Origin of the sequence: Pseudomonas sp. 2995-1, from assembly GCF_002742505.1 — a bacterium.
Classification (GTDB): Bacteria; Pseudomonadota; Gammaproteobacteria; order Pseudomonadales; family Pseudomonadaceae; genus Aquipseudomonas; species Aquipseudomonas sivasensis.
The window spans coordinates 172,340-230,010 of record NZ_LJSA01000377.1 but is presented as its reverse complement, the minus strand read 5'-3'; the positions used below and the strand labels follow the sequence as shown (position 1 = coordinate 230,010).

General features: G+C 60.9%; 49 protein-coding genes (2 of these 49 running past the window's edge). 32 read left to right on the top strand and 17 right to left on the bottom strand.

What is annotated here, in order from left to right; translation table 11 throughout:
- Window positions 1–269: the 5' end (the start) of an AraC family transcriptional regulator gene (locus AOA61_RS18295; RefSeq protein ID WP_095184611.1), read on the bottom strand. Its footprint begins 646 nt before the window's first position; 269 of the gene's 915 nt are visible here — the first part of the coding sequence; its start codon is at window positions 267–269; its stop codon lies off the left edge, out of view.
- A 165-nt stretch (window positions 270–434) separates the two neighbouring features.
- On the opposite strand from AOA61_RS18295, the gene AOA61_RS18290 reads away from it, so the two are divergent.
- The 3 genes from AOA61_RS18290 to AOA61_RS18280 all read left to right on the top strand — a co-directional run bounded on the left by AOA61_RS18290 (window position 435) and on the right by AOA61_RS18280 (window position 5,274).
- Complete coding sequence (locus AOA61_RS18290; protein ID WP_099602322.1) at window positions 435–1,457, top strand: alpha/beta hydrolase; 1,023 nt, start codon at window positions 435–437, stop codon at window positions 1,455–1,457.
- On the top strand, window positions 1,457–2,641 hold the full coding sequence (locus tag AOA61_RS18285; protein ID WP_099602321.1) for an MFS transporter: 1,185 nt from the start codon (window positions 1,457–1,459) through the stop codon (window positions 2,639–2,641). Before AOA61_RS18290 ends, AOA61_RS18285 begins: the two co-directional genes overlap by 1 nt.
- Before the next feature lie 74 nt (window positions 2,642–2,715).
- A complete protein-coding gene (locus tag AOA61_RS18280; protein WP_099602320.1) occupies window positions 2,716–5,274 on the top strand; it encodes an EAL domain-containing protein in 2,559 nt (852 codons plus the stop codon).
- Here the strand turns inward: AOA61_RS18280 and AOA61_RS18275 are convergent.
- Window positions 5,249–6,040, bottom strand: coding sequence for a helix-turn-helix domain-containing protein (locus AOA61_RS18275; protein WP_099602319.1), 792 nt, complete (start codon window positions 6,038–6,040; stop codon window positions 5,249–5,251). The two genes, AOA61_RS18280 and AOA61_RS18275, sit on opposite strands and share 26 nt — an antisense overlap.
- A 144-nt stretch (window positions 6,041–6,184) precedes the next feature.
- On the opposite strand from AOA61_RS18275, the gene AOA61_RS18270 reads away from it, so the two are divergent.
- Window positions 6,185–7,396 carry an MFS transporter gene (locus tag AOA61_RS18270; protein WP_095184607.1) on the top strand — a complete coding sequence of 404 codons (1,212 nt, stop codon included), beginning with the start codon at window positions 6,185–6,187 and terminating at the stop codon, window positions 7,394–7,396.
- 108 nt (window positions 7,397–7,504) lie between these two features.
- Entirely contained in the window at window positions 7,505–8,671 is a 1,167-nt protein-coding gene (locus AOA61_RS18265) for a GGDEF domain-containing protein (RefSeq protein ID WP_099602318.1), read from the top strand.
- An 875-nt stretch (window positions 8,672–9,546) separates the two neighbouring features.
- Here the strand turns inward: AOA61_RS18265 and AOA61_RS18260 are convergent.
- Together AOA61_RS18260 and AOA61_RS18255 are read right to left on the bottom strand one after the other, a co-directional pair.
- A complete protein-coding gene (locus tag AOA61_RS18260; RefSeq protein ID WP_099602317.1) occupies window positions 9,547–9,969 on the bottom strand; it encodes an MAPEG family protein in 423 nt (140 codons plus the stop codon).
- Complete coding sequence (locus AOA61_RS18255; protein WP_099602316.1) at window positions 9,962–10,267, bottom strand: DUF2834 domain-containing protein; 306 nt, start codon at window positions 10,265–10,267, stop codon at window positions 9,962–9,964. Before AOA61_RS18255 ends, AOA61_RS18260 begins: the two co-directional genes overlap by 8 nt.
- A gap of 83 nt (window positions 10,268–10,350) precedes the next feature.
- On the opposite strand from AOA61_RS18255, the gene AOA61_RS18250 reads away from it, so the two are divergent.
- Window positions 10,351–11,139, top strand: coding sequence for a helix-turn-helix domain-containing protein (locus AOA61_RS18250; protein ID WP_095184603.1), 789 nt, complete (start codon window positions 10,351–10,353; stop codon window positions 11,137–11,139).
- A gap of 57 nt (window positions 11,140–11,196) precedes the next feature.
- Entirely contained in the window at window positions 11,197–12,903 is a 1,707-nt protein-coding gene (locus tag AOA61_RS18245) for an amidase (protein WP_099602315.1), read from the top strand.
- A gap of 135 nt (window positions 12,904–13,038) precedes the next feature.
- Here the strand turns inward: AOA61_RS18245 and AOA61_RS32250 are convergent, their stop codons facing one another.
- Both AOA61_RS32250 and AOA61_RS18235 read right to left on the bottom strand, forming a co-directional pair.
- Window positions 13,039–13,161 (bottom strand): hypothetical protein, encoded by a 123-nt coding sequence (locus AOA61_RS32250; RefSeq protein WP_256583447.1) that lies wholly within the window; start codon window positions 13,159–13,161, stop codon window positions 13,039–13,041.
- Complete coding sequence (locus tag AOA61_RS18235) at window positions 13,158–13,376, bottom strand: DUF6434 domain-containing protein (protein WP_032887169.1); 219 nt, start codon at window positions 13,374–13,376, stop codon at window positions 13,158–13,160. Before AOA61_RS18235 ends, AOA61_RS32250 begins: the two co-directional genes overlap by 4 nt.
- Before the next feature lie 246 nt (window positions 13,377–13,622).
- Between AOA61_RS18235 and AOA61_RS18230 the strand changes: the two genes are divergently transcribed.
- Window positions 13,623–14,048, top strand: coding sequence for a nuclear transport factor 2 family protein (locus AOA61_RS18230; RefSeq protein WP_032887170.1), 426 nt, complete (start codon window positions 13,623–13,625; stop codon window positions 14,046–14,048).
- Between the two features lie 14 nt (window positions 14,049–14,062).
- On the opposite strand, the gene AOA61_RS18225 is transcribed toward AOA61_RS18230, so the two are convergent.
- Window positions 14,063–15,388 carry a PLP-dependent aminotransferase family protein gene (locus AOA61_RS18225; RefSeq protein ID WP_099602314.1) on the bottom strand — a complete coding sequence of 442 codons (1,326 nt, stop codon included), beginning with the start codon at window positions 15,386–15,388 and terminating at the stop codon, window positions 14,063–14,065.
- 90 nt (window positions 15,389–15,478) lie between these two features.
- On the opposite strand from AOA61_RS18225, the gene AOA61_RS18220 reads away from it, so the two are divergent.
- The gene (locus tag AOA61_RS18220; RefSeq protein WP_099602313.1) at window positions 15,479–16,369 is read left to right on the top strand and encodes a DMT family transporter; all 891 of its coding nucleotides are present in this window, start codon (window positions 15,479–15,481) and stop codon (window positions 16,367–16,369) included.
- Here AOA61_RS18220 and AOA61_RS18215 read toward each other — a convergent pair.
- A complete protein-coding gene (locus tag AOA61_RS18215) occupies window positions 16,366–16,923 on the bottom strand; it encodes a YceI family protein (RefSeq protein ID WP_099602312.1) in 558 nt (185 codons plus the stop codon). The two genes, AOA61_RS18220 and AOA61_RS18215, sit on opposite strands and share 4 nt — an antisense overlap.
- Before the next feature lie 86 nt (window positions 16,924–17,009).
- Here AOA61_RS18215 and AOA61_RS18210 point away from each other — a divergent pair, with 86 nt between their 5' ends.
- Both AOA61_RS18210 and yghX read left to right on the top strand, forming a co-directional pair.
- A complete protein-coding gene (locus AOA61_RS18210; RefSeq protein WP_099602311.1) occupies window positions 17,010–17,498 on the top strand; it encodes a PaaI family thioesterase in 489 nt (162 codons plus the stop codon).
- A gap of 44 nt (window positions 17,499–17,542) precedes the next feature.
- Window positions 17,543–18,430 carry a YghX family hydrolase gene (gene yghX / locus AOA61_RS18205; protein WP_032887176.1) on the top strand — a complete coding sequence of 296 codons (888 nt, stop codon included), beginning with the start codon at window positions 17,543–17,545 and terminating at the stop codon, window positions 18,428–18,430.
- Between the two features lie 458 nt (window positions 18,431–18,888).
- Here yghX and AOA61_RS18190 read toward each other — a convergent pair whose 3' ends face one another.
- Window positions 18,889–20,073, bottom strand: a complete 1,185-nt coding sequence (locus tag AOA61_RS18190) for a DUF2252 family protein (protein ID WP_032887177.1) — start codon at window positions 20,071–20,073, stop codon at window positions 18,889–18,891.
- Between the two features lie 203 nt (window positions 20,074–20,276).
- Here AOA61_RS18190 and ampC point away from each other — a divergent pair, with 203 nt between their 5' ends.
- Entirely contained in the window at window positions 20,277–21,431 is a 1,155-nt protein-coding gene (ampC, locus tag AOA61_RS18185) for a class C beta-lactamase (protein WP_178075198.1), read from the top strand.
- Window positions 21,432–21,520: 89 nt separating this feature from the next.
- Here ampC and AOA61_RS18180 read toward each other — a convergent pair whose 3' ends face one another.
- Together AOA61_RS18180 and AOA61_RS18175 are read right to left on the bottom strand one after the other, a co-directional pair.
- Window positions 21,521–22,798, bottom strand: coding sequence for an ATP-binding protein (locus AOA61_RS18180; protein ID WP_099602308.1), 1,278 nt, complete (start codon window positions 22,796–22,798; stop codon window positions 21,521–21,523).
- A complete protein-coding gene (locus AOA61_RS18175) occupies window positions 22,799–23,506 on the bottom strand; it encodes a winged helix-turn-helix domain-containing protein (protein ID WP_099602307.1) in 708 nt (235 codons plus the stop codon).
- 157 nt (window positions 23,507–23,663) lie between these two features.
- On the opposite strand from AOA61_RS18175, the gene AOA61_RS18170 reads away from it, so the two are divergent.
- Window positions 23,664–24,863: an MFS transporter gene (locus AOA61_RS18170; RefSeq protein WP_099602306.1), complete on the top strand. Its 1,200-nt coding sequence runs from the start codon at window positions 23,664–23,666 to the stop codon at window positions 24,861–24,863.
- Here the strand turns inward: AOA61_RS18170 and AOA61_RS18165 are convergent.
- Complete coding sequence (locus AOA61_RS18165; RefSeq protein ID WP_032887182.1) at window positions 24,819–25,421, bottom strand: tRNA-(ms[2]io[6]A)-hydroxylase; 603 nt, start codon at window positions 25,419–25,421, stop codon at window positions 24,819–24,821. The two genes, AOA61_RS18170 and AOA61_RS18165, sit on opposite strands and share 45 nt — an antisense overlap.
- Before the next feature lie 150 nt (window positions 25,422–25,571).
- Between AOA61_RS18165 and AOA61_RS18160 the strand changes: the two genes are divergently transcribed.
- The gene (locus AOA61_RS18160) at window positions 25,572–26,435 is read left to right on the top strand and encodes a universal stress protein (RefSeq protein ID WP_032887183.1); all 864 of its coding nucleotides are present in this window, start codon (window positions 25,572–25,574) and stop codon (window positions 26,433–26,435) included.
- 72 nt (window positions 26,436–26,507) lie between these two features.
- On the opposite strand, the gene AOA61_RS18155 is transcribed toward AOA61_RS18160, so the two are convergent.
- A complete protein-coding gene (locus AOA61_RS18155) occupies window positions 26,508–26,978 on the bottom strand; it encodes a DUF1289 domain-containing protein (protein WP_032887184.1) in 471 nt (156 codons plus the stop codon).
- A gap of 396 nt (window positions 26,979–27,374) precedes the next feature.
- Here AOA61_RS18155 and acnB point away from each other — a divergent pair, with 396 nt between their 5' ends.
- Window positions 27,375–29,984 carry a bifunctional aconitate hydratase 2/2-methylisocitrate dehydratase gene (gene acnB / locus AOA61_RS18150; RefSeq protein WP_032887185.1) on the top strand — a complete coding sequence of 870 codons (2,610 nt, stop codon included), beginning with the start codon at window positions 27,375–27,377 and terminating at the stop codon, window positions 29,982–29,984.
- Window positions 29,985–30,855: 871 nt separating this feature from the next.
- Here the strand turns inward: acnB and AOA61_RS18145 are convergent.
- Both AOA61_RS18145 and AOA61_RS18140 read right to left on the bottom strand, forming a co-directional pair.
- Complete coding sequence (locus AOA61_RS18145) at window positions 30,856–32,505, bottom strand: SulP family inorganic anion transporter (protein ID WP_099602305.1); 1,650 nt, start codon at window positions 32,503–32,505, stop codon at window positions 30,856–30,858.
- A gap of 144 nt (window positions 32,506–32,649) precedes the next feature.
- On the bottom strand, window positions 32,650–33,927 hold the full coding sequence (locus tag AOA61_RS18140; RefSeq protein WP_032887187.1) for a serine/threonine transporter: 1,278 nt from the start codon (window positions 33,925–33,927) through the stop codon (window positions 32,650–32,652).
- Between the two features lie 237 nt (window positions 33,928–34,164).
- Between AOA61_RS18140 and AOA61_RS18135 the strand changes: the two genes are divergently transcribed.
- The 6 genes from AOA61_RS18135 (at window position 34,165) to AOA61_RS18110 (ending at window position 39,430) form a co-directional block, all read left to right on the top strand.
- Entirely contained in the window at window positions 34,165–34,359 is a 195-nt protein-coding gene (locus tag AOA61_RS18135; protein WP_032887188.1) for a hypothetical protein, read from the top strand.
- 139 nt (window positions 34,360–34,498) lie between these two features.
- Window positions 34,499–35,452, top strand: a complete 954-nt coding sequence (locus AOA61_RS18130; protein WP_099602304.1) for a 2-hydroxyacid dehydrogenase — start codon at window positions 34,499–34,501, stop codon at window positions 35,450–35,452.
- Between the two features lie 129 nt (window positions 35,453–35,581).
- Complete coding sequence (locus AOA61_RS18125) at window positions 35,582–36,649, top strand: phosphotransferase family protein (protein WP_032887190.1); 1,068 nt, start codon at window positions 35,582–35,584, stop codon at window positions 36,647–36,649.
- Between the two features lie 23 nt (window positions 36,650–36,672).
- Entirely contained in the window at window positions 36,673–37,440 is a 768-nt protein-coding gene (locus tag AOA61_RS18120; RefSeq protein WP_032887191.1) for an SDR family oxidoreductase, read from the top strand.
- 70 nt (window positions 37,441–37,510) lie between these two features.
- Window positions 37,511–38,944, top strand: a complete 1,434-nt coding sequence (locus AOA61_RS18115; protein ID WP_095184591.1) for a PLP-dependent aminotransferase family protein — start codon at window positions 37,511–37,513, stop codon at window positions 38,942–38,944.
- An 84-nt stretch (window positions 38,945–39,028) separates the two neighbouring features.
- Window positions 39,029–39,430: a cupin domain-containing protein gene (locus tag AOA61_RS18110; protein ID WP_099602303.1), complete on the top strand. Its 402-nt coding sequence runs from the start codon at window positions 39,029–39,031 to the stop codon at window positions 39,428–39,430.
- Between the two features lie 151 nt (window positions 39,431–39,581).
- Here AOA61_RS18110 and AOA61_RS18105 read toward each other — a convergent pair whose 3' ends face one another.
- A complete protein-coding gene (locus AOA61_RS18105; RefSeq protein ID WP_099602302.1) occupies window positions 39,582–40,211 on the bottom strand; it encodes a DNA-3-methyladenine glycosylase I in 630 nt (209 codons plus the stop codon).
- A gap of 217 nt (window positions 40,212–40,428) precedes the next feature.
- Between AOA61_RS18105 and AOA61_RS18100 the strand changes: the two genes are divergently transcribed.
- The 3 genes from AOA61_RS18100 to AOA61_RS18090 all read left to right on the top strand — a co-directional run bounded on the left by AOA61_RS18100 (window position 40,429) and on the right by AOA61_RS18090 (window position 43,307).
- A complete protein-coding gene (locus AOA61_RS18100; RefSeq protein WP_177326439.1) occupies window positions 40,429–41,754 on the top strand; it encodes a C4-dicarboxylate transporter DctA in 1,326 nt (441 codons plus the stop codon).
- 148 nt (window positions 41,755–41,902) lie between these two features.
- The gene (locus AOA61_RS18095; protein WP_095184588.1) at window positions 41,903–42,604 is read left to right on the top strand and encodes a FadR/GntR family transcriptional regulator; all 702 of its coding nucleotides are present in this window, start codon (window positions 41,903–41,905) and stop codon (window positions 42,602–42,604) included.
- 16 nt (window positions 42,605–42,620) lie between these two features.
- Complete coding sequence (locus AOA61_RS18090; RefSeq protein ID WP_032887200.1) at window positions 42,621–43,307, top strand: GntR family transcriptional regulator; 687 nt, start codon at window positions 42,621–42,623, stop codon at window positions 43,305–43,307.
- Between the two features lie 196 nt (window positions 43,308–43,503).
- On the opposite strand, the gene AOA61_RS18085 is transcribed toward AOA61_RS18090, so the two are convergent.
- Window positions 43,504–48,372 (bottom strand): NAD-glutamate dehydrogenase, encoded by a 4,869-nt coding sequence (locus AOA61_RS18085; RefSeq protein ID WP_032887202.1) that lies wholly within the window; start codon window positions 48,370–48,372, stop codon window positions 43,504–43,506.
- 501 nt (window positions 48,373–48,873) lie between these two features.
- Here AOA61_RS18085 and AOA61_RS18080 point away from each other — a divergent pair.
- From AOA61_RS18080 to AOA61_RS18045, 8 genes are all read left to right on the top strand, one after another.
- On the top strand, window positions 48,874–49,227 hold the full coding sequence (locus tag AOA61_RS18080; protein WP_099602301.1) for a hypothetical protein: 354 nt from the start codon (window positions 48,874–48,876) through the stop codon (window positions 49,225–49,227).
- A 137-nt stretch (window positions 49,228–49,364) separates the two neighbouring features.
- Window positions 49,365–51,938 (top strand): S8 family serine peptidase, encoded by a 2,574-nt coding sequence (locus AOA61_RS18075; RefSeq protein ID WP_099602300.1) that lies wholly within the window; start codon window positions 49,365–49,367, stop codon window positions 51,936–51,938.
- Between the two features lie 186 nt (window positions 51,939–52,124).
- A complete protein-coding gene (locus AOA61_RS18070) occupies window positions 52,125–53,084 on the top strand; it encodes a MoxR family ATPase (protein ID WP_017739127.1) in 960 nt (319 codons plus the stop codon).
- A gap of 5 nt (window positions 53,085–53,089) precedes the next feature.
- Complete coding sequence (locus tag AOA61_RS18065) at window positions 53,090–54,022, top strand: DUF58 domain-containing protein (protein WP_032887206.1); 933 nt, start codon at window positions 53,090–53,092, stop codon at window positions 54,020–54,022.
- Window positions 54,019–54,513 (top strand): DUF4381 domain-containing protein, encoded by a 495-nt coding sequence (locus AOA61_RS18060; RefSeq protein WP_099602299.1) that lies wholly within the window; start codon window positions 54,019–54,021, stop codon window positions 54,511–54,513. Before AOA61_RS18065 ends, AOA61_RS18060 begins: the two co-directional genes overlap by 4 nt.
- Window positions 54,506–55,594 (top strand): VWA domain-containing protein, encoded by a 1,089-nt coding sequence (locus AOA61_RS18055; protein WP_032887209.1) that lies wholly within the window; start codon window positions 54,506–54,508, stop codon window positions 55,592–55,594. The genes AOA61_RS18060 and AOA61_RS18055 overlap by 8 nt, the downstream gene beginning before the upstream one ends.
- Window positions 55,591–57,330 carry a tetratricopeptide repeat protein gene (locus AOA61_RS18050; protein ID WP_099602298.1) on the top strand — a complete coding sequence of 580 codons (1,740 nt, stop codon included), beginning with the start codon at window positions 55,591–55,593 and terminating at the stop codon, window positions 57,328–57,330. Before AOA61_RS18055 ends, AOA61_RS18050 begins: the two co-directional genes overlap by 4 nt.
- Window positions 57,327–57,671: the 5' end (the start) of a BatD family protein gene (locus AOA61_RS18045; RefSeq protein WP_099602297.1), read on the top strand. It continues 1,296 nt past the right edge of the window; 345 of the gene's 1,641 nt are visible here — the first part of the coding sequence; it begins with the start codon at window positions 57,327–57,329; its stop codon lies beyond the right edge, outside the window. The genes AOA61_RS18050 and AOA61_RS18045 overlap by 4 nt, the downstream gene beginning before the upstream one ends.

Sequence of the window (57,671 nt, the reverse complement as noted above, 5' to 3'; positions counted from 1 at the left end):
CTCGCCTGCAGCACTTCGGAATTGGCAGGAATGTCCAGCGATGTCACCAGGAAGCGTGACGTGTCATACGGATACCCCTCGCCGCCCACCCACAGCTGCTTCTGCCCCTGGGCCACCAGCACAATGCTCGGTTCGACCATGCACACCACCGGCGTGCACGGCTGCTCACGCCGATAGAACCCCAGGCCCGGGATCGGCATGGGGCAGTCCCCAGGCGCAGCGATGCGCGATGCAATGGCGTGGACCAGCGCGTCCAGATTGTTCTTCATAACCTGCCCTTTTTGTTGATCCGCGAACTCTACCCCGCGCAGTCCATGGCGTCCCCCGTAAACCACCAGACTCAGAGCATCAGGCAAGTAATCCAGCGGAACGCACTACAGACGCCACCGCCACACCGGGAAAATGTGCGGACCAACCCTTTCAAGGATCCGCCCATGAAACGCCTCTTGCTTGCCCTTGGTTTGCTGGTGACGTCTTTAACTGCTCTGGGAGCCGATATGTCCAACAGTGCTGACAACTTCTACACAAGCGACAAGGTGACGGTCGAAAAGGTCACCTTCAACAACCAATACGGCCTGCAGGTTGCCGGCAACCTGTTCGTGCCGAAAAACCTGAGCTCGGGTGCTAAAAGCCCCGCGATTATCGTCGGTCACCCGATGGGTGCCGTCAAAGAACAGAGCGCGAACCTGTACGCCACCAAAATGGCCGAACAGGGCTTCGTCACACTCTCTCTGGACCTGTCGTTCTGGGGCGACAGCGCCGGTACACCGCGCAACGCGGTGCTGCCCGACCTCTACACCGAGGACTTCAGCGCCGCCGTGGACTTCCTCGGCACCCGGCAGATGGTCGACCGTGAACGCATTGGCGTGATCGGTATCTGTGGCAGCGGCAGCTTCGTCATCGCGGCGGCGAAGATCGCCCCCCGCCTCAAGGCCATCGCCACCGTCAGCATGTACGACATGGGCGCGGCCAACCGCAACGGCCTCAAGCACGGCGTCACCCTGGAACAACGCCGGCATATCCTGCTGCAAGCGGCCAACCAGCGCTATGTGGAATTCCAGGGCGGCGAGACCCTCTACACCAGCGGCACGCCGCTCAAGCTGACGGGCAATCCGGTGGGGGACGAGTTCTTTGACTTCTACCGCACGCCACGTGGCCAGGTCACGCCTGCCGGTGCGTCGCCGCAGACCACCACCATGCCGACGCTGACCAGCAACGTGAAGTTCATGAACTTCTACCCGTTCAACGACATCGAGACGATCTCTCCGCGTCCGCTGCTGCTGATCAGCGGGGCCAACGCGCACTCCCGCGAGTTCAGCGAAGACGCCTACCAGCGTGCGGCCGAACCGAAGGAATTGCTCATCATCCCGAACGCGGGGCATGTGGACCTGTACGACCGGGTCAATCTGATTCCGTTTGCCCACCTCACCACCTTCTTCAAGAACAACCTCAAGTGATGCCCAATAACCCGAATGCACCGCGCTGGGGCGCGGTGTTCGCTATGTCCCTGGCGGCCTTTACATTAGTCGCCTCGGAGTTCATGCCGGTCAGCCTGCTGACGCCACTGGCGGCCGACCTCAACATCACTCAAGGCCAGGCCGGCCAGGGCATTTCGGTGTCAGGGTTGTTTGCCTTGCTCACCAGCCTGGTGATTGCCGCCGTGGCGGCGCGGGTGGATCGCAAGCGCCTGCTGGTGGCGCTGACACTGCTGATGATCGTGTCCGGAACGGTCGTGGCCTTTGCGCCGAACTACATGGTCTTCATGTTGGGGCGAGCGTTGATCGGCGTTGCCATCGGCGGGTTCTGGTCACTGTCGGCCGCCACCGCCATGCGCCTGGTACCGGACGACCAAGTGCCGCGTGCCCTGGCCATGGTCAACGGTGGCAACGCCCTGGCCACGGTGATTGCTGCACCACTGGGCAGCTTTCTGGGCGGAATGATCGGCTGGCGTGGCGCGTTTTTCTGCGTGGTGCCGGTGGCGGTGATCGCCGTGGTGTGGCTGCTGATCAGCCTGCCGTCGATCAAGTCGCAGGGCGAGGCAAAGACCACCAACGTGCTGCGCCTGATGAAACAGCCGCCTGTGATCATGGGCATGCTGGCGGTCAGTGTGTTTTTCATGGGTCAGTTCATGCTGTTCACCTACCTGCGACCGTTCCTGGAAACCGTCACCCAGGTCAGCGTGTCCCTGTTGTCGCTGATGCTGCTGGTACTGGGCATGGCCGGTCTGGCGGGCACGTTCCTGATCGAGCGTTTTTTGAAGCGCAGCCTGTATCCCACGCTGATTGCCATTCCACTGCTGATGGCATTGATCGCCCTGGCCTTGGTCGCCTTCGGCAGCTCGACGGCGATGACAACCCTGTTGCTGGGGCTCTGGGGCCTGGTCGCTACCGCCGCCCCCGTGGGTTGGTGGACGTGGCTGGCCAACACCCTGCCCAAGGATGCCGAAGCAGGGGGCGGCCTGATGGTCGCGATCATCCAGTTGGCGATTGCTTCAGGCGCCACGGTGGGCGGTGTGGTGTTTGACTTCAGTGGCTATCGGGCGACGTTTGAGTTGAGTGCGGCGCTGCTGTGCGGGGCGGCGTTGCTTGCATGGGCAGCACGCTGCGTCAGTGTTCGCGCACAACACTTGAGCACAGCCTGACGCACTCAATCTTTTCCAAGGGCCGCCGATAACTTGTCATACCCCTGACTTGCAGCGAGGCCCTGCGCTAAATAATGCCCAACTCTCTCGCTCCAATCGTCCGCTCGCTGTCCACCCGCACCAGCCTGTCACTGGCACGCACGTCACTGTTGAATTTCATGGCCTTGCTGGCCGTTGTCTTTGCGGCAGCGGCTTACTCACTGCTTTACATCGCCCATGACTTGGACCGCACCGAGCAGGCCGAAAGCGCGTTCCATACCCGCAAAGCCATACAGTCCATGGAAAAAGCCATGCGGGTGACGGTCAAGGACTACGCGTTCTGGAGCGATGCCTACAAGCACCTGCATGTACAGGTGGACAAGGATTGGGCCTTCGAGCGCGGCAATATCGGGCCCACACTGTTCCAAGACTTCGGTTTTCAGGGCCTGTTTGTGGTCAACGATGCCAATCGCACGGTGTACACCGTGGTCGAAGGCGAACTGCAAACCTTTGAGCTCAGCGAATGGCTCGATCAGCCCCTCACTCAACTGCTCGAACAGGCCCGCGCCGGCGTAGATAACGAAACCCCGGTGAGCACGTTCATCAACGTACGCGGCAGCCCCGCACTGGTGGCTGCCGCAGCCATTACGCCGGGCACCGACCCCACGGTGGTTGCAGACGGTAGGCCAGCCTCGGTGCTGGTCTTTGTCGACATCCTCGACAGCGCCAAATTGGGCCGGATCGGCGATGACTTCGGCGTGGGCAACCTGCACATCGCCACCCCTGAAGACATCGCCAAGGGCGTGTTTTTACCCCTCGGCGACAACGGCAGCGCCGGTAGCCTGTACTGGCAGCCGGAACAGCCCGGCCGACGCCTCATTGGCGTCGGCCTGCCCTTGCTGGGCCTGGCCGCGCTGCTGGTGTGCCTGATGACGTGGATGATCTTGCGCCGCAGCACAGCCGCCGCCCTGGCGCTGGATGCCAGTCATAGCTCGCTGCAAACCAGCCAGAACGCCTTGGCCACCAGCGAAGCGCGCTTTCGCGATGTGGTAGAAGCCAGTTCCGACTGGGTCTGGGAGATCAACGGCGATTGGCGCTTTACCTACCTCTCGGAGCGTTTCGAAAGCGTAACCGGGCTGACCCGCGACGCCTGGATCGGCGCGGCCATGAATGACCTGCTGGGCACCGAAGACGGTTTGTTGTCACAGTGGCTGTGCACGCCCGGCCGACGCCCGGACCTCAGCGTGCAATGCCTGTATGTGGATGCCCAAGGGCAAGAGCGCACCACCCGGCTATCGGCGCGGAAAATGCCGTGCGGCGGGTTTCGCGGCACCGCCACCGACGTGACTGAAGAAGTCGAGGCGCGCAGACGCATTGAATTTTTGTCCCAGCATGACGCCCTGACCGGGTTGCCCAATCGCACGCGTCTGCAAGCCTTCCTGGACGCCAAGCTCAAGACGCTACCCCTCCTTGAGCAACCCTTGGTCATGCTCAGCCTGGACCTGGACCGATTCAAACCGGTCAATGACTTGCTCGGGCATGCCGCCGGCGACCGGGTGCTCAATGAAGTGTCGAGCCGCCTGACCGACTGCGTGCGTCACGGTGACCTGGTGGCGCGGGTTGGCGGCGATGAATTTGTGCTGATCCTCAGCGATGCCGGCTTCCAGGACGACGTCGAAAACTTTTGCAAACGCTTGATCGTCTCCCTTGAGCGCGCGATCCGGATCGATGAGCAGGAAGTGTTTATCAGCGCCAGCATCGGTATCGCGCTGGCGCCCAATGACGCCGGCAACGTCACCGAAATGCTGCGCTACGCGGACATTGCGCTGTATGAGGCCAAGTCCGCCGGGCGCAATACCTGGCGCTTCTACTCCGGCGAGATGAATGCACGAATCATCGAGCGTCGACGCCTGGAAAGCGACCTGCGCTATGGGATCAAACATGGGGAATTGCGCCTGCACTTTCAGCCGCGTTATCGCATAGCCGACGGGCAGATGGTCGGCGCCGAAGCGCTGGTGCGCTGGCAACATCCGGAGCGCGGCCTGATCGCGCCGGACACCTTTATCCCGATTGCCGAAGAGTCCGGCCTGATCCTGTCGCTGAGTGACTGGGTGTTGGAAACCGCCTGTGCCTGTGCCGCCCAGTGGCCGGATGCGTTGTTTGTGTCGGTCAACCTGTCGCCGACCGAGTTCAAGCGCGGCAACCTGATGGAGCGCGTGCGTCACGCGTTGCAGGCCTCGGGTATCGAACCGGCGCGGGTGGAACTGGAAATCACCGAAAGCGTCATGCTCGAAGACGCCGTCGGTGCGCTGGACGTGATGCGCGCCCTCAAACAACTGGGCATCCGCATCGCCATGGACGACTTTGGCACCGGGTATTCGTCACTGAGCTACCTGCGCGCGTTCCCGTTCGATGGCTTGAAAATAGACCGCAGCTTTCTGACCCGACTGGAAGACAGCGAGGACGACCAAGCCATCATCCATGCCATCGTCGGCCTGGGACGTGCCCTGGCACTCACGGTGACCGCCGAAGGCATCGAAACCGCCGAGCACCTGGCGATGCTCAAGGCCGTGGCCTGTGATGAAGGCCAGGGCTACTTCCTCAGCCGCCCGCTGGATATCGACGCGTTCAACCGGCTGCTGGGCCCGGTTTGAAAAAAAGGCTCGGCGTCTTGCCGAACTGTTTCTTGAACATGCTGGTGAAGGCGCTGGGGCTTTCGTAGCCCAGCTCCAACGCCACGTCGATGATCTTTTCCCCCATCGCCATGCGCTCCAGGGCCAGTAGCAACCGCGCCTGTTGGCGCCATTGACCGAAGGTCATGGCGGTTTCCTTGCGAAACAGGCGCTGGATGGTTTTCTGATCCAGGCCCAGGCGCTCGCTCCAGTGCGCCACTGTCGAGGCATCGCCCGGATTCTGTTGCAGCGCCAGGCAGATCCGCTGGATACGCGGGTCGACAGGCTGTGGCAGGGATAATGGCAACGCGGGCAGGATGGCCAGTTCGTCGAGGATCAGGTGCATGATCCGCGCATCCCGCGAGTCTTCGGCATAAGGCGGCTTGAGGCTGACCGAGGCCTTGATCAGCTCGCTCAGCAGCGGCGAGATGCTTACAGCCTTGGTTTCGGTGGGCAGATTGGGGAAGCTGTCGGGGCGCACAAACACGCTGCGCATTTTCAGCGGACCTACGCAGCGCAGGGAATGCACGTGCCCGCAGGGCATCCAGAAGCCGCGATTGGGCGGCACTGTCCATTGGTTCTGCGCCGAATGCACTACCATGACCCCTTCGGTCGCGTAGAGCAGTTGATGCTTCTCGTGGCTGTGGTCGGGGATCACCCAGTTTTCAGGATAGTCGGTGGCCGAACTGATCACGGCCCACTCGCCTTCGTCGATCTCCTGCAGGAATTTATCCAGTGACTTGATCATTTAGCCCTTTTTGCGACAGTTTCTGCCCGAATTTCGTGAGACAGACATTTTTACTGAATCTAGCATAAAGCCCGACACAATTTGAAATGGGCCGCCAGCCACGTATTGGCGGCCCCTGTTCGCTGCCTTGTATGGAATGCCTGCATGTCGACACTCACCGCGTCACCCGCCACTGCTACCAGTGCGCCCCAAGCAAGCCCATTAGTTATGCGTATCCTCGGTGCCTGCGCTTTGGCGCACCTGATCAATGACCTGATCCAGGCCGTGCTGCCGTCGATCTACCCCATGCTCAAGGCCAATTACGGACTGACGTTTGCCCAGGTGGGGCTGATCACCCTGACCTTCCAACTGACCGCCTCGCTGCTGCAACCGTGGATCGGCTACCACACTGATCGTCATCCCAAGCCCTGGCTGCTGCCGGCCGGCATGGTGTGCACATTGATCGGCATCCTGATGCTGGCGTTTGTCGGCAGCTTCCCGGCGATCCTGCTGGCGGCGGGTCTGGTGGGCGTAGGCTCGTCGACCTTCCACCCGGAAACCTCCCGCGTGGCGCGCCTGGCTTCCGGCGGACGCTACGGCCTTGCGCAATCGACCTTCCAGGTCGGTGGCAACACCGGCAGCGCCTTCGGCCCGTTGCTGGCAGCGGCGATCATCATTCCCTACGGCCAGGGCAATATCGCCTGGTTCGGTCTGTTCGCGGTGTTCGCGATCCTGGTGCTGTATGGCTTGAGCCGCTGGTACCGCAACCACCTCGCGCTGTTCAAGCTCAAGCAAGGCGGCAAAGCCACCCACGGCTTGTCCAAAGGCCGCGTGACGTTTGCCCTGGTGGTGCTGGCAGTGCTGGTGTTCTCCAAGTACTTCTACATGACCAGCCTGACCAGCTACTTCACGTTTTACCTGATTGAAAAATTCCACCTGTCGGTATCGAGTTCCCAGATGTACCTCTTCCTGTTCCTCGGTGCGGTGGCCGTGGGCACCTTCGCAGGCGGCCCGATCGGCGACAAAATCGGCCGCAAGAAAGTCATCTGGTTCTCCATCCTCGGCGCCGCGCCCTTCACCCTGGCCCTGCCCTACGTCGATCTGTTCTGGACCGCCGTGCTCAGTGTGGTGATTGGCTTTATCCTGGCTTCGGCGTTCTCGGCCATTGTGGTGTTTGCCCAAGAACTGGTGCCGGGCAATGTCGGGATGATCGCGGGTGTGTTCTTTGGCCTGATGTTCGGTTTCAGCGGGATTGGCGCGGCGTTGCTCGGTTTGCTCGCGGATAACCACGGCATCGAGTACGTCTACAAACTGTGCTCGTTCCTGCCGCTGGTGGGCATCCTGACGATTCTGCTGCCGTCGACCAAAGGCGTCTGACCCACCGATCATCGGCTGGCTGTGTGCCACTACACAGAATGCTCTGAAAAACCTGCGTGTGCGCTTACAATCCCGGTTTAAACGCACACCAGGCAGACCCAGCAAGAAATGACGCTCGACCCTCCCACGATTTTGGCACTCACCGTTGCCCTGGCAGCCGCTGCCGCCCTTTACCTGCTGGTCGAATGGCGCAGCGTGCGCGAACCCTCGCTGCTGTTGTGGAGCAGCGGTTTCGCCACCATCACCATTGGTTCTCTCCTGGCCCTGCTGCGCATTAATGGCTTTTTAGTCATCGGTATCTGGTTCGCCAACGGTTTGCTGGTGACCGCACACTTCCTGTTTCTGCTCGGCGTGGCGCGGTTTACCCAAGTACGCGTGTCACGCGCCTGGGCCCTGATGCCCGTGATCTGGTTCGCCATGCTCGCGCTGCCAGCGGACCAATCATGGTCCAAAGCCATGCTGGCGGTGCAATCGCTGTTGGTCGCCCTGCCCACCCTGCGCGCCAGTTTCCTGCTGCAGCCCCATGGCCGGTCCCTGAGCGTCGGCGCGGTGCAGTTGCGTTTCGTGCTGCTGCTCCACGGGACCTTTTACGTGGCCAAAACGCTGTCAGTGGTCATTCCCGGCACCCTGATCGACCTCGCCGCCTTCAAGGGCGAGATCATCCAGATCTCCCTGGTGGAAGGCGCCATGGCAATCATGCTGATTGCGTTGTCCATGACGGGTTCCGAACGCTACCGCCGCGAACAACAGATCGCCCGCCTCGCCGCCCGCGATCCACTCACCGCCCTCTATAACCGTCGCGCCCTCGACCTGCGCGCCCCTCGCCTGCTGGCCCAGGTATCTTCGACCCAACCCGGCGCCCTGCTGCTGATCGACATCGACAACTTCAAAGGCGTCAACGACCTCCACGGCCACACCGCCGGCGACCGCCTGTTGATCGCATTGAGCGAAATGATCCGCGCCGTCGTGCCCCGAGGCGCACTGGCAGCACGGCTGGGCGGCGATGAGTTTGTGATCCTGCTCAATCCTGCGTCGGCTGAGCAGATCGTCGAACTGGGCAGCAGCCTGCGCGACCAGTTTCAGCAACTGGCCTCGCAGAGCTTCAGCACCCCGCAACCGGTGACCCTGAGCATTGGCGCCAACCTGTTCGATCAGCCGCCGGAGAGCCTGGCGGCGTTGATTGAGCAAGGGGATACGACGCTGTATGAGTCCAAGCGGGGTGGGCGGGACAGTATCCGGTTGGTGGATCGCAGGGGCGCCGCGCCCTACGGTTAGAGATCGTAACTAACCCCCACACTCCGCCCCGTCCTGACCGACTCCAACGCTTCGGTGTGAGCAGCACGCCGGTGGCGCCGCAGACTTCAAGGCCAGTGGCAGGTGACGGCGTATCAAGACAACCAAAGGCAGGCGATGGGTTTGAGTCAATAAGGCGCTTTTGTGGTGAGCGGGCTTGCCCCGCGCGAGGTAAGCTCGCTCACTACAGAAGTAAGCGGGAAGCCGCTGAATTTCAGACAAGCCTGCAACAAGTCATCGCGCCAAGCCCGAGCAAACAGAGCACCCCGACCCCATACGACTTCAAGGCCAGTTACAGGTTACGGCGTATCAAGACAACCGAAGGCAGGCGATGGGTTTGAGTCAGTGAGGCGCTTTTTGTGGTGACCGGGCTTGCCCCGCGCGAGGCAAGCTCGCTCACTACAGAAGTAAGCGGGAGGCCGCTGAATTTCAGACAAGCCTTAAACAGGTCATAGCGCCAAGCCCGAGCAAGCAGATCACCCCGACCCCATAAGACTTCAAGGCCAGTTACAGGTGACGGCGTATCAAGACAACCAAAGGCAGGCGATGGGTTTGAGTCAGTAAGGCCCTTTTGTGGTGAGCGGGCTTGCCCCGCGCGAGGCAAGCTCGCTCACTACAGAAGTAAGCGGGATGCCGCTGAACTTTATACAAGCCTTAAACAGGTCATCGCGCCAAGCCCGAGCAAGCAGATCACCCCGACCCCATACGACTTCAAGGCCAGTTACAGATCACGGCGTATCAAGACAACCAAAGGCAGGCGATGGGTTTGAGTCAGTAAGGCGCTTTTGTGGTGAGCGGGCTTGCCCCGCGCGAGGCAAGCTCGCTCACTACAGAAGTAAGCGGGATGCCGCTGAACTTTATACAAGCCTTAAACAGGTCATAGCGCCAAGCCCGAGCAAACAGAGCACCCCGACCCCATACGCCAGCGTTCGCCAAGGTTGCCAACCCGCCAGATACGTCACCGTATGCGCCAGACGGGCCAAGGTAAAACCGCCAAACAACCACGCACTCGCCACAGCGGGCGCCTCCAGCGCAACACACAGCCCTCCCAGCACAAAAAACATGGGGATGTTTTCCAGATCATTGGCCCACGCTCTGCTCGCTCGGCCAACCGGTGGCAGCTCTATCGAATGCCTGGCGCGCTTAAAGAAAGCCGCATCTTCAGCGTTGGTGAATGCCAGGCCTCGAATGCGGAAATACCCTTGGTAGCAGGAAACCGCAAACATCTTCAGGCATAGCACCAGTACACACAGGGCATAGACTCTCAGGAGTTCATTCATCCCTGACTCCCTGCACCACGATATAGAGCAGCGGCCCCACTGACACAAACACCGCCGTCAATAAAAAGTACGGCACCACCGAACACACTGACCGCCCTCGCCCGCGCGCATCCCGATACATCCATACACACGCCAATACCGCCATCAGGTAAAGGTCGATCACCACTTGCGCGGTGTCCGGTCGAGACATCAGCTCGCGCCCAAAGGCCAGCAGCGATTGCTCGGCAGTCAGCATCGTAACCAGGGTGTACAGCGAAAAACCGAGCAAGCCGGCCAGGGCAATATAAGGTCTGTGCATGGTGTCGTCCTTGAGGTGATCGAGGCCCACCTTAGTGATAAGGTTTGGCCCCTCGCAATGACCTCGGAGGTCATGAACACGTCATGGAAAACCCTGCTAGCGCCGGTGAACACCTGCGCCAACTGCGCCGACAGGCCAAGTTGAGCCAACTGGACCTCGCCCTGATCACCGGGATTTCTCAGCGTCATCTCAGTTGCCTCGAAACCGGTCGCGCCACACCTAGTCCTGGGACACTGCACAACCTGTTGACGGCACTGGAGACACCGCTGGAGCAATCCAACCGCGTGTTCCTCGCCGCCGGTTACGCCCCGCGCTACACCGCGACCCCGCTTGCCTCACCGGCCATGGCCGCGGTTCGCGAAGCGGTCAACCATGTGCTGCATGCAAACAACCCCGCGCCTGCGATTCTGCTGGGCAGTGAGTGGCAAGTGCTGGCGGCGAATGTTAGTACCGGGCTGTTGTTTGAACGGGTGGGCATCAAAGCAGATGCAGCCGATGGCTTGAACCTGCTGACCACCCTGCTGCAAACCGGTGGCCTGGGCGACCACCTGATCAACGCCGAAGAGATCCGCACCCTGGCCTGGCAACGGGCAACCCGCGAGGCGCTGGGCAATCCGGCATTGGCTGCGCTGATGGCGAGTTTGCCAGCGCCGACTCACACCCAATTACCCACCGAAATGCCGCCGCTGGTGCTCACGCGCATCCGCTCACTCGAAGGCGAGCTGAACTTTTTGTCGACCTTCACCACGTTCGGCATGCCCCAGGACATTACCCTCACCTCGCTGCGCATCGAGCATCTGATTCCGGCTGACGAGGCGACCTGGCAGGTGATGCGCGCTGCCTTCGCGGACTATTCGGCGCTGGTTTTGTGAAATATCTGTACGTAGACTGCGGCCATACCTCCATCTGAAGGCGGCGAAGAAAACGTCATGCAAGTTACCGAAGTCTCCATTGCCCAATTGCGCGCGGCGCTTGAATCCGGCCAGACCACTGCCGTTGAATTGGTCCAGGCTTACCTCGCACGGATCGACGCGTACGACGGCCCGCAGACCGCCACCGCGCTTAACGCTGTGGTGGTGCGCAACCCACAAGCGCTCAAAGAAGCCGAGGCGTCCGATGCACGCCGGGCCAAGGGCGAAACGCTTGGGCCATTGGATGGCATTCCCTACACCGCCAAGGACAGTTACCTGGTCAAAGGCCTGACTGCGGCCTCCGGCAGCCCGGCATTTGCCAAACTGACCGCCCAGCGCGACGCGTTCACCATCGAACGCCTGCGCGCCGGTGGCGCCATTTGCCTGGGCAAGACCAATATGCCGCCGATGGCCAATGGCGGCATGCAGCGTGGCGTATATGGCCGCGCCGAAAGCCCCTATAACGCTGACTACCTCACCGCACCGTTCGCCTCCGGCTCGTCCAACGGCGCGGGTACTGCAACCGCCGCCAGTTTTGCGGCATTCGGCCTTGCAGAAGAAACCTGGTCCAGCGGACGCGGTCCGGCGTCCAACAATGGCCTGTGCGCCTACACCCCCTCCCGTGGGGTGATTTCGGTGCGCGGCAACTGGCCGCTGACGCCAACCATGGACGTGGTGGTGCCATACGCCCGCACCATGGCCGACCTGCTGGAAGTCCTCGATGTGGTGGTCGCCGAAGACCCCGACACCCGTGGCGACCTATGGCGCCTGCAACCTTGGGTGCCGATCCCCAGCGTCGCCTCGGTGCGCCCGGCGTCTTACGCTGAGCTGGCTGCGACGGCTGAATCCCTCGCGGGCAAACGCCTGGGTGTACCGCGCATGTACATCAATGCCGACCCCGACGCCGGCACCAGCGAAAAACCCGGCATCGGCGGCCCGACCGGGCAACAGATCAACACCCGCGACAGCGTGATCGACCTGTGGAAAGACGCCCGCAAGGCGCTGGAAGCGGCTGGCGCCGAAGTCATCGAAGTGGATTTCCCCCTGGTGTCCAACTGCGAAGGCGATCGCCCCGGCGCGCCGACGGTGTTCACCCGTGGTTTGGTGTCCAAGGAATTCCTGCACGACGAGTTATGGGAACTGTCCGCCTGGGCTTTCGATGATTTCCTGCGCGCCAACAACGACCCAACCCTCAACCGCCTGGCGGATGTGGACGGCCCGAAAATCTTCCCCCACGACCCCGGCACCCTGCCCAACCGTGAAGACGACCTCGCCGCCGGCATGGACGAATACGTGCGCATGGCCCAGCGCGGCATCACGCCCTGGAATGAAATCAGCACCGTGCCCGACGGCCTGCGCGGCCTCGAGCAAACCCGGCGAATCGACCTGGAGGACTGGATGGAAACACTCGGCCTCGACGCTGTGCTGTTCCCCACCGTCGCCGACGTAGGGCCGGCGGATGCCGATGTAAACGAAGCCAGCGCCGATATCGCCTGGAGCAATGGTATCTGGGTGGCCAACGGCAACCTCGCCATCCGCCACCTGGGCGTGCCAACCGTCACCGTGCCGATGGGCGTGATGGCGGACATCGGCATGCCGGTAGGGCTGACATTTGCCGGGCGCGCTTATGATGACTCGGCATTGCTGCGGTTGGCGGCGGCGTATGAAGCGACCGGCAGCAAGCGATTGATCCCCCCGCGCACCCCGCCACTGATCACAAACTAACGATTTACCCTGTGGGAGGGGGCTTGCTCCCGATGGCGGTGTATCAGGCAAAGCTATTCCAACTGAACCACCGCCATCGGGAGCAAGCCCCCTCCCACATTTTGATCCTCATCGTGTCAGTTACCGGCTTTGTCTTCACGACAAATGCCGGCAGCACACAGCGGCACCTGGCAGCGATTTGGGGGTGAGGGCAAACCACAGGCCGGGCGCCAGGTGAATGCCGTAGTTGATCAGTACAACCAGTCCCTGGGTGATCATGGGCGGTTGTCATGGTTCAGGCGCTGCCATTCATCCACCACGTCGCCCAGGGTCTTGGGGATATCGTTGCGAATCCAGGCCATGAAGGGACGATCGAACTTGAAGGTCGGCCCGCAGTGCTCACGCATGAAGCGCCGCACGTTCTGGGTGTTTTTGTAGTGTGCGGTCACAGGGGTGGCGCGGGTGATGGGGTCGCTGTGCCAGTCAAAATCCATTTTGTCACTCGGGCAGGTGTTGGGTCGGCGTTAGCATAGCGATGTGCCAGCCACCCAGGAAGTGCCAAAACCTTCCGTGTACGAGCACCCCGCGTGTTGGGAGATCGTATAAGGAGCTAAAACCTACAAACACCAAACTTGTCAGGGTATTTCAAAATTTTACTTTCCTTAGACCCGGCAAATATTGCATGGTTGTACGACGACTATAGCTGTCGTACACACCCCAACAACAATAAGGAAACACCCATGCAAAACGTCAAAGTGCTGATCGGTTTTCTGTGCCTGTTCAGCGGCTACGTGGCCGCAGCCCCCGCCGACAACGACGTAGCCCAAGCGGTCGATCACCTGACCCAAGCCATGCTGCACAAAGACATCAAGCAGCTCCAGGCCCTCACCGCCGAGCAACTCACCTACGGCCACTCCAGCGGCAAAATTCAGAACAAACAGGAATTCATCGCCGATATCGAGACCGGTCGCAGCGGCTTCAAGACTCTGGAAATGCAAAAACAAACCATCACTCTGCAAGGCGACACGGCACTGGTGCGCAACCATTTTCACGCACAGGCGGTGAACAGTGGCGTCGAAGTGCCTACCGACATCGAAAACTTCCAGGTCTGGCAAAAGCAGAAAGGCCACTGGCTGCTGATCGGTCGCCAGGCCTTTAAATTCTGATGGCTAGCGGTGGCTCACCACGCCACCACGTTGCGCACCTTGAGCAACGCCTCGCGCAGCGACGGCATGTCCACCGAACCCAACGCCAGGCGTAGCGCATGGGGCACCTGGCCCGAAACGGCAAAGGGCTCAGCGGTGGACACGGAAACGCCCTCGCGCTGCAAGGCCATGGCGACTTGATCGGCGCGGGCATCTTCCGCCAGGGGCAGCCACAAAAAATACGATGACGGGTGGCCGGTGTGGGCCACCCCCTTCAACACCTGCGCAGCCAAGGCTTGCCGAGCCCGGGCATCCTGGCGCTTTTGTGCTTCCAAGTGGGCAACGGTGCCATCCTCGATCCAGGCCACGGCAATCGCGCTCATCACCCCGGGCACGTTCCAGGTGGTCGCCATGATGGTGCGCTCCAACGCCTTCATCCACGCGACAGGCGCCGCGACAAATCCCACGCGCAGCCCTGTGGCGACACTCTTCGACAACCCACCCACATACACCGTACGTTCCGGTGCCAGGCTCGCCACGGGCGTTGGCGCGTCCTCAACTAAAAACGCGTAGGCCGCGTCTTCAATGATCATCAGGTTGTACTGGCGGGCGATGGCGACCAGCTGCTCGCGCTGCGCCATGCCCATCACCCAGCCCAGCGGATTGTGCAGGGTCGGCATGCTGTACACCGCGCGAACCGGACGCTTGCGACACACGCTATGCAGATATTCCAGGTCCGGGCCGCTGGCGGTGACGGGAATCGCGACGACTTCCAGATGCAGGGTCTCTGCCAACACCTTGAACCCCGAATAGGTCAACGCGTCCACCGCGATCACATCCCCCGGCTTGAGCAACGCCATCATCGCCACCGCCAACCCATGTTGGGCGCCGCTGACCACCAACACCTGCTCGGCCTGCACTGTCAGCCCTCGGCTCAGCAGGTGGCGGGCAATGGTGGCGCGCTCATGCAGGCGACCGGCGTGGGGCTGATAACGCAGCAGCGCTTCGAGGTCACCGGACAGCGCCAATTGGCGCAACGCAGTGCGCAGCAAGTCCGCCTGACCCGGCAACGAAGGGTAATTGAAGTTGAGGTCGAGCATGCCCGCCCCAATGGTCATCTGCCCACTGCCCTGCCCTGGCGGCAACGCGATCTCGCGCACGAAGGTGCCGCGCCCGGTTTCTCCGCTGACCAGACCCATGGCCTCCAGCTCGGCATACACCCGACTGGCGGTGACCAGCGCCAAGCCATGATCCGCGGCCAATTGGCGATGGGTAGGCAATCGCATACCGGGGGGCAGTTTCCCGCTGCGAATGTCTTCGGCAAAGTTGTCGACCAGTGACTTGTAACGGGCGCGGGGCATTGGCGATGTATCCATGACAATTTTTTGATTGTCTTGATTCTCGATCCTAGGATGGGCACCACGCAACTCTTCTTTTTCGGGACAGCCCCCATGGAACGTACGTCTCCCCTCAACGCCCTGGACAACAGCACTCAGGGTTGGATCAATGGCTTTATCGGCGTGGTGATTTTCAGCGGCTCACTGCCCGCTACGCGCTTGGCGGTCATGGAATTCGATCCGGTGTTTCTGACGATGATTCGCGCCGCCATCGCTGCCGCATTGGGGCTGCTTCTGCTGTGGCTGTTCAAGGAAAAACGACCCGCGCGCACTCAATGGGCGCCCCTGCTGATCGTCTCCCTCGGCGTGGTGATCGGCTTCCCCCTGCTCACCGCGCTGGCCCTGCAATACGTAACCTCCGCCCATTCCATCGTGTTTATCGGCCTGCTCCCCCTGGCCACGGCGGTGTTTGGCGTACTGCGTGGCGGCGAGCGGCCGCGACCGGTGTTCTGGGTGTTTTCGATTCTGGGCAGTGCCCTGGTGATGGGTTATGCCTTCGCCCAGGGCGTGAGCGCCGCTCCGGCCGGCGATTTGCTGATGCTCCTGGCGGTGTTGGTGTGCGGCTTGGGCTATGCCGAGGGCGCGAAACTGTCGCGCAGCCTGGGCGGCTGGCAGGTGATCTGCTGGGCGCTGGTGGTGTCGCTGCCAGTGGTGCTGCCGTTAGGCCTGCTCCTTGCTCCGCCAAGCTTTGCCGGCATCAGCCTGACAGCCTGGCTGAGCCTGGGCTATGTGGCGCTGTTCAGCATGTTGATCGGCTTTGTGTTCTGGTATCGCGGCCTGGCTCAAGGTGGCATCGCGGCCGTCGGCCAGTTGCAGTTGCTGCAACCGTTCTTCGGCCTGGCGCTGGCAGCGGGCCTGCTGCATGAACAGGTCAGTCTCGGCATGGTGCTGGTGACGGTGGCGGTGATCGCCTGCGTGGCCGGTGCGAAGAAGTTCGCCCGCTAGCGCTGCGGTGCGACCATCTTGAATTTGATATGGATGTCGTTGGAAACCACGCTGTTGCCGGCCCATTCACCCTCACCGATCTTGAAATCGCCGCGATTGAGGATGAATTCGCCGTCGAACACGCCAATGCCATCCAGCTCCTTGAGCACCACCTTTACATCAACCGGCCGTGTGGTGCCCTTGATGGTCAGGTTGCCGCTGATCCTGAAGCGGTTATCCCCCAGCGCCTTGACCCCAGTGGATTCATACACCCCGACCGGATAGGTCGCGGTGTCAAACCAGGACGCGCGTTGCAGGGTGTCATTGGCATCGTCACTGCCGGCGCTGATGCTGGTGAGCTGGATCTTGAGCAGCGCGTGTCCCGCCTCCGGCGCCTGCGTATCAAAGGCCAAGGTGCCCTCGAATTCCTTGAACCTCCCATACATCCGCTGCCCCAGTTGTTCGTAGGTGAAACTGATCTGGCTGGCAGTGTGATTGACGTCCTTGTACTCCACCGCCTGGGCGCTGGCGATAAAGCCCAGGACAAGCGCAACCGGCAAAAATCCACGTTTCATGCACCACTCCGCAAAGTCTGGATGTATTCCCATCACGCGTTTGTCCTGCTAAACAGAATAGTCGCCCACAACAATAAGGACGTTGCATGCAAGCGCTACAAGACATCACCGCACCGGAAGGCATCTGCTACGGCTGCGGGGGCAGCAACCCTCACGGGCTGCACATCAAGAGCCGCTGGGACGCAGACGGCATCCATTTGATCGCCCAACACGCGCCGGAAGCTCACTTCACTGGCTGGCCGGACCTGGTCTACGGCGGCCTGATCGCCATGCTGGTGGACTGCCATTCCAACTGGACCGCCATGGCCTACCACTACCGCACCGAGCAACGCGAACCCGGCAGCCTGCCACGCATCGACTGCGTGACCGGCAACCTCGGCATCAAATTCATCAAGCCCACGCCCATGGGCGTCACCCTCACCTTGCGCGCCAGGGTCGAAGGCGACGTGGAGCGCAAAACCCGCGTGGTCTGCGAGGTATACGCCGGCGAAGTGCTCACGGCAATCGGCGACTCGGTGTTCGTGCGCGTCGACACCGGGCAACTGGCCGCTGCCGCCCATGGCCGCGAGGACTGAAGCTGGTCTACATTGACTGTCACCGCTAATCGAGGATTGCACCGATGACTCGTCTCACCGCGAAAGACTTTGCCCCCGAACTGCTGGAACTCTACGACGGCTACGCCCACGGCAAGATCAACCGCCGTGAGTTTCTCGACCGCGCTGCGCTGTTCACGTTTGGCGGCCTGACCGCTTCCGCCCTGCTCGCCTCCCTGAGCCCTAATTACGCCCTGGCCGAGCAAGTGAAATTCACCGACCCGGACATCGTCGCCGACTACGTCACCTACCCCTCACCCAAGGGCAACGGCACGGTACGCGGCTACCTGGTACGCCCGGCCAAGGCTGCGGGCAAGTTGCCGGCGGTGGTGGTGGTCCACGAAAACCGCGGCCTGAACCCGTATATCGAAGACGTCGCCCGGCGCCTGGCCAAAGCCGGCTTCATCGCCCTGGCCCCGGACGGTCTGACCTCGGTCGGCGGCTACCCCGGCAATGACGAAAAAGGCGTGGCGCTGCAACAGACCGTCGACCCGACCAAACTGATGAACGACTTCTTCGCCGCCATCGAATGGCTGATGCACCACGACAGCAGCACCGGAAAAGTCGGCATCACCGGCTTCTGCTACGGCGGTGGCGTGACCAACGCAGCAGCGGTGGCCTACCCCGAACTGGGCGCAGCCGTCTCGTTCTACGGTCGCCAACCGGAAGCCAAGGACGTACCGCGGATCAAGGCGCCGATCATGCTGCACTTCGGCGAGCTGGATACACGCATCAACGAAGGCTGGCCGCCCTACGAGGCAGCCTTGAAAGCGGCCGGCACAACCTATGAAGCGTTCATCTACAAGGGCGCCAATCACGGCTTCCACAATGACTCGACGCCCCGTTATGACGAAGCAGCCGCCAACTTGGCATGGGAAAGAACACTGGGGTGGTTCAACAAATACCTGGCATGACTGGCGCTGCTCTGGCTGTTGCTCCTGCTTTTGATCTTGATACAAAGCGCCCCGTCAAACGCGCTGGCCGAACGCAGGTTTGAACCCGTGGGCAACCCGGCAGGACGCCGGGTTAGCCGCACTGGGCCATAGATCCAAGCCGGAGTGAGGGCATGCCGATTCCAGACGAAGCACCGAGTGTTGGGGCGAAGGCCTTTTGGTTACTTTTGGCTGGGCCGGCATTCCGACCTTTCCGAAAGTGGCCCGCTGTAAGCGCGGAACCCTAAGCCGCCGTTACCGCAGAGATGGCTATGTACCCCAACCAACATATGAGTCGACTGTCAGGCCGCCATCGGGAGCAAGCCCCCTCCCACATTTGGATAGGGGACCATCAGTCAAATGGCGTAACCCTGGCCGCCGTTGACGCAGAAACAGACATGTACCAGCTCTCCTACGCAAAACCCATCACCCCCTCGACATCAATGCTCCAAAGCATACCGCCGGCAATGATCCAAATACCCCTGCTCATGACTCCCCACCAGCTGCACCACGCTGGTCCACAACCACGAAGGCGCATCCAACTCCCTTGACCGGTTTTCCTGCAAAACCGCCATCCAATCCTTACGAGTCGCCCGATCCATCTGCCGGGCATGAGCTACGCCAACCACCCGAGCCAAATAACCCGCAGCGTGCATCGCGTCAGTCTCGCTCAACTCATCCAACTCCAACTTCATGTCCTGAGGCAGCAGTTCGCGAATAAAAAAACCGTGATCCAGAAACCGCGTCGCCACCATCCGCTCGCCAAGGCCCGGCGACAGCTGACGCGCAGCTTCCACAACCCGGCGGGCGTTGTCCCTCGGCATCTTCGCCCGTGCAGCCCGGGGTGCGGCGGCGCCGACCGCCTCCTTGATATCGATCAGGCAATACGCCTGATCATCCTTATCACCAACACCGAGCAAGGCCGCGTAGCGCAACAAGCCAAGGGAGCTGCAGCCCTTGACCCAATAAGCGCAATCCAAAAGTTCGACCTTGGCATCCTTGGGCCGGCCTTTGAGCGAAGTGACCAACTGGTGGATCTCGTCCGACGCGCAGACGACTTTCAGCGCACTTTTTTCGGCCCGCGACAACGGCCAGAAATGCTTGCCTAACGGGATGGTCGGCCGGGCGCTTTCGATGCGCTCACGGGCCAAGTGCTTCCAGGTGCGCGCCACGGCGTTGCGCATCCCTGCCTTGACCTGGGACGGGCGTGGCGGCGTTTCATCGGGCTTGTCTTTGAAGGCTTGTTCGTAGCCCACCATCATTTCTTCAAGCATGCGTGCGGTGGTTACCCCCGGCAGGTCCGAGCCTCGCGCGGCGGTCGCCAGGGACAAGGCCAGGCGCACCAGGTCGTGGGCCGGGTTGCCAATCACTGCCTGGTCCAGGTCGCGGATATGCATATCGATGCGCCCCTTGGTGTCGCCGGTGGGGCCAAGGTTGCCAGCGTGGCAGTCGCCGCAGATCCAGATCGCTGGCCCGCGGGGCAAACGGCGTCCAGGCAAACTGTGCAGCCACTCGTAGAATTGAACAGTACTGCCGCGCACATAAGCGTGGGCCGAGCGCGCCATCTTGAGGTTTCGCAGTTGGGTCAGGTGGGGCATACGAGCGGAGGGGCGCGGTGTTTTCATGGAATAACTCAGTACAGGTGTAGCGGTAGAGCGATGCGCCTCGGAGAATGTTTCATTATGTTTCTAAAAAAATTATCACGTTGGCCTTCTCCCGTTATATCCAGGCAAGAGACTTCATCGTTTGCCCAGAGCAGGCGAACTGCCTATATTTGCCTCCCCCGCGAGGGTCTTTTTTAATCGATCACTTTCATGGAAACACTCTCATGCCCCTATCTATGTTCTCAGGCATGCGCAATCTCACGGCGGCAGCCGCTCTTTTCGCTACCGGCCACTGCCTGGCCGCGACCGATCTGCAGGCGGTGGTGGACGCGAGTGTCAAGCCGCTGATGCAGCAACAGGCCATTGCCGGTCTTGTGGTCGGCGTGGTTCAGGACGGCAAAGCGCACTATTTCAACTACGGCGTCGCCTCCCAGGAAACGGGGCAGCCCGTCAGCGAGAACACCCTGTTCGAAGTCGGGTCGGTGAGCAAAACCTTCACCGCCACCCTCGCCGGTTATGCGGCGGCTACCGGCAAACTCAAGCTTTCGGCCCCGGCCAGCGACTACCTTCCAGCCTTGGGTGGCGGCAAGTTTGATCACATCAGCATTCTTAACCTCGGCACCTACACCGCCGGCGGCCTGCCTCTGCAATTTCCACCGGAGGATGACAACAATCAGCACATGATCAGCTACTTCCAGCAGTGGAAGGCCGACTTCGCCCCAGGCACCCAGCGTTTGTATTCCAACCCGAGCCTGGGCCTGTTCGGCTACCTGACGGCGCAGAGCCTCAAGCAACCGTTCGATCAGGCGATGGAAAAAACCCTGCTGCCCAAACTTGGGCTCAAGCACACCTTCGTCAAGGTGCCGCCGAGTCAGATGAGCCTCTACGCACAAGGCTACGGCAAGGATGGCAAACCGGTGCGCGTCGGCCCCGGCGCCATGGACAGTGAGGCTTACGGCATCAAGACCAGCGCCTCGGACTTGCTGCGTTATGTGCAAGCCAACATGAACCCGGCGAAGCTGGAAAGCGCCGTGCAACGCGCGGTCAGCATCACTCATACCGGCTACTACACCGTCGACGGCATGACCCAAGGGCTGGGATGGGAAATGTACCCTTATCCCATCACGCTCGATGCGTTGACTGACGGCAACTCCACACCAATGGCCATGGAGCCGCACAAGGTGAACTGGCTAACCCCTGCCCAAGCGCCCCACGCCAACACGCTGGTGAACAAGACCGGCTCCACCAATGGTTTTGGCGCCTATGTGGCCTACGTGCCGAGCAAGGGATTAGGGGTGGTGATTCTGGCGAACAAGAACTACCCGAATGCAGAGCGGGTGAAAGTCGCCCATGCAGTGTTGAGTGCGCTGGACCATTAAAGCCGGACACGAGCCCACCCTGTGATGAAGGGCTTGCTCAGCCATAGCAAGCCTTCCACCACATTTGACCTTCATCGTGTTCATAAACGTTATTCAGTATTCGCCCACGTCATCCGAAACGACGCCCCACCCCGCTCCGAATCCTGCACATGCACCTGCCCGCCATGCCATTGGGACACTCGCTGCACCAGCGCCAGGCCCAGGCCGAAGCCGCCGGTACGGCGATCACGGCTGGCATCCAGGCGCATAAACGGTTGGAAGATCTTCGCCCGGCTCTCCTCGGGTACACCCGGGCCGTCGTCACATACCCGCACTTCATAACCGTTGCCGAATTTGATCAGTGAAATGTCCACACGGTGCTCGGCGTAACGGATGGCATTGCGCAGCAGGTTGATCACCGCTCGCGCCATGAAACGCGGCTCGATCTGGATCACGTCCACTTCGCAGGTGCGCAACGACAAGTGTATGCCCGCCGCCTCCGCCTCCAGGGCCACGCTACCGATCACGCTGTCGAGCCAGCTATGGGCTTCGATGCGCTCGCGAGTGACCTGGGTCGCGCCGCGTTCCAGGCTGGCGTAGGTCAGCAGTTCGGAGACCATTTCCTCCAGCTCGCCCAGGTCGGCGTACATATCGGCGATCAATTCGCTGCGCTGACGCGGGTCGGCCTGCTGCTTGAGTTGGTCGAGCTCAAACGACAATCGTGCAATTGGCGTACGCAGCTCATGGGACACCGCATTGGTGAGTTCGCGCTGGTTGGCGATCAGGCTCTCGATACGCTCGGCCATCTGATTGAAGTGCCCGGCCAGTTCGCGCACGGTGGAGCGGCGCGGCAGCAGGATGCGCGAGCCGAGGTCGTTGTCGCCAAAACGTTGTGCGGCCAGACGGATGTGCTCCAAGTCACGCCAATGCGGACGCACCCAGAAATACAGCACTACCGCCAGGCACAGACCCAACAGGCTGTAGGCCCACAGGTATAGCCATTTCGGCTCTGCCGGCAGTTTGATTTCGAGCAGTTGTGGACCGCTGTCGACCGAGGCGATGAACTCCATGAAATCGCCACGCACTACCAAGTGGCCGGCCGCCAACAATTGTTGTTCACGGGGGGTCAGGGCCAATTCATCACGCTGGACCAGTTTCAGCAGCAAACCATAATGTGGCTGCAATTGGGCCAGCCGCGCCGGGCGCGCATCGGCTGGCAACGGGCGCAACTGCTCCACCAGACCGTACGCCGGGCCACGCATGGCTTCGCGATTATAGGTTTCGTTGGCTTCGGGCAGCAGCTCATCAAAGGTGTAGTTGACCAGCCAAATCGCCCCCGCCAACCCCAGCGCGAGGATGATGTACAGGCGCATGTATAAGCGCAGCATCTAGACCTCCCAAGCAAACGGATTGAATAGATACCCCTTGCCCCAGATCGTCTTGATACACACCGGCTCACGTGGGTTGTCATTGAGTTTGCCGCGCAGTTTGCTGATGTAGACGTCGACGCTGCGGTTAAGGCCGTCGAACGCGATGCCGCGCATGCGGTTGAGAATGTCATCGCGAGAAAGAATGGTGCCGGCGTTGCTGGCCAGCAACCACAGCAATTCGAACTCCATGGTGGTGAGGTCGATCTTGTCGTCCCCCAGACTGACGACCCGGCAACTGCGGTCGATGGCCAACCGACCGAACGCCAGCGCCCCGCGTACGGTAGGCTCCGGCAATTGGCGGCGTTGCAGCGCACGCAGGCGCGCCAGCAGCACCGGCGGTTTGATCGGTTTGATCACGTAGTCGTCGGCGCCGGATTCCAGTCCGAGGATATGGTCCAGGTCATCCTCCTTGGCGGTGAGGATCACGATGGGAGCGTCGGACACACTGCGAATCTCGCGGCACACCTGTAGGCCGCTCTGGCCCGGCAGCATCAGATCGAGTACGACCATTTTCGGTTTGAACGCCAGGAACGCCGCCAAGGCTTCATCACCTCGGTGTACCACGCGAGGCTCGAAGCCATGTTGTGATAAAAAATGCGCGATCAGCCCCGCCAGCTTCTCGTCGTCCTCAACAAGCAGAACCTTACCCTGACCCAGGTTTTCCATACGTTCTCAGTGCGCGCACGCGGATTGAAGAGGCGGCATTATAGGTGGCAAGCTGGGCAACTGAAGCAGATAGCCAACGGGCGTCGCTGAAGCTTCATGTTTTTAAGAGTTTTTTACAAATCGCCTGCATTCTTTAACGCCAATCACAGGGAGTTGTATGCGTAAGGATTACCTGGCGTTCTTTGTTTCGCTGTTCCTGTCGCGTCTGGCGGATCAGATCCTGTTGTTTATCGTGCCGCTGATCGTATTTCAAACCACCCAAAGTGCGTCGTGGGCGGGCCTGGCCTTTTTTATCGAGTCGCTGCCACGCTTCCTGGCCTTCCCGGTGTGCGGCGCCGTGTGCGACAAGTATTCGCCCGTGCGTATCCTGCATATCAGCCAGGTCTACCGGGCGCTGGCCTGTGTGGTGGCTGTGGCGCTTTACGGGATGTTCGACGGTATCTACTGGCTGGTGCTGCTGTCCGCGCTATGTGGGGTGCTGACCACCCAAGGCATCATGGCCCGGGAGGTGCTGATGCCGCATATCTTTGCGCAATACAGCTATGCCAAGACGTTGTCCTACTCCCAGATCGCCGACCAATCCGGCCTGGTACTGGGGCCGTTGTTGGCCGCGCTGATGCTGGAGGTGTGGGCCTGGCATTGGGTAGTGCTGGGGGTTGCAGGGCTGTTCGTGTTGGCAGACCTGGCGATGCGCGCGTGGCAACGTAACACCTCAGTCAACCCGCAGCCCCATCAGCAGCACCGTGATATCTGGCTGCAACCGCTGCGCATCGCCGTCGCGCATATCCGCAACCTGCCGGGGTTGAAACGCCTGATTGCGCTGACGGTGGGCGTGAACCTGCTCATTGGCGCCACCCTGGCCACTTCCGCCGCCATGGTCACTGGCGATTTCAACGCCGACAAGGATGCCTACGCGCTGCTGCAAGCGGCAGGTGCGCTGGTGACTATCGTGATTCTGTTCTACCTGTCGCGCACGACCTTGCCGTTAAAACGCCTCGGCGGTGTGTCTTACGGACTGATCACTGTGGGCGCGCTGATCATGGCGGTCAGCCCCAACCTGTGGGCTTACAGCCTTGGCTTCCTGCTGGTTATAGGCTTCGACAAGATGTACAGCGTGTATATGCGCAGCGTGCGCCAGCAGGTCATCCCGGTAGAGGACTTTGGCAAGACCGTCGGCATGATCACCTTACTCAATAACCTGCCACAGCCCTTGGCCGGCCTGGTGATTGCCGTGCTGACAGCACCCTTGGGCACGCAAACGGTGATCCTGCTGCTGACCGGGATCACCGCGCTGATCGGCATGGCCGTCGCCTCAGGCCGGCACACCACTGTGAAAGCGAAACTCGACGTCAGGTGACTCAATCAATTCCTGCTCGGCCGCCCTCACCCGCTCGATCACCTGGGCGATATCCTTTGCATCGCCATACTGGTAGGCCAGCTTCAGGTAACCCTGGAAATGCCGCGCTTCGCTTTTCAGCAGGCCGAAGTAGAACTTGCTGAGTTCTTCGTCCAAATGCGGCACCAACGCTTCGAAACGCTCGCAACTGCGCGCCTCGATAAACGCCCCGACTACCAACGTATCCACCAATTTCACCGGTTCATGGTTGCGCACGACTTTGCGCAAGCCCGAGGCATACCGGCTGGCATGCAACTGGCGCAGTTCAATCTTGCGCTTTTTCATCAGGCGCATGACCTGTTCGTGGTGCACCAGTTCTTCGCGGGCCAGGCGCGACATCATGTTGATCAGGTCGACATGGCCGTGATACTTGGCGATCAGGCTCAAGGCGGTGCTCGCGGCCTTGAATTCGCAGTTCTTGTGGTCGATCAGCAGCGTTTCCTGATCGGCCAACGCAGCCTGGACCCAGGCGTCGGGGGTGCGGCAACCGAGGAATTCGTGGATTTCTGGCAGGTTCATCGGGCTCACGGGCAAAAGGATCACAAAAGGCCGGCGATTATACCGACCACGCCGCAGACCACCAGCCACCGGCCTTGATGTGCATCAACATGACGGCTGCCGGGCAGCAACTATAGTTATTCCACGCCCACTCTTTTGGAGATCCCGACCATGCAAGCCATCCGCAGTATCCTGGTGGTCATCGAGCCCGAGCATTCGGAAAGCCTGGCCCTCAAGCGCGCCAAGCTGATCGCCGAGGTTACCGGCGCGCACCTGCACTTGCTGGTCTGCGATAAAAACCATGAGCATTCGGCGCTGTTGAGCCTGCTCAAGGCGGGATTGCAGGAGGATGGCTACAGCGTGACCACCGAACAGGCGTGGAATGCCAGCCTGCATGAAACCATCATTGATGTGCAGCAGGCTGAAGGCTGCGGTTTGGTGATCAAGCAACATTTTCCCGACAGCCCGCTGAAGAAGGCGCTGCTGACACCGGCGGACTGGAAGCTGCTGCGCTTTTGCCCGACACCGGTGTTGCTGGTCAAGACGTCCACGCCATGGGCTGGCGGGGTGATCCTGGCAGCAATTGATGTGGGCAATACCGACAGCGAGCACCGTTCGCTGCACAATTCGATCATTGATCATGGCTTCGACATCGCCAGCCTCGCCAAGGCGCAGCTGCACGTGATCAGCGCCCATCCGTCGCCGATGCTGTCAGCGGCGGACCCGACGTTCCAACTCAAGGAAACCATCGAAGCGCGCTACCGCGAGCAGTGCCAGGCGTTCCAGGCTGAGTTCGACGTGGACGACGCGCACCTGCATATCGAGGAAGGCCCGGCGGATGTGCTGATTCCCTTCGCGGCGCACAAGTGGCAGGCAGCAGTGACCATCATCGGTACCGTAGCGCGCACCGGAATTTCCGGTGCACTGATCGGCAACACGGCGGAGGTGGTGCTGGATGCTGTGGAAAGTGATGTGTTGGTGCTCAAGCCGCAGACATTGATGGATCACCTGGAAGAGCTGGTCACCAAACCCTGACGCCTATCCTCCCGATAACCGACGTCCAATGTGGGGGGCGGCTTGCCCCCTCCCACATTCCGATTTTTGCCGTCAGGTAGAGAGCGCATCCCTGAGGAACCCTGGGGCGATATAGCGCTGGTAGTGGGCCTCGGACAGGATAAAGAACTCACGGTCGATGGCATCGCGCAGTTCCGGCAACGCCCAATCACGAAACTCCGGCAACAGCACCATGCCGTACGCCTCCAGGTTATTGATGACCCGCGCCCCGCGCGCAATCAACTGGTATGCCCAGCAGTACTCGGATTGGTGCGGCACGAAGCGGATCTTGCGCTGCTCCAACTGACCGCGCAGGGTCTTGGGGTCGAAAATCTCCAGTTTGCCGGCCATCACCTGCACCAGCAGTTGCTCCAGGCGCAGCCATACCGCACGTTTTTCTTCTTCGCTATAGCCATTCCACAGGATTACTTCGTGGTGGAAGCGCTTGCAGCCACGGCACACCAGATCGCCGTAAACCGTGGAGCACAGGCCGACGCAGGGGGTCTTGATGGTTTGGTTGGACATGGGCAATGACACACAAATCAGCGAAACAGTGCGCCATGTTAGCCCTTTGTCTAAGGTTGATCACCCAGCAAACTTGCCATGGCAACTTACCTTTAGAAATTTTTTGCCGTAGAATCATCCGGCCTTGTAAGGCGCCAATAATCCGCTGGAAGCTGTTTTCAAAGCGTCACGAGCACAGTCGTTCCTTCAGAACGGTGTTGGCGCGGACTTGACCCCGGTAGGTCAACAACCGCGCCAACCCTCATCAGCTCCGTTCTGCAGGCGTAAAACTTTGAAAGCAGCTTCTGTGAGGAATGCCGGCAGCGCTGGCTTTGCGGCCCAAAAAGCCCCCGAGCGCATGCGTGCCGTTCATTTCTGGATGAGCGTCCCGTGGGACCACTGATGAGGGTAATAACTGTGCTTGAAGCCTACCGCAAACATATCGAAGAGCGTGCAGCCCTGGGTATTGTTCCCCAGCCGCTTAACGCCGAACAAACCGCAGGCCTGGTCGAGCTGCTGAAAAATCCTCCAGCCGGCGAAGAAGAATTCCTCGTTGACCTGATCACCAACCGCATTCCACCTGGTGTTGACGAAGCTGCCTACGTCAAGGCCGGTTTCCTGTCTGCCCTGGCCAAGGGCGAAGCCACTTCCCCCCTGATCGACAAGAAACGCGCTGTTGAACTGCTCGGCACCATGCAAGGCGGCTACAACATCGTGACGTTGGTCGAGCTGCTGGACGACGCCGAGCTGGCGCCTGTCGCCGCGGCCCAACTCAAGCACACCCTGCTGATGTTCGACGCGTTCCACGACGTCGCCGAAAAAGCCCGCAACGGCAACGAGCACGCTAAAGCCGTAATCCAGTCCTGGGCTGACGGCGAATGGTTCCGCAACCGCCCTACCCTGGCCGACAAGATCAGCCTGCGCGTATTCAAGGTCACCGGCGAAACCAACACCGACGACCTGTCCCCTGCTCCGGACGCCTGGTCCCGCCCTGACATCCCGCTGCACGCCTTGGCCATGCTGAAAATGGCTCGCGAAGGCATCGTGCCGGATGAGCAAGGCAAGACCGGCCCGATGAAGCAGATCGAAGAAATGCGCGGCCAAGGCTTCCCGATCGCCTACGTCGGTGACGTGGTCGGTACCGGCTCTTCGCGTAAATCCGCTACCAACTCGGTACTGTGGTTCTTCGGCGACGACGTACCTTACGTACCGAACAAGCGTGCCGGCGGTTTCTGCTTCGGCAGCAAGATCGCTCCGATCTTCTACAACACCATGGAAGATGCTGGCGCACTGCCAATCGAATTCGACGTGACCAACATGAACATGGGCGACGTGATCGACCTGTATCCTCATGCTGGCAAAGTCTGCAAACACGGCACCGATGAAGTCCTGACCACCTTCGAAATGAAGACTCCGGTCCTGTTGGACGAAGTTCGCGCCGGCGGCCGTATCCCGCTGATCATCGGCCGTGGCCTGACCGACAAGGCTCGCGCCGAATTGGGTCTGGGCCCCACCGACCTGTTCAAGCTGCCTGAAGCACCGGTCGACACTGGCAAGGGTTTCACCCTGGCCCAGAAAATGGTCGGCAAGGCCTGCGGCCTGCCGGAAGGCAAAGGCGTTCGTCCAGGTACGTACTGCGAACCGAAGATGACCACCGTGGGTTCCCAGGACACCACCGGTCCTATGACCCGTGACGAACTGAAAGACCTGGCGTGCCTGGGCTTCTCGACCGATCTGGTAATGCAGTCTTTCTGCCACACCGCGGCTTATCCAAAGCCGATCGACGTGACCACCCACCACACACTGCCTGACTTCATCATGACCCGTGGCGGTGTATCGCTGCGTCCGGGCGACGGCATCATCCACAGCTGGCTGAACCGCATGCTGCTGCCGGATACCGTCGGTACCGGTGGTGACTCCCACACCCGCTTCCCGATGGGCATCTCGTTCCCGGCCGGTTCCGGTCTGGTCGCGTTCGCCGCAGCCACTGGCGTAATGCCACTGGACATGCCGGAATCGATCCTGGTGCGCTTCAAAGGCAAAATGAAACCTGGCATCACCCTGCGTGACCTGGTTCATGCCATTCCTTACTACGCGATCCAGTCCGGTTTGTTGACTGTCGAGAAGAAAGGCAAGAAAAACGCCTTCTCCGGCCGCATCCTGGAAATCGAAGGCCTGAACGACCTGACGCTGGAACAGGCTTTCGAGCTGTCCGACGCCTCGGCCGAACGTTCGGCTGCCGGTTGCACCATCAAGCTGTCGAAAGAGTCCGTCACCGAGTACCTGAACTCCAACATCACCCTGCTGCGCTGGATGATCGGCGAAGGCTACGGCGATGCACGCACCCTGGAACGTCGCGCTCAAGCGATGGAAGCCTGGGTAGCCAACCCAGAGCTGATGGAAGCCGATGCCGACGCGGAATACGCCGAAATCATCGAGATCGACCTGGCCGAAATCAACGAGCCGATCCTCTGCGCACCAAACGACCCGGACGACGCTCGTCTGCTGTCGAGTGTTGCCGGCGAGAAGATCGACGAAGTGTTCATCGGTTCGTGCATGACCAACATCGGTCACTTCCGCGCTGCCGGTAAGTTGCTGGAGCAGGTCAAGGGTCAGCTGCCTACCCGTCTGTGGCTCTCGCCGCCGACCAAGATGGACGCTCACCAACTGACCGAAGAAGGCTACTACGGCATCTACGGCAAGGCTGGCGCGCGCATGGAAATGCCGGGTTGCTCGCTGTGCATGGGTAACCAGGCACGTGTAGAACCGAACTCGACTGTTGTGTCGACCTCGACCCGTAACTTCCCTAACCGTCTGGGTGATGGTGCCAACGTCTACCTGGCCTCGGCTGAGCTGGCGGCAGTAGCCTCCACCCTGGGTCGCCTGCCGACCGTCGAAGAGTACATGGGCTACGCGGCGAAACTGGACACCATGGCCAGCGACGTCTACCGCTACCTGAACTTCGACCAGATCGCTGAGTTCCGCAAGATCGCAGCAAGCGCCAACATCCCGGTGATTCAAGCCTAAGGTGTTGATGTAACAAAAACGCCGCGTATCGCAAGATACGCGGCGTTTTTTTATGCCTGGAATACAAACACATTCAATTGATCCCTCTGTCACTGACCCACCGCTATCGGGAGCAAGCCCCCTCCCACAGTTTTGACCGCATCGGGCGACCTTATACCTTCAACCGCACCACCGTCTGATCCTCAAGGTGAGCTGGCTGAAGACACCGATCCAAATGTGAGAGAGGGCTTGCCCCCTCCCACAGTTTTGACCGCATCGGGCGACCTTATACCTTCAACCGCACCACCGTCTGATCCTCAAGGTGGGCTGGCTGAAGACACCGATCCAAATGTGAGAGAGGGCTTGCCCCCTCCCACAGCTTTGACCTCGACGAGCGTCCTTATACCTTCAACCGCACCACCGTCTGATCCTCAAGGTGGGCTGGCTGAAGACACCGCTCCAAATGTGGGAGAGGGCTTGTCCCCTCCCACAGTTTTGACCGCATCGGGCGACCTTATACCTTCAACCGCACCACCGCCTGACCCTCAAGGTGAGCTGGCTGAAGACACCGTTCCAAATATGGGAGGGGGCTTGTCCCCTCCCACAGTTTTGACCGCATCGGGCGACCTTATACCTTCAACCGCACCACCGCCTGACCCTCAAGGTGAGCTGGCTGAAGACACCGTTCCAAATATGGGAGGGGGCTTGTCCCCTCCCACAGTTTTGACCGCATCGGGCGACCTTATACCTTCAACCGCACCACCGCCTGATCCTCAAGGTGAGCTGGCTGATGACACCGATCCAAATGTGGGAGGGGGCTTGCCCCCGATGGGGTAGTGTCAGTTGATGCATCTGCCACTGACCCACCGCTATTTGGAGCAATCCCCACGCGTCACGCTTTGCTCACCTCCAGCGCCAACTGCACCGCGCCATCGACGCTCAAGCCACTGAGCAGCACATGGGACGCCAATGCTTCGGGCAGCCCCTGCAACACCTCGCGCGCGTCATGCCGCAGGCGGGCAAGTACCAGGCGCTTGCCCTCCCCGTGTACTTGCGCAAAAAAAGCCGCCAGCGCTTCGATGCTGGTGCCGTCGAGGTCCGGCGATTCTTCCAGGCTCAACACTACCGCCTGCGCCTGGGAATGACGCATCAGGCGCAAGGCCGCGCCCAGGATGCGCTCGGCATTCGCAAAAAACAGCGCTTCGCTGGGCCGTACGATCAATACCCCCGGGACGGCCAGGGCATCGGCATGGTGCAGGCGGTCGACAAAGTCATGGCTGTCACCCAGGCGGCCCAACACTTGAATGTCGGCTGACGACATCTGGCGCAGCATCAACATCACACTGATTGCGACCGCGAGCAGCAAACCATCCAGCACGCCCAGCACCAGCACCGCCGCCACCGCACAAATCACCAGCACGCGATCGCGGCGCCACAGGAAATAACGCCCCAGCGGCTGCAAACTCAAGCCTCGACCCAGAGCATAGATGACGACCGCCGCCAGCACCGGCTCCGGCGTGAGCGCGACATAGGGCAGCACCGTCAGCACGATCAGCAATATCACCAGCGCCGCGACAATCCCCGCCAGGCGCGAATAGGCGCCGGCCGCCTCGTTGGCCGACGTCGCCGAATACCCGGCACCGGCCGGCATGCCGTGGAACAGACCGGAGACCAGGTTGGCCACTCCCAGCGCAAGCAAGTCACGGTTGGAGGACACGCGGTCGCCATGCTTGAGCGCGAACGAACTGATAGAGCCGTAGGACTCCGCGTACAGGATCATCACCAGCGCAAACGCCAATTCCCCGAGGCGCAGCCAGTCGGCAAACGGCAGCACCGGCAAATGCCCCAGCTCCAGGCGCAGGTCGATCATGCCGATCTGCGCCACGCCATAGGCCTGCAGGTCCAAGTACTGCCCGGCAGCGATGCCGAGCACCACGACCACCAAACCACCCGGCAGACGCGGGAAGCGTGCGCACAGCCACAACACCAGCAACGCCAGCCCCGCCACCAGAGCCGCAGGCCAGTTCCAGCGCGGTAGCTGCTCCAGCAACTGCGGCAGAAAACGGATCAGGTTGTTATCGGTCAGGTGCACGCCCACCACACTGGCCAATTGCTTGAGGATGATGGTCAGCGCCAGGCCGAAGGCGAAGCCACGCAACACGGGCTTGGCGATAAACGAAGTGACGCCGCCAAGTTTCAACAGGCCGGCCAACAGGAAAAACACCCCGGTGAGCAGTACCAGCCCGAAGGCCAGGGAAAGCCTCAATGCCGGATCATCTCCCGCCAGGCTCGCCGTCGCCGCCGCCAAAACGGCCGCCGACGACGAGGTAGCCGAAACAATCGCAAAGCGGCTAGTGCCGAACAGGCCGTAGCACACCAGGCCTGCAAATAAAGCGATCACCCCGGCCTGGGGCGGCAGCGCGGCGATACTGGAATAGGCGACGGCTTCCGGCAGCAGCAAACCCGCGATGGATAAGCCAGCCAGCAGGTCTTGGATGCGGTTCGACGGTACGGCAACGGGTGCATCGGTTTCAGTCTTCAATCGGCCCAACCCATCCTGGCAAAAAGCGTGCGTAAGCTTAGCCCCCATTGCTCGGCTGCGGTTGAGCCGCATCAGCTTTTGCGCGGGCAAAAAAAAGCCGATTCGCGCTATGCGCGAATCGGCTTGCTTGCGTGAGCCCTGGGTTCAGGACAGCAGCGAGTAAATCAATGCAGTAATTGCCACCAGGCCCACTGCGGTGACAAACACGTTGGACGCGTGCCCACGGTACTTGGCCATGGCCGGCACCTTGCGGATCGCGTACATCGGCATCAGGAACAGGATCGACGCAATGATTGGCCCGCCCAGGGTCTCGATCATGCCGAGGATGCTGGGGTTCAGCGTGGCGACGATCCAGCACACCACCAGCATGAAGCCCGCAGTCATACGGTCCAGCGTCTTCGCAGCTGGACGGCGACCGCTTTTGAGCACCAGACCCTTGAGGCCTTCGCTCGCGCCGATGTAATGACCGAGGAACGACTTGGCAATCGCCACGAACGCGATCAACGGTGCAGCGAACGCGATGGTCGGGTTGTTGAAGTGGTTGGCCAGGTACGACAGGATCGACAGGTTCTGCGCCTTCGCTTCAGCTAACTGGGCCGGCGACAGGGTCAGCACGCAGCTGAACACGAAGAACAGCACCATCACCACCATCAACAGGTGCGCGCGGGACAGGATCTGCGAACTGCGCTCATCGGCGTGTTCGCCGTACTGGCGCTTCTGGTCAACCGCAAACGCCGAGATGATCGGCGAGTGGTTGAACGAGAACACCATCACCGGAATCGCCAGCCACAGGGTATTGAGCAAGGCCGAAGGCGCCGGGACCACACTCGCGGTGCTGAGGATGCCACCGTTCCAATGCGGGATCAGGTACACCGCAAGGAACAGCAAGGCGACGATAAACGGGTACACCATCATGCTCATGGCCTTGACGATCACTTGTTCGCCGCAACGCACCACCGCCAGCAGGCCGAGGATCAGCACAAACGCCAGCAGCGCCCGTGGCGGCGGCATGATGTGCAACTGGTGCTCCATAAAGCTGCTGACCGTGTTGGTCAGGGCCACGCTGTAGATCAGCAGGATCGGGAAAATCGCGAAGAAGTACAGCAAGGTGATCAGTGCACCCGCTTTGATACCGAAATGCTCTTCGACCACATCAGTAATGTCCGAACCTTCACGGCCGGAGAGCACAAAACGGGTCAGCCCACGGTGGGCAAAGAAGGTCATCGGAAACGCCAGCACTGCCAGGATCACCAGCGGCCAGAAACCGCCCAGGCCGGCGTTGATTGGCAGGAACAAGGTACCGGCGCCAATGGCGGTGCCGAACAGGCCAAGCATCCAGGTGGTGTCCTGGCGGCTCCAGCTTGTGAGGGTTGCAGGTGTCGTTGCATAGCGTTCGTCGACGCTATTGGCCTGATCATTCATCCGGTCGGATCTCCGCATTTACACGGCCGGGACGAGTCAGAAAAACCTGACAGGCAGCGCCCCGACCATAGAAGGGGCCGGATTGTCCGGGATTCTTTTGAATAAGCAAAGACTTAGCTGAGGAATGGTTGTACGAAGCAGATCAATCCAATTGACGACAACTTGTTCCAGTCAGGAACGTGACGCCTATTTCGCCCACTCAGAGGGAGCCTTATCACGAACCTTGGAGATTCAACCATGACGATTTCAAACCTCAATCTGTCCCACGCCGGCCACTTGGTCGACAGCGTGGCGATGCATATTGCCGATCAAATCGCGGCACAAGATAAGCCCAAGCCACAGCAGCCTCCCAGCTTCCCTTTCAACGGCATTGAATATGCTGCCGCGCCCAAACCGAACAACACAATGATCCCAATGCCTCGCATCGGCTAAGACTGCGCGACTCACCAGGGCGTGGATCCATGCTATGGATTCACTGCCCTCTACCCGCCCCCTGCGGACCTTGCATCACCGCCCTATAAAATGTCGCATACTCTCTCTTCCATCCCGCCCCACAAGGAAGAGCCGTCCGATGACCACCACTGTTCTGGTCCTGGTTGAAACCATCAACGACTACCTGCAAATCATCGAGAGCAATGACTTTCATGTGATCCTGGCGCCAACCCCAGCTGAACGAGCCCAAGCCATCAAGCGCCATGGCGGCCAGATCAACGCCGTGTTGACCCGCGGCCCCCTGGGCCTTTACGCCGACGAAATCGCCGCGCTGCCGCTGCTGGAAATCATCTGTGTGATCGGCGCCGGTTACGAACATGTTGACCTGCAGGCCGCCAGCGATCGTGGGATTGTCGTGACCAACGGCGCCGGGGTGAATGCGCCGTCGGTGGCGGATCACGCTATGGCGCTGTTGCTGTCCCTGGTGCGCGGCATCCCGCAGACCGACGTCGCCGTGCGGCGCGGTGAATGGCCCAAGGTGATGCGCCCTTCCCTGGGCGGCAAGCAACTGGGCATTCTTGGCTTGGGCGCCGTGGGCCTGGAAATCGCCAAGCGCGCCGCCCTCGGATTCGGTATGGAAGTGAGCTATCACAACCGTCAGCCCCGTGATGATGTGGACTACACCTACTGCGCCAGCGCCGTGGAGCTGGCGCGCACTTCGGACTTCATGATCCTGGCCACGCCCGGTGGCCCGAGCACCCGTCACCTGATTGATCGTCACGCCCTGGATGCTCTGGGGCCGAATGGCTACTTGGTCAATATTGGCCGTGGCAGCGTGGTGGTTACCGCCGACCTGATCACCGCCCTTGAACAGCGCCGCATTGGCGGGGCTGCGCTGGATGTATTCGACGACGAACCCAAGGTGCCCGACGCCCTCAAGCACCTGAGCAATACCGTACTCACCTCCCATGTGGCCGGCCTTTCACCGGAAGCCGCTCACGACACCGTGCAACGGGTGGCCGACAATCTGGTGGAGTACTTCGCCGGCCGACCAGTGCTCACGCCGGTCGTGTTACCCGCGCCCGTAAAATGACCAATCAGGCACGCTGATCATCATCCAACACGCTAACCTATTAAGCCGCCCCGACCTTGTCGCTGGGCGGTCGTGCGCATTAGATTAGGAAATAGTCCAAGGCCTTTAGAATAAGCAGAAGGGATAAGCATGGCGCTGAACGACCAATCGACCCAGATTCGCCCAGGCGAAGAACTTGATGCTGGCCTGATCGATCCCTATCTCAAGGCCCATATCCCGGGCCTGAGCGGCACGCCTGCGATCAGTCAGTTCCCCGGCGGCGCGTCCAACCTGACTTACCTGTTGGAATACCCTGGGCAGGAATTCGTCCTGCGCCGCCCGCCCTTCGGTCACAAGGCCAAGTCAGCCCATGACATGGGCCGTGAATTCCGCATTCTCAATCAGCTAAAAGATGGCTTCCCGTATTGCCCCAAAGCCTATGTGCATTGCACCGATGAGTCGGTGATCGGCGCTGAGTTCTACGTGATGGAACGCGTCAAGGGCATCATCCTGCGCTCCGACCTGCCGCCTGAGCTGGGGCTGGATGCAACCAAGACCGAAGCACTGTGCAAAAGCTTTATCGACAAGTTCGTCGAGCTGCACCAAGTCGACTACAACGCCTGCGGACTGGCCGACCTGGGCAAGCCCGAGGGCTATGTGGCGCGCCAGATTCGCGGCTGGAGCGACCGCTACGAAAAGGCCCTGACCCCCGATGCGCCCAAATGGGAGGCAGTGCGGGCCTGGCTCAACGACAAGATGCCGGCCGACCACCCGACATCAAGCATCGTGCATAACGACTACCGCTTCGACAACGTGATCCTCGACCCACACAACCCGATGCAGATCATCGGCGTACTGGACTGGGAGCTCACCACACTCGGCGATCCGCTGATGGACTTGGGCAACACCCTCGCCTACTGGATAGAGGCCGCCGACCCCGCGCCGGTGCAACTGATGCGCCGCCAGCCAAGCAATGCGCCCGGGATGCTCACCCGCCGCGAGTTCGTCGACTACTACGCCGAACGGTCGGGCATCCAGATCGATAATTTCGACTTCTACTACACCTACGGCCTGTTCCGCCTGGCCGGCATCGTGCAGCAGATCTACTACCGTTTCTTCCATGGCCAGACCCAGGACAAACGCTTTGCTCAGTTCATTCACATGAACTCACTGCTGGAGCAAATGAGCCTGAAGGTAATCGCTAAATCAGCCCTCTGATCGCACAAAAACAAGGAACCCCCATGTCCAAGACTCATCTGTTCGACCTCGACGGCAAAATTGCGTTTGTCTCCGGCGCCAGCCGTGGCATCGGTGAGGCCATCGCCAAGTTGCTGGCCCAGCAAGGCGCCCATGTGATCGTCTCCAGCCGCAAGCTAGAAGGCTGCCAGCATGTGGCCGACGCAATCATCGCCGACGGCGGCAAGGCCACTGCGGTTGCCTGCCATATTGGTGAAATGGAGCAGATTAGCCAGGTGTTCGCCGGCATTCGCGAGCAGTTCGGCCGCCTGGATATTCTGGTCAACAACGCAGCCACCAACCCGCAGTTCTGCAACGTGCTGGACACCGATCTGGGCGCGTTCCAGAAGACCGTTGACGTGAACATTCGCGGCTACTTCTTCATGTCGGTGGAAGCCGGCAAGCTGATGCGCGAAAACGGCGGCGGCAGCATCATCAACGTGGCCTCGATCAACGGCATCTCGCCGGGTGTCTTCCAAGGCATCTACTCGGTGACCAAAGCCGCGGTGATCAACATGACCAAAGTGTTCGCCAAGGAATGCGCTGAATTCGGTATCCGTTGCAACGCCCTGCTGCCGGGCCTGACGGACACCAAGTTCGCCTCGGCGCTGGTGAAAAACGATGCGATCCTGAAAATGGCCCTGGCGCAGATCCCGCTCAAGCGTGTGGCCGACCCAAGCGAGATGGCCGGCGCGGTGCTGTTTCTGGCGAGTGACGCGTCCAGCTACACCACCGGTGTGTCGCTGAATGTAGACGGTGGTTTCCTCTCCTGACTTCGCCCGGGTTTCTACAGGTCGATTTACGCGTAACCTTGGCGTAGATCGATTTGTCTCAGAGTGAAACATGGAACTGCACATCGTCATCAAAGGCCGCAAGGACCTGGCGGCCCAGCTTTATCAGCAATTGCGCGAAGCCATTGCGGCCGGGCGTCTCGCGGCAGGCGCGCAACTGCCGCCCAGTCGCCTGCTGGCCGAGCAGTTGGGCGTATCGCGCAAGACCGTGTCCGATACCTACGCCACGTTGACCTATGAAGGCTTGCTGGTGGGAAAGATCGGTCGTGGCACCTTCGTTAACGCTTGGGCGCCCCCTGCGGATCGCCTGCAAACTGCCACCGACCTGGCCTGCGCCAACAACCTGGCTAAATGGCAGGCGCTGCCCTCGCCGATGCGCCACCCCACACGCGACAACCTCCTGCGCTACGAATTTCTCGGCGGCGCCACCAGCCGCAATCAGTTCCCACAAGACGAATGGCGACGCTGCACTCAGGACGCGCTGCGCCGCATTGCCCAGAACAGCGGCTTCTACAGCCAACCCGAAGGCTTGCCAGCACTGCGCAGTGCCATCGCCGGGCATATCGCCTTTTCCCGAGGCGTCAAATGCCGCGATGACGACATCGTGGTCACCAATGGCGCGCAACAGGGGCTGGACCTGCTGGCCCGCGTAGTGCTGGAACCAGGCAGCATCGTCGCCATGGAAGACCCTGGCTACAGCCCCGCACGCCAGTTGTTCCAGGCGATGGGCGCCCGGGTCGCCAGTGTGCCGGTGGATGACCAAGGCATTCAGGTGGATCAGATTCCCGACGGCACCCGCTTGATCTATGTGACCCCCTCCCACCAGTTCCCCCTCGGCATGCCCATGAGCCTGGCGCGCCGTGAAGCCTTGCTGGTCCGCGCGTTCGACCTGGGGGCGATCATCATCGAGGACGACTACGACAGTGAATTCCGCTACGAAGGCCGCCCCACCGATTCCCTGCAAAGCATGGACACCCGCGGCGTAGTCACTTACGTCGGCACCTTCTCCAAAACCCTGCTGCCCGAACTGCGCCTGGGCTATCTGGTGCTGCCGCCAGCGATCCACGGCGCGGTACTCAAGGCCAAGCAATTGACCGACCAGCACAGCTCCACCTTGCCGCAGTGGGCGCTGGCCAAGTTCATCAGCGAAGGCTACCTGCTCAAACACATCCGCCGCTGCCACTCCGTATATGCCGGGCGTCGTGAGCGCATCCTGCAACGACTGGCCGGGGATTTGTCGCCGTGGTTCGAAGCCGTGCCCACCGTGGCGGGGTTTCATATGGCGGCGCTGTGCAAGGTGCCGTTGAGCATTCCGTTGCTGATGACATTGGCACGTGAGGCCGAAGTGGGTTTATACCCGCTTGATGTGTTCTTCCACGACGCACCGGTGCGCCCTGGGCTGATTATTGGATTCGGCGCCATCGAAACCCTGGATATAGACCCGGCGCTGGACAAAGTGCGCGACATTCTCAAACAGATTGGCTAGGGGCTTTTCCGGCGGATTGGTCATTGGTCGGCCAGGTTCTGCGGCGTAGGGTGGACAGGTCTCGAACTACTCGGAAACCCGAACATGAAACGCCTGCTCGCCACCACCCTGATGCTCGCTTCACTCAGCGCCTTTGCCCACGAACCGGTGTACAACCAGGAGTCGATCAAGGTGCTGCAGGAGCACGCCCTGACCAACGTGCCCGGCAAGAAAACCATCATGCTCACCGTTGATTACGCCCCCGGCCAGGCCACCGTTCCCCATAGCCATACGGGGACGGCGGTGGCCTATGTGCTGGAGGGCGCGATCACTTCGCGAGTCAATGATGAGAAGGCGATAACCTACAAGGTCGGCGAATCGTTCTACGAGCCCGCGGGTTCGCGGCACTTTGAATCCAGCAACGCCAGCCAGACCCAGCCAGCGAAGTTACTGGTGGTGATGGTGTTGGATGACAAGGCCGAGGTGCTGAACCCTCTTCCAAAGTAATCAGCTAAGACATCCATCAGAAGTATGGGCGGTCGCTATGTGTGTGAGGGGCTTGCTCCCGATAGCAATGGGTAGTCGACACCCATTTGGCTGAACTACCGCTATCGGGAGCAAGCCCCCTCCCACAGTTTTGACCGCGTTGAGTCAGGGACTAGGGGCGTTTGAATAGGCAGCGCAGTTCTTCGATTCTTGACCGGCACGCACAGCCCTCAAGGTGATCATTGACCATCCCCATCGCCTGCATCAGCGCATACATCGTGGTCGGACCTACAAAGGTCCAGCCACGTTTTTTAAGGGCCTTGGACAGTCGCACCGAGGCCGGTGAGGTGGGGTTGCCCGTCCAGTAAGCCAGGTCCACCACCGCCGGGCGCTCTTCATCACCCGGCTCGAACGCCCACAACCACCGCGCCAGCGATCCGGTTTCATCCACCAGCTCACAGGCCCTGCGCGCGTTGTTGATGGTGGACACGATCTTGGCCCGATTACGCACAATCCCCGGATCCTGCATCAGCCGCTCTATATCAGCCTCGCCGTACTGCGCCACCCGACGAAAATCAAAGCCCTCGAATGCCGCACGAAACTGCTCGCGCTTGCGCAATATGGTGATCCACGCCATCCCCGCCTGAAAGCCTTCCAGGCAAATTTTCTCGTACAGCTGGACATCGTCCGCCACCGGCACCCCCCATTCATGGTCGTGGTAACGCGGATATTCCGGCGCCGAGGTCCGCCAGCTGCAATGGGTGTGGCCCGCTGCGTCAGTGGTCAATCCTGGAGTGTCCATCCATCACCTCATAAGCCGAGCGGCGGATGATAGACGAAAATTTTTCCAGCCCGCCAACCGCTCAAGCATCGCCCTCAGCGACCAACTGGTCAGACCGGGACTTGTCAATCAACCAATAATGACTTGTGATTTCGAAAAAACCCGGCGTAGACTGGCCCCGCACTGGACTTACCGGTATGACCACAACAATTAAGCCCTGGAACCACCAGGGCACCGAATAGAGATCCCTCCCATGCTCAGATGGTGCTCGCGTTCGATTTTCCTGCAAGTCGTAATTGGCCTGATGCTTGGCATCATCTGCGGCCTGGCCCTTCCCGAATTCTCCTCGCAACTCAAACCCCTGGGTGACGGCTTTATCAAGCTGATCAAAATGCTGATTGGCCTGATCGTGTTCTGCGTCGTGGTCAGTGGCATTTCCGGCGCCGGCGACTTGAAGAAAGTCGGACGAATCGGCCTCAAGTCGGTGATCTACTTTGAAATCCTCACCACCATCGCCCTGGTGATCGGCCTGGTCATGGCCTTCAGCACCGGTATCGGCCAAGGTGCCAATATCCACCTGGAGCAGCTCTCCTCCGCCGGCCTCAATGAACTGGCCGACAAGGGCCAGCACATCAAGGGCACCAGCCAGTTCCTGATGGACCTGATCCCCAACTCGGTGATCGGCGCCTTTGCCGACAACAACGTGCTGCAAGTGCTGCTGTTCTCGGTGCTGTTTGGCAGCGCGCTGAATCTGGTGGGTGAAGCGGCCTCAGGCATCACACGGCTGATCAATGAACTTAGCCACGTGATCTTCCGCATCATGGGCATGATCGTGCGCCTGGCGCCAATCGGTGTGTTCGGCGCGATTGCCTTCACCACCAGCACTTACGGCCTGGACTCCCTGCAACACCTGGGCAGCCTGGTTGGCCTGTTCTACCTGACCTGCTTTGCCTTCGTCGGACTGATCCTGGGCCTGGTAATGCGCCTGTCAGGCCTGCGCATGCTGCCGCTGCTTAAGTACCTGCGCGAAGAACTGCTGATCGTGATGGGGACCGCCTCCTCCGATGCCGTGCTGCCGCAGGTCATGCGCAAACTCGAACACCTGGGCATTGGTAGCTCCACCGTCGGCCTGGTGATTCCAACGGGGTATTCGTTCAACCTCGACGGTTTCTCGATCTACCTGACCCTGGCCATCGTGTTTATCGCCAACGCCACCGGTACACCGCTGTCGATGACTGACTTGCTGACCATCCTGCTCGTGTCGTTGATCACCTCCAAAGGCGCCCACGGGATTCCCGGCTCTGCGCTGGTAATTCTGGCGGCAACGCTGACAGCAATCCCGGCGATTCCGGTAGTTGGCCTGGTGCTGGTATTGGCGGTGGATTGGTTCATGGGCATCGGCCGCGCACTGACTAACCTGATCGGCAACTGCGTCGCCACCGTGGCCATCGCACGCTGGGAAAAAGACATCGATATCCAGCGCGCCAACAAGGTGTTGGACGGCCAGCAAGGGTATGCCTTCCAGGCCAAGAAACCGGTGCTGCCGGCCCACCAGGAATTCTAACGCTGTCTCATGGGCAACACTGGCTAATGTGGGAGGGGGCTTGCCCCCGATGAGGATGGTCAGTTGATAGATCTGTAACTGATCCACCGCCATCAAGGGCAAACCCCCTCCCACATGACTGTATTAGCAACATTAAGGAAGTATCGACGTGATCAGCACCTCAACGGTCGTCAATTCAGTCGTAGAAAAACTCCGCGCCGCCCTGGCGCGAGGTCAGTGGCGCCGGGGCGAAATGTTGCCCGGCCAGCGCGAACTGGCCGAACAGATGGGCATCAGCCGCCCCAGCCTGCGCGAAGCGGTGATCGTGCTGGAAACCCTCGGCCTGGTGCGCTCCATGCCCGGCAAAGGCGTGGTCGTGCTCGAAACCAGCGTCAGTGAACCCCAATCCAGCGACGCCGTGGCCGACGCCAGTCTCGAAGACCTCCTGCAACTGCGCTACACCCTCGAACCCTTCATCGTCGGCCTTGTGGCTCAGTCCATCAGCAGCAAGGAAGTTGGCCAATTGCGCTTGACCCTAATGGACATGCGCGAGGCTCTCGACGCTGGTGACGCCGAAGCAGGCATGAACGCCTACATTGGCTTTCACGAAGAACTCTTCGCCCTCACGTCCAACCCGATTTTCCAGAACGTGGTGCAACAGACCAGCAACGCCCTCAAGCAAAGCGCCCAGGTTCTGCGCAACTCTCCTGAACACTTGGCCGAGCGCCTGCAGGAAAACGACGCGGTGGTGCGCGCCATCCGCAACAAGAACAGCGCCCTGGCCAGCGCAGAAATGCGCAAGCACATCCTCCAGGAAGGCCTGCGCATGGGCATTCGCTTGAACATCCCGGACGACCATCTGGGCAGCTGACTTTTTGGAGACGACCATGACCGCCCACGCCCTGCACCGCGAGCCCTTCCTCCCCGCCCTGCGCCTGGTAGCCGGTAAAAAGCCAACGGTGGATGACATCTACCCACGGCTGTTCGACGCGATCCTCGAACAACGCATCGCCCCGGCCAGCCGCTTTACAGAAGAAAGCCTGGGTGAAACCTTTGGCGTGAGCCGCAGTGTGATTCGCCGCGTATTGGCCAAGCTGTCTCATCAGCAAGTGATCATCCTGCGTCCCAACCAGCGCGCTCAAGTAGCGGCACCGGACGCACAGCAGACGCGGCAGATCCTCGAAGCACGGCGCATGACCGAAATCACCGTGGTGCAACTGGCGTGTGCCCAGGCCACGGCGACGCAGATACGCCAACTGCGCGAGTTGATTGCTCGCGAACGCGAGTGCATTGAACGCGACCAGCGTGGGCCGGCGATTCGCTTGTCGGGGGAGTTTCACCTGCAACTGGCGGTGATGGCGGGGAATGGTCCGTTGGCGCAGTTCCTCAACAGCCTGGTGCCGTTGACGTCGTTGATCATTGCCCAATTCGAAGCAAAAGCCTGCACGTATTGCGCGTGGCAGGAGCATGTGGCGATTGTGGATGCGGTGGAGCAACGCGACTCAAGCACCGCAGTGACCCTGATGACCCAACACCTGGATCACCTGGAAGCCAAGTTGCTGAAACACCATTAATCTCCAGATAAAACGAGATCAAAATGTGGGAGGGGGCTTGCCCCCGATAGCGGTGGGCCAGTCATGAAGAGGCTGGCTGACACTCTGCTATCGGGGGCAAGCCCCCTCCCACAGTTTTTGGGGTGTTTGATAACGGGCATTCCAACAAAAAGCCCCTGCATCTCACAATGCAGGGGCTTTTGTTTCAGGCGCTAAATCAAGCCGGTTGCAGCACCGACGGCCCACTCAAGGCCAAGTCCAGCAACTCACGGTTGGCGACCGCATACATGGCGTAGTCCGTACCGACCGCAGCACGAATCTCCACCATCATGGCCACCCAACGATCCGCCATGTCCTTGTGCTGCTCAAGCCACAGGGCCACGCGGGCTTCCATGTCTTGTGGCGCGTCGGCCATTTGCAGGACAGAAATGGTAATCGCCCGTTGCTGCCAGTCCACGTCGTCGCGGAACGCTTCGCGAGCCGCAGCCTGCCAGTTGTTGGCCACTGGCAGATCGCTGATCTGCTGCAGGTACCATGGCAAGTCCAGAGCGCTACCTACGGCGAAGTAGGCCTTGGCCACTTCGGCGGCGTCATGCCCGGTTACGTCAGCGGCTTCGATGATTGGCAGCAGGGTGTACAGGTGAGTAGTGCCTGCAACCATACGCGCCAACAACTCCGGCACGCCCGCTTCGGTGTAAGCCTGATAGCGTTTCTGCCAGCCTTCGCGGGTCGGTCCTTCCAGCAGTTCGTCGAGCTTGAGGCCCAGTGCGGCCAGGTGCGGACCGAAGTGCGCGGTGTCACGCCCAGCGTCCTGCTCGTTGCGACGGCTGCGTAGGAACCAACGCGTAGCGCGACGGCCCAGGCGCATCAGCTCATCCATCAACTGCAATTGCACGTCAGCGGAGACCTGGTGGTCCAGGGCTTCGATCTGGCGGAACCAGTGCGGGAGGTGGAAGATGTCGCGCACGATCACATAAGCGCCGGCCACGTTCGCCGGGCTCATGCCGGTCGACTCTTTGAGTCGTTGAACGAAGGTGATGCCCATGTGGTTAACCAGGTCGTTGGCGATCTGGGTGCTGACGATCTCACGCTTCAGGCGGTGACGACGCATGGCCTCGCCGAACTTGGCGACCAGGCTCGGTGGGAACGCGGTCTCCATGTCACGGGTCAGGTACTCGTCATCCGGCACCAGGGACTTGAGCAATGCTTCCTTGAGGTCGATCTTGCTGTACGAGATCAGCACCGACAGTTCCGGACGGGTCAAGCCCTTGCCGTTGGCGGCGCGCTCGGCGAGCTGCTCCTCGGTCGGCAGGTACTCGATGGCGCGGTCCAGCTTGCCACGGCCTTCCAGGTCGCTCATCAAGCGTTTGTACTCAGCTGCTCGCTCGTAAGCCTTGCGTGCAGCCAGGGACAGGGCCTGGGTTTGCTTATAGTTGTTGCCCAACACCAGGTTGCCGACTTCGTCGGTCATGCTCGCCAGCAACTGGTTGCGTTGCTTGTCGGTCATGTCACCGGCCTGCACCACTTCGTTGAGCAGGATTTTGATGTTCACTTCGTGGTCGGAGCAGTCCACACCACCGGCGTTGTCGATGAAGTCGGTGTTGGAACCGCCGCCATTGAGGCCGAATTCCACACGACCCAGCTGGGTCATACCGAGGTTACCGCCCTCGCCCACCACCTTGCAGCGCAGTTCGTTGCCGTTGACGCGCAGCGCGTCGTTGGCCTTGTCGCCGACATCGGCGTGGCTTTCGGTGCTGGCCTTGACGTACGTACCGATACCGCCGTTCCACAACAGGTCCACCGGCGCCTTGAGCAAGGCGTTCAGCAGTTCGGTCGGGGTCAGCTTGTCGGCCGAGATGTCGAAGCGTTCTTTCATCTGCGGCGAAATGGCAATGCTCTTCGCGCTGCGCGAGAAGATACCGCCGCCTTCGGACATGATGCTGGTGTCGTAGTCGGTCCAGGCCGAACGCGGCAGCTCGAACATGCGCTGACGCTCGACGAAGCTGGTCGCCGGGTTCGGGTTTGGATCGATGAAGATGTGCAGGTGGTTGAAGGCTGCGACCAGTTGCAGCTTGTCGGACATCAACAGGCCGTTACCGAACACGTCACCGGCCATATCGCCGACGCCCACCACGGTGATGCTGTCTTCCTGCACGTTGATGCCGCGCTCACGGAAATGACGCTGCACACCGACCCACGCGCCCTTGGCGGTGATGCCCATTTTCTTGTGGTCGTAACCGGCGGAACCACCGGATGCGAACGCATCACCCAGCCAGAAGCCGTAGTCGATGGCGATGCCGTTGGCGATGTCGGAGAAGGTCGCGGTGCCCTTGTCCGCTGCGACGACGAGGTACGGGTCATCGTCGTCATGACGCACGACGTTGGCCGGCGGCACCAGGGCGCCGTCCTTGAGGTTGTCGGTAATGTCCAACAGGCCCGAAATGAAGATGCGGTAGCAGGCAATACCCTCGGCCGCGATTTCATCCCGCGTGCCGCCCAGTGGCAAGCGACGCGGCAGGAAGCCGCCCTTGGCGCCCACCGGTACGATCACCGAGTTCTTCACTTGCTGGGCTTTTACCAGGCCGAGCACTTCGGTGCGGAAGTCTTCTTCACGGTCGGACCAGCGCAGGCCGCCGCGAGCGACGTTACCAAAGCGCAGGTGCACGCCTTCGACCCGTGGCGAGTACACGAAGATTTCAAACTTCGGCACCGGCTTAGGCAGCTCGGGAATGGCGCGCGGGTCGAACTTGAAGCTGAAGTACGACTTGTTCTGGCCGTTGGCGTCGGTCTGGTAGAAGTTGGTACGCAGGGTGGCCTTGATCAGGTCCAAGTAGCGACGCAGGATGCGGTCTTCGTTGAGCACCTGGACGTCGTCCAGGGCCGTGAGGATCGCTTGCTCCAACCGTTGCTGCTTGTCTTCAAGGTCATCGGCGGTGAGCTTGCGCGCCAGGTAGAAGCGGGTTTTGAACAACCGGGTCAACTCGCGGGCGATGTCGGTGTGGTTGTTCAGGGTGCTGGCGATGTAACCCAAGTCGAAGCCCAGGCGGATCTGCTTCAAGTAACGGGCGTAGGCACGCAGCAGCGCGACGTCGCGCCATGGCAGGCCGGCGGTCAGCACCAGACGGTTGAACGCATCGTTCTCGGCATCGCCGTGGACGATGTGCACGAACGCATCTTGCAGGGTGTCGTTGAGCTGCTGGATATCCAGGTTCACGCCTTCGGCGGCGATGAACGCAAAATCATGGATCCAGAACTCACGGCCATTGGCGTGGCGCAGTCGGTAAGGGAATTCACCCAACACGCGCAGGCCGAGGTTTTCCAGGATCGGCAGTACGTCGGACAGCGCCAGCGGGGTGTCGGCGTGGTAGAGCTTGCAATGCAGCTCGCGTTGGCCGGAGACCTGGCCCAGTGGCTGATAGAAGCTCATCACCAGCGGGTTGGCTTCGGTCAGGCTGTTGAGGTGCTGCATGTCGACGACGGCTGAATGCGCGGCAAAACGCTCGCGGTAGCCGGCCGGGAAGCCTTTCGGGAAGTCCGCCAGCACATTGGTGCCCTGGGCTTCGCCGAAGCTTTCCACCACCAGGCTGGAGTAGTCGTCCTGCCAGCTGCGGCAGGCCTGCACCACTTCTTTTTCCAGTTGCAGCGGGTCGATGTCGAGGCGGTTCTTGGGGTCTACCCGCAGAATCAACTGGACACGGGCCAGTACGGACTCGGAGAAGAAGGTCCAGAACTCGCAGTCCGAGGCTTTCAGGCGATCCATCAGCACTTGCTGGATCTTCTGGCGCACTTCGGTGGAATAGATGTCGCGCGGCACATAGGCCAGGCAGTAGCAGAAACGACCGTACGGGTCTTTGCGCAGGAACACACGGATCTTGTTGCGTTCCTGAATCTGCACAATCGACATCACAGTGCTGAACAGCTCGTCGACCGGGGTCTGGAACAGGTCGTCACGGGGCAGTACTTCAACGACCTGGGCAAGCTCCTTGCCCAAGTGCGCCTTGGCCTGGAAGCCCGAACGGCGTTCGATTTCGGCCACTTTGCGACGAATGTACGGAATGACTCGCACGCTTTCGCCATACACCGACGAGGTGTACAAGCCCATGAAGCGATGTTCCTTGATGACCTTGCCGTCGGCATCGATCTCACGGATCGATACGTAGTCCGGGTAGGCCGGGCGGTGAACACGGCTTGGGTGCGCAGCCTTGGCGAACGACAGCACGGTCGGTTCACGCAGGTAAGACACAGCGTAGTCTTCGATGCGCAGGTCATCGGCGGTGAGGCCAGCACGCAGCAGCTTGGTCAGACCGAGGAAGGAACTGGCGTCATATTGAATATGACCACCGTCCGCCTCGTCACGTACCACGAATTCTTCATAGCCCAGGAAGGTGAAGTGGTTGCCCACCAGCCACTCCAGGAAGTTCTTGATCTCGGCTTTTTCTTCGCCGTCGATGCCGAACTGGCTGGCGTCGATACCGGCCAGCAGGTCCTGGACCTTGGCTTTCATCGGTTCAAAATCGGCCACGGCCACGCGCACTTCACCCAGAACCTGCTCAAGCTCTTTGCTCAGCACGTTCAGTTCGGCGGCGTTGGCGCAGCGGTCGATTTCCAGGTACATCAGCGATTCTTGCTGGATGTCGTCGCCCTGCGTGCCTTTCGGCAGGATTTCCAGCAACTCGCCTTTGCTGCCACGACGCACACTCAGCACGGTGGTTTGCAGGGTGTGAATGCTGTAGCCGCGACGGTTCAGCTCGGTACGCACCGAGTCCACCAGGAACGGCAGGTCATGGTGCAGCACTTCGACCGCGGTATGGGTCGACTGCCAGCCATGACGTTCGTAATCGGGGTTGTAGACCCGCACTTGTGGCTGGGTGTGATCAAAGCGCTCAAGCAGGCGCCAGGCAGACAGGGTGCAACCGGCCAGGTCGGAAAGGCGACGCTGGGTCAGTTCGTCCAGGGAAATGATGCCGAAGAATTGTTCAGCGAACAGCGCCACTTGTGGCAGTGCCTGTTCGCTGATGTGCTGCGCCAGTGCCGCTTGCAGTTGATGCTGGAAGTCGGCCTTGCTGGCTGCGGTGAAGAACGCCATCTGTGGTACTCCGCTTGGGCTTGTTATTGATGGAAGCGTCGCGTGTTATCCCCTTGCGGGGAGACCGTCAGCTCTGTTCGCCGGTAACTAAAGCACCATAGACGAATCAGGATGACAGGAGGGTGAAGCTGGACAAGACAATGAGGTCACATACAACTTCCATAAGATGCGCACCCTGCCGGGTGACGGTACGACGGGCAGGTCAGACGCCTGGCAGGCTGTGGAACGAGAGCTGCATCCGTTGCGCAGCTTAACGACTGAGGGAAGCGCGCTGCTTGCGAAGCTGCGACATATTCGGTCATCGGTAAGCAGGCTCGCGGTTGCAACTTGGGCAACCCGTGATTTCGGGTGAAAAAACCGCCTGTTTGTTCGGGGGTGAGTGTCGAAAATGACTGATTCTCCATGCCAGGTCATGCCCTGAGTCTGACACAGGAAGAAGCACAAAATTCGCGGCAATGGCACAATTGCCCACGCGATGCCCTCCCCCAGACAGGATTCCCCATGCTGCAAATCAAAACCGACGCCCTGATGGCCACACCGTGCGACGACGAAGAAGACAACATGGCCATGCTCTGCTGCCACGGCAAGAACGGCGAAATGTTCATGTTGACCCGCTACCCCGATGAAGACGAAGTGGAACTCACCTGGGACTACGAGCCTTCAACCCTCGATGGCCTGAAAATCACCCTGAGCGACACGACCCTGACCGTGGAACTGGCCGCCGGCGATGCCGACGCCCTCGGTGGCAAGGATAAATTGGAGATCAGCCACGCCACAGCAGTGGCAGATATGGCAGAAGTGGAAGCAACCCTGCAGAACATCCTCAAGGGCACTGGCACCTACGTTCGCGCCTGAAACCGGGGCCTTCAACCCCCTGCGCAGTCAAGATCGAGGGCCTTGACCGTTTGTCGTGACTGTTATTTCTAACAGTATCCCGCCTTCGGTTTTGCGCCTTAGCTGATTGTAATCACGGTGACTGCACAGGTGCTCCGATGAAATCCATCAGCAAGCTTCTCGCCATCGTCCTTTTGGGCGCGGCTTCCTCGGCGTTGTCAGCAGCGCCTGCCAACGCTGGTTATTCACATCTGGTCCTGTTGCTCAAGGACGATGGCTCGACGTCGAGGCATTTCCAGGACACCTACGACCCGTCCAGTACCTTCCAGACCCATGTACCCAACATCAAGGCGCTGGTGCCGCCTTCCAAGACGCGTACGCTGGAGGGATTTCAGGCCTTGCAGCGGCATCGACTGGACCGCTATTACATTATCGACACCCAGCACCTGACACCTGACCAGGCCCAGGCACTGGCTGCGAAGCTCAAGCAGGACCCGGCGATTGAAGACGTCGACTTCGAGCCGCAGGTCGATGGAATGGAAAACGATAACGGCACGCCGGCGATGGAAAGCCTGCGTAGTGACATCCCGGACCACACTGCTCGCCAAGGCTATCTGTATGACAGGACTGCGCTAGCGCCCTACAGAATAGGCGGTGTAAATGCTACGCAAGCCTGGAAAATTCCTGGCGGCAAGGGCGAAAACATGCGAGTAGTTTCTTCGGAAATCAGTCATTGGTCCTACAACCATCTGGACTTGCCTAAGCCTTTTCTGGAAATCAGCCAGGGTGCCGTCGTTGGCGCCCATGACACGGCCAGCGTCGGCACCATCGCCTCCAGGGAAAATGGATTCGGAACCACCGGCATCGTCCCCGAGACGCAGTTGGGCTACACCCAATATGGCGACTCACGACTGCTGCAACTGGCCGACGGCTCCCGTCCAGGCGACGTCGTACAGTTAGGCGTGCACTTCAAATATGCGACATTGCCCGGCGTAGGCTGCGCCGCCGATTGCTTCATGCCCCTTGAGTACAGCAAGGCCGTCCGTGACATCATCACCTTCATGACAGAGGAAAAAGGTTTGCACGTGGTATTGGCGGCGGCGAACGGCAACATCAATCTTGATCACCCCTACTTCAACGGCTGGTTCGATCGCAACATATTCGACTCCGGCAGTGTCTATGCCGGCGCCGTCGAGCCGAAGACCGGATTGAGGTCGTATTTTTCCCAATACGGCAGCCGGGTGGACGTGTTCAGCTGGGGCGGTTCCGTGACCACGACCACATGGAGTGCTTCCAACCCCACCACCGGCTATAGCCACACGTACAGCGGCACCTCGTCAGCCAACCCGATCATTGCCGGGGTGATGGCGTCGTTACAAGGCGTGGCGCGAGCCAACGGGCTGGGCAACATCCCGCCCAAGGAACTGCGCAGAATCCTCGTCGAAACCGGCTACCCACAGGCCAACGGCAATCGCACCGAGATCGGCGTGCAGCCCGACCTGGATTTAGCGATCAAGAAACTGCTCGCCGACGGCGCAGGCCAGCCGCCCACCGGCCGCCTGGCCCTGCCCGAAGAGGTTAAGTCGGGTGCGGCATTCACCGGGCAGGTCTACGCCGAATCACCCACTAACAAACCGCTGACGTATCGCTGGACTGCCACGGGTTTCACGCCCGCGACCGGTGAGGGGCCGACCATTGCGCTGGCGGCACCCGTGATGCCCGTCGACACCCGCACGTCTATATCAGTGCTGGTGTCCGATGGCACACGCAGCATCACGCTGGTCGAAAACCTCACAATCAAAGCCACCGAAACGCCACCGGTCGGTGACTGCGTCGCCGCGTGGGTCGCCACCAAGGCGTACTCCAATGTCAGCGAAAAAGTCTCCTACAGCGGTTACAACTATCAGGTCGCGCACTGGTCCCAGGGCGCACGCCCGGACCTGAATTTTGTTGAAACCGGCGCCGCCAAACCCTGGCGTCGCCTGGGCACCTGCGGTGGCGAATCACCCGTTGTCGCCAGGATCACCGCGCCATCCACGGTTGAAGCCGGCAAGCAGCTGCAAGTGTCGGGCGTTTCGTCCACCGGCCAGGACCTGCGCTATGCATGGACCGCATCGGGCTTCACCCCGTCAACGTCGACGCAGCCGACCGCTACGCTCGTCGCGCCAAACACGGACGGTACGCGCAGCATCACATTGACCGTCACCGACGCACGCGGCGCCAGCGCCAGTGCCAGCCACACTGTCAAAGTGAACGCCAGCGCCCCCGTCAACCGGCCGCCGGTGGGCAGCCTGCAGGGCGATGATACGGTCGAATCGGGCAAAACCGTGAATTTCACCGCCAACACCAGCGACCCGGATGGCGACCCCATGACGTACGCTTGGACGCTCCCAACCGTCCTCACCGCCACCGCCCTCAATACCCGCACCCTCAGCGTGACTGCCCGCCCGGTCAGCAGCGACACCCGCGCGACCATCAGCGTGGCGGTCAGTGACGGGCGCGGAGGTACGCTAAGGCTGGACCGGCCGATCACCGTCAAAGCAGCATCGGACTCCGATGACTGCAGAAACACCCCGGCGTGGTCGCCGAGCAAGACCTACCAGACCGCCAGGGAGAAAGTCTTGTACAAAGACAAGGTCTACGAACATAACTTCTATAGCCAGAACAAGCCGCCAGACCTTTACTCCGCACAATGGGGCAAAGAATGGAAAATCGGGGTGCCATGCCCTTGAAGCATCCGGGGTGAGCGGACAAGCCCGCTCACCCCATTCCTGCTTCCTAAACAAAATTCCTACAAGTTTTCCTGAAAATACCCCGCGCGCCGTTAGTCGCCACCCCCCGCCATGCATTAAAGTAGTCGCCCCAGCCCGACGTTTGCTGCATGACGTAGAGGCTCATCTCTCCAGGAACCGTCATCGATGGAACATCGTGAAGCGCTGCTCGCGCTGCGAACCTTTCTTTCTACGCAGATTCTCGGCCAGGAAAAACTCATTGATCGCCTGCTGATCGCCCTGCTCGCCGACGGCCATATGCTGGTCGAAGGCGCGCCAGGCTTGGCCAAGACCAAGGCCATCAAAGAGCTGGCCGAAGGCATCGAAGCGCAGTTCCATCGTATCCAGTTCACCCCAGACCTGCTGCCCGCCGACATCACCGGCACCGAGATCTATCGCCCGGAAACCGGCAGTTTCGTGTTCCAGCAAGGGCCTATCTTCCACAATCTGGTGCTGGCCGACGAAATCAACCGGGCCCCGGCCAAAGTGCAATCGGCTTTGCTCGAAGCCATGGCTGAGCGCCAAGTCAGCGTAGGACGCAGCACCTACGAACTGTCGCCGCTGTTTTTGGTGATGGCCACGCAAAACCCTATCGAGCAGGAAGGCACCTACCCGCTGCCCGAAGCCCAGCTCGATCGCTTCCTGATGCACGTCAAGATCGGCTTCCCGGACGCCGCCGTGGAGCGGCGCATCCTGCAACAAGCCCGTGGTGAAGCCCTCAATGGTGAAACCAAGCCCGAACGCCGCGTCAGCCAGCAGGCGATTTTTGCCGCGCGCAAAGAAATCCTCGGCCTGTACATGGCCGATGCGGTGGAGGAATACCTGGTGCAATTGGTCATGGCCACACGCACCCCGGCCAAGTTCGACCCAGAGATGGCCGAGTGGATCGCCTACGGCGCCAGCCCCCGCGGTTCCATCGCCCTCGACCGCTGCGCCCGCGCCCACGCCTGGCTGGCCGGACGGGACTTCGTGAGCCCGGAAGATATCCAGGCGGTGTTGTTCGACGTACTGCGCCATCGCATCATCCTGTCGTTCGAGGCCGAAGCGGCTGGCATCGACCAGGACCGTGTGGTGCAACGCATCCTCGACGTCGTTGCCGTCGCTTGAACTCGATGAATGCCAGCGATGGAATCCGCGTCACGCTCAGCGAGTTGATTGAGATGCGCCACCGCGTGCGCGAAGTACAGCTGTTTTCCACGCCGAGCCAGCGCAGCCCGCTGATCGGCTTGCATCACTCCAAACTGCGCGGGCGCGGAGTCGACTTCGACCAGGTGCGCGTATACCAGGCTGGCGACGATGTGCGCACCATCGATTGGCGCGTGACTGCCCGCACCCAGGAACCACACACCAAACTGTTCCACGAAGAGCGCGAGCGACCGATTTTTATCATGGTCGAGCAAAGCTGCCGGCTGTTTTTCGGCTCGGGCCAGATGTTCAAATCCGTGCTCGCGGCCCAGGCGGCGAGCCTGATCGGCTGGGCCGCGCTGGGGCATAACGACCGGGTCGGCGGGCTAGTGTTTGGAGACAATGAGCACTACGAAATCAAACCCCGGCGCAGCAAGCAAAGCCTACTGCAACTGCTCAACCGCCTGGTGCGCGTCAACCAGAGCCTGGACACCGAAAGCCGCCCCGAAGCCGACGCCTTGGGCATGGCCCTGCGCCGTGGTCGCGAAGTGCTGCGCCCTGGCAGCCTGGTGATTGTGATCTGCGATGAACGCGCCCTCACTGAAGGCGCCGAGCAACAGTTGAGCCTACTGTCACGCCATTGCGACCTGCTGCTGTTGCCGATTTCCGACCCGCTGGACCACGCCCTGCCCGCCGCGGGGCTGCTGCGTTTTGCGCAAAGAGGGGCGCAACTGGAACTGGACACGCTGAATTACGACTTGCGCCAGGCCTACAAGGCCCAAGCTGAAGCACGCATCGCCCGCTGGGAACTGCTCGCGCAAAAACTGCGAATACTGCTGATGCCCTTGAGCACCCAGAGCGAAATGGTCGAGCAACTGCGCGAATACCTCAACCCGCAACGCCCGGCCAAAAAACAATGAGCAGCCTTGACCAACTGCAACCGCTGATCGCCCCGCCAAGCATCGGCTTCTGGCCGCCTGCACCGGGTTGGTGGCTGTTGCTGCTGGTGATCCCGTTGCTGGGTTGGGGGCTTTGGTCCTTGCGCCGCTTCCTCCCTGCGCGACGCCCATTGGCACGCGCCGAACAACCCTTGGACCCGCTGCGCATCGCCGCACTGGCAGAACTGGCCCTCATGCCCAAACCCTATGACGGCGCGCCCGCCGGTGCCTGGCTGCAACAACTCAATGGCCTGCTCAAGCGCCTGTGCCGCAACGACTACCCTTACAGCCAGAGCCACACCCTCAATGGGCGCAAATGGCTGGCGTTCCTCGACAACCGCTGCCCGGCTGCCGGCCTCACCCGCTGGATGGTACTGGTGGAAGGCGCCTATAAACCCGAATGCAAACTCGACGACAAGGCCATCGCCGGCCTGACCCAAGCCGTCGACACCTGGATTCGCAAACATGTTTGAGTTCGCCTGGCCTTGGATCTTCGTCCTGTTGCCGTTGCCCTGGTTGATGCGGCTTATCCTGCCTGTGGCCGACAGCGGCGAGCCGGCACTGAAAGTCAGCTACCTCAGTGATCTCGAAGGCCTGGCCAAGCGCCGCGCCCGCGTCAACTTGCCGGGCTGGCGCCAACAAGCCCCTTTCGTGGTGCTGTGGCTGCTGCTGTTGACCGCCGCCGCACGTCCTGAGTGGCTCGGCGAACCACTGCCGATTGCCGCCAGTGGTCGCGACCTGCTGGTGGCGGTCGACGTGTCCGGTTCCATGGATTTCCCCGATATGCATTGGCGGGACGAGGACGTGAGCCGCTTAACCCTGGTCAAGAACCTCCTCGGTGACTTCCTTGAGCACCGCGACGGCGACCGTGTCGGCCTGATCCTGTTCGGCAGCCAAGCCTACCTGCAAGCGCCGCTGACGTTTGACCGCCGCACCGTGCGTACCTGGCTGGATGAAGCGCGCATCGGCATCGCCGGCAAAAATACCGCCATTGGCGATGCCATTGGTCTGGCCCTCAAGCGCCTGCGCCAGCGCCCGGCGCAAAGCCGTGTGCTGATTCTGATCACGGACGGCGCCAACAACGCGGGTCAAATCGATCCACTGACCGCCGCGCGCCTGGCTGCCGAAGAAGGCGTGAAGATCTACCCGATCGGTATCGGCGCTGACCCTGAGCAAACCGGATCCCTGGGCATTCTCGGCGTCAACCCAAGCCTGGACCTCGACGAACCGGCGCTCAAGGCCATTGCCAACGCCACCGGCGGGCAATATTTCCGTGCCCGCGACGGCGAAGAACTGCAAACCATCAAGGAAACCCTCGACCAACTGGAGCCCGTCGAACAGCAACCAACCCAAGCCCGCCCGGCCCTGGCGTTGTACAGCGGCCCGCTGGCCCTGGCGCTGCTCCTGAGCATGTTGCTGGTGATCCAGGAACGCTGGCCGAACAACGCCCTGCAACGCTGGTTCAGCAAATTGTCGAGCAAGGGGATCTTCCTGCAACAAAGCCCTGAATGGCGCCAGCGCCTTAAACGCCTGCGTTTGCGGAGGCGTCGATGATCGACCTCTGGCCGCACTGGTTCCGCCCCTGGTGGCTGTTGCTGTTGCCGTTGCTCGGCTGGTTGCTGTGGCAACTGTGGCACCGCCAAAAACGCGCCGGGCGCTGGCAGATGATCCTGCCGCCGGCCTTCCACGCCGTGCTGCTCAGCGGTGGCAACGGCCGCGAAAGTAAATCGCCGTGGGTGGTGCTCGGTATCGCCTGGCTGTTGGCCGTGCTGGCATTGCTTGGCCCCAGTTGGCAACGGGTTGAACAGACCAGTCAGAAGCCGTCCGACCCGTTGGTGGTACTGCTGGAACTGACCCCGGAAATGCTCGCCACCGACAGCCCGCCCAACCGCCTGGAACAGGCACGCCGCAAGCTGTATGACTTGTTGCAAGCGCGCACTGACGCGCAAACCGCCATCGTTGTGTATGCCGGCAGCGCACACACCCTGGTGCCACTCTCGGACGATCTGGGCACCAGCCGCAACCTGCTCGAAGCGTTGCGCCCCTCGATCATGCCCGAACCCGGTCACCGCGCCGACCTGGCAGTACAGAAAGCCCTCGACCTGCTCAAGCACAGCGGTCTCGGCCAAGGGCGCCTGCTGCTGATCGGCTCATCCCTGTCCAAGCAGGAGCGCCAAGGGATTCGCCTGCTGCTGCAAAGTAACCAGTCGCCACCCCTGTCGATCCTCGGCATCGGCAGCCGCGAAGGCACGCCGGTCACCCAGGAAAGCGGCGAATTTCTCAAGGACGAACACGGTGCGATTCTGGTACCACGCCTCGACAGCCCCACGCTCAAAGCCTTCGCCAGCGAAATGGGCGGGCGTTACCGTGCCGCACGCCTCGACGATAAAGACCTGCGCCAGCTCGGCGTACTCGACCCGCCGCAAGCCCTGCGCAATGACGGCCAGTTGCTGCACCTCGACACCTGGGCCGACCAGGGTTACTGGCTGCTCCTCCCGTTGCTGCTGCTCGCCGCTTGCGCCGGGCGCCGTGGCTGGTTGTTCTGCCTGCCCTTGCTGCTAATGGCAGCGCCGCAGCCGAGCTACGCCTTTGAACTCCAGGATTTGTGGCTGCGTCCCGACCAGCAAGGCCAATACCTGCTGAAGAAAAAACGCCCCGCCGAAGCCGCCGAACACTTTCAGGACGTGCAATGGCAAGGCGTAGCCCTGTACGAAGCTGGCAACTATGCCGAAGCCATCAAGCGGTTTGCCGAAGGCAATGACGCCTACGCTCACTACAATCGCGGTAACGCGTTGGCCAAATCCGGCGAACTTGAAGCGGCTATCGACGCCTACGAACAAGCCCTGGAAGCCCAACCTGACCTGCAACCGGCCCTGAAAAACAAGGCTCTGGTGGAATCCCTGATGCAGGAACAGGCAAAGCCCGAGCCAGAACAGCCGGCAAAAAACGAGGATGACGAATCCACCCAACCCGGCCAAACTGCGCAACCGGGCGTCAGCGGGCAGAATGCCACTGGCGGCGAGCAGTCGTCCCAGGGCCAAGGCGAAGCAGGCACCGGTGATACCCAGAATGGCGCCACACCGCAAACCGGCGGCAACGAAGTGCCGGGCAGCGAACTGGGCGACGAGCAAACCACCACCCCGCCGCTGCGCCCTAACGACGCAAGCCTCGACGGTGAACGTCGCCAAGCCCTGGAACAATGGCTGCAGGAGATCCCGGACAACCCCGGCGAACTGCTGCGACGCAAATTCTGGTACGAACAGCAACAACATCAGGACAAGACTCGATGAGCCGCCGCACCACCCTTCTGCTTCTGCTCGCGTTGACGGCAGGCCACGCCCAGGCGGCGAACCTGGTCGCCAGCGTCGACCGCAGCCGCCTCAATTCCGGGGAAACGGTGGAACTGACGGTGGAATCGAGTGACGTCACCCAGTTCGGCAAGCCCGACCTTTCGCCCCTGGACGCGCAGTTTGAAGTCAGCGGTACCCGCCAGCTCAACCAGCTCACCACCCTGGGCGGCGATAACCACGCCACCACGCGCTGGATCATTACCTTGCTGCCCAAGGAAAACGGCACGGTGGTGATCCCCCCCTTGCAAGTGGGCGACTACACGACCCAACCCATCAGCCTG

Bases quoted from the DNA above. Each gene is read 5' to 3' on its own strand.
- AOA61_RS18290 (WP_099602322.1), top strand. From the start codon at position 435: ATGAAACGCCTCTTGCTTGCCCTTGGTTTGCTGGTGACGTCTTTAACT.
- AOA61_RS18285 (WP_099602321.1), top strand. From the start codon at position 1,457: ATGCCCAATAACCCGAATGCACCGCGCTGGGGCGCGGTGTTCGCTATG.
- AOA61_RS18280 (WP_099602320.1), top strand. From the start codon at position 2,716: ATGCCCAACTCTCTCGCTCCAATCGTCCGCTCGCTGTCCACCCGCACC.
- AOA61_RS18275 (WP_099602319.1), bottom strand. From the start codon at position 6,040: ATGATCAAGTCACTGGATAAATTCCTGCAGGAGATCGACGAAGGCGAG.
- AOA61_RS18270 (WP_095184607.1), top strand. From the start codon at position 6,185: ATGTCGACACTCACCGCGTCACCCGCCACTGCTACCAGTGCGCCCCAA.
- AOA61_RS18265 (WP_099602318.1), top strand. From the start codon at position 7,505: ATGACGCTCGACCCTCCCACGATTTTGGCACTCACCGTTGCCCTGGCA.
- AOA61_RS18260 (WP_099602317.1), bottom strand. From the start codon at position 9,969: ATGAATGAACTCCTGAGAGTCTATGCCCTGTGTGTACTGGTGCTATGC.
- AOA61_RS18255 (WP_099602316.1), bottom strand. From the start codon at position 10,267: ATGCACAGACCTTATATTGCCCTGGCCGGCTTGCTCGGTTTTTCGCTG.
- AOA61_RS18250 (WP_095184603.1), top strand. From the start codon at position 10,351: ATGGAAAACCCTGCTAGCGCCGGTGAACACCTGCGCCAACTGCGCCGA.
- AOA61_RS18245 (WP_099602315.1), top strand. From the start codon at position 11,197: ATGCAAGTTACCGAAGTCTCCATTGCCCAATTGCGCGCGGCGCTTGAA.
- AOA61_RS32250 (WP_256583447.1), bottom strand. From the start codon at position 13,161: ATGATCACCCAGGGACTGGTTGTACTGATCAACTACGGCATTCACCTG.
- AOA61_RS18235 (WP_032887169.1), bottom strand. From the start codon at position 13,376: ATGGATTTTGACTGGCACAGCGACCCCATCACCCGCGCCACCCCTGTG.
- AOA61_RS18230 (WP_032887170.1), top strand. From the start codon at position 13,623: ATGCAAAACGTCAAAGTGCTGATCGGTTTTCTGTGCCTGTTCAGCGGC.
- AOA61_RS18225 (WP_099602314.1), bottom strand. From the start codon at position 15,388: ATGCCCCGCGCCCGTTACAAGTCACTGGTCGACAACTTTGCCGAAGAC.
- AOA61_RS18220 (WP_099602313.1), top strand. From the start codon at position 15,479: ATGGAACGTACGTCTCCCCTCAACGCCCTGGACAACAGCACTCAGGGT.
- AOA61_RS18215 (WP_099602312.1), bottom strand. From the start codon at position 16,923: ATGAAACGTGGATTTTTGCCGGTTGCGCTTGTCCTGGGCTTTATCGCC.
- AOA61_RS18210 (WP_099602311.1), top strand. From the start codon at position 17,010: ATGCAAGCGCTACAAGACATCACCGCACCGGAAGGCATCTGCTACGGC.
- yghX (WP_032887176.1), top strand. From the start codon at position 17,543: ATGACTCGTCTCACCGCGAAAGACTTTGCCCCCGAACTGCTGGAACTC.
- AOA61_RS18190 (WP_032887177.1), bottom strand. From the start codon at position 20,073: ATGAAAACACCGCGCCCCTCCGCTCGTATGCCCCACCTGACCCAACTG.
- ampC (WP_178075198.1), top strand. From the start codon at position 20,277: ATGCCCCTATCTATGTTCTCAGGCATGCGCAATCTCACGGCGGCAGCC.
- AOA61_RS18180 (WP_099602308.1), bottom strand. From the start codon at position 22,798: ATGCTGCGCTTATACATGCGCCTGTACATCATCCTCGCGCTGGGGTTG.
- AOA61_RS18175 (WP_099602307.1), bottom strand. From the start codon at position 23,506: ATGGAAAACCTGGGTCAGGGTAAGGTTCTGCTTGTTGAGGACGACGAG.
- AOA61_RS18170 (WP_099602306.1), top strand. From the start codon at position 23,664: ATGCGTAAGGATTACCTGGCGTTCTTTGTTTCGCTGTTCCTGTCGCGT.
- AOA61_RS18165 (WP_032887182.1), bottom strand. From the start codon at position 25,421: ATGAACCTGCCAGAAATCCACGAATTCCTCGGTTGCCGCACCCCCGAC.
- AOA61_RS18160 (WP_032887183.1), top strand. From the start codon at position 25,572: ATGCAAGCCATCCGCAGTATCCTGGTGGTCATCGAGCCCGAGCATTCG.
- AOA61_RS18155 (WP_032887184.1), bottom strand. From the start codon at position 26,978: ATGTCCAACCAAACCATCAAGACCCCCTGCGTCGGCCTGTGCTCCACG.
- AOA61_RS18140 (WP_032887187.1), bottom strand. From the start codon at position 33,927: ATGAATGATCAGGCCAATAGCGTCGACGAACGCTATGCAACGACACCT.
- AOA61_RS18135 (WP_032887188.1), top strand. From the start codon at position 34,165: ATGACGATTTCAAACCTCAATCTGTCCCACGCCGGCCACTTGGTCGAC.
- AOA61_RS18130 (WP_099602304.1), top strand. From the start codon at position 34,499: ATGACCACCACTGTTCTGGTCCTGGTTGAAACCATCAACGACTACCTG.
- AOA61_RS18125 (WP_032887190.1), top strand. From the start codon at position 35,582: ATGGCGCTGAACGACCAATCGACCCAGATTCGCCCAGGCGAAGAACTT.
- AOA61_RS18120 (WP_032887191.1), top strand. From the start codon at position 36,673: ATGTCCAAGACTCATCTGTTCGACCTCGACGGCAAAATTGCGTTTGTC.
- AOA61_RS18115 (WP_095184591.1), top strand. From the start codon at position 37,511: ATGGAACTGCACATCGTCATCAAAGGCCGCAAGGACCTGGCGGCCCAG.
- AOA61_RS18110 (WP_099602303.1), top strand. From the start codon at position 39,029: ATGAAACGCCTGCTCGCCACCACCCTGATGCTCGCTTCACTCAGCGCC.
- AOA61_RS18105 (WP_099602302.1), bottom strand. From the start codon at position 40,211: ATGGACACTCCAGGATTGACCACTGACGCAGCGGGCCACACCCATTGC.
- AOA61_RS18090 (WP_032887200.1), top strand. From the start codon at position 42,621: ATGACCGCCCACGCCCTGCACCGCGAGCCCTTCCTCCCCGCCCTGCGC.
- AOA61_RS18085 (WP_032887202.1), bottom strand. From the start codon at position 48,372: ATGGCGTTCTTCACCGCAGCCAGCAAGGCCGACTTCCAGCATCAACTG.
- AOA61_RS18080 (WP_099602301.1), top strand. From the start codon at position 48,874: ATGCTGCAAATCAAAACCGACGCCCTGATGGCCACACCGTGCGACGAC.
- AOA61_RS18075 (WP_099602300.1), top strand. From the start codon at position 49,365: ATGAAATCCATCAGCAAGCTTCTCGCCATCGTCCTTTTGGGCGCGGCT.
- AOA61_RS18070 (WP_017739127.1), top strand. From the start codon at position 52,125: ATGGAACATCGTGAAGCGCTGCTCGCGCTGCGAACCTTTCTTTCTACG.
- AOA61_RS18065 (WP_032887206.1), top strand. From the start codon at position 53,090: ATGAATGCCAGCGATGGAATCCGCGTCACGCTCAGCGAGTTGATTGAG.
- AOA61_RS18060 (WP_099602299.1), top strand. From the start codon at position 54,019: ATGAGCAGCCTTGACCAACTGCAACCGCTGATCGCCCCGCCAAGCATC.
- AOA61_RS18055 (WP_032887209.1), top strand. From the start codon at position 54,506: ATGTTTGAGTTCGCCTGGCCTTGGATCTTCGTCCTGTTGCCGTTGCCC.
- AOA61_RS18050 (WP_099602298.1), top strand. From the start codon at position 55,591: ATGATCGACCTCTGGCCGCACTGGTTCCGCCCCTGGTGGCTGTTGCTG.